General features: G+C 75.2%; 60 protein-coding genes, 2 tRNA genes and 1 pseudogene (2 of these 63 running past the window's edge). 34 read left to right on the plus strand and 29 right to left on the minus strand.

Annotated features, from left to right (window positions below):
* A protein-coding gene (locus FHX36_RS21600) for a DUF305 domain-containing protein (protein WP_110552118.1) crosses the window boundary here: on the plus strand, positions 1-661 show its 3' portion. Its footprint begins 59 nt before the window's first position; 661 of the gene's 720 nt are visible here — the last part of the coding sequence; its start codon lies off the left edge, out of view; its stop codon occupies positions 659-661.
* A 91-nt stretch (positions 662-752) separates the two neighbouring features.
* A tRNA-Arg gene (locus tag FHX36_RS21605) sits at positions 753-824 on the plus strand.
* Between the two features lie 76 nt (positions 825-900).
* Here FHX36_RS21605 and FHX36_RS21610 read toward each other — a convergent pair.
* Genes FHX36_RS21610 through FHX36_RS21620 form a run of 3 tightly spaced genes read right to left on the minus strand, consistent with a single transcriptional unit; the run spans position 901 to position 4,192 of the window.
* Positions 901-2,538 (minus strand): ABC-F family ATP-binding cassette domain-containing protein, encoded by a 1,638-nt coding sequence (locus FHX36_RS21610; protein WP_110552119.1) that lies wholly within the window; start codon positions 2,536-2,538, stop codon positions 901-903.
* Positions 2,539-2,584: 46 nt separating this feature from the next.
* Positions 2,585-3,730 carry an adenylate/guanylate cyclase domain-containing protein gene (locus tag FHX36_RS21615; RefSeq protein WP_110552120.1) on the minus strand — a complete coding sequence of 382 codons (1,146 nt, stop codon included), beginning with the start codon at positions 3,728-3,730 and terminating at the stop codon, positions 2,585-2,587.
* Positions 3,731-3,733: 3 nt separating this feature from the next.
* Positions 3,734-4,192: a universal stress protein gene (locus FHX36_RS21620; RefSeq protein ID WP_110552121.1), complete on the minus strand. Its 459-nt coding sequence runs from the start codon at positions 4,190-4,192 to the stop codon at positions 3,734-3,736.
* Between the two features lie 111 nt (positions 4,193-4,303).
* On the opposite strand from FHX36_RS21620, the gene FHX36_RS21625 reads away from it, so the two are divergent.
* The 9 genes and pseudogenes from FHX36_RS21625 to FHX36_RS24180 all read left to right on the plus strand — a co-directional run.
* Positions 4,304-5,317 carry an ABC transporter ATP-binding protein gene (locus FHX36_RS21625; protein WP_110552122.1) on the plus strand — a complete coding sequence of 338 codons (1,014 nt, stop codon included), beginning with the start codon at positions 4,304-4,306 and terminating at the stop codon, positions 5,315-5,317.
* Positions 5,317-6,084 carry an ABC transporter permease gene (locus tag FHX36_RS21630; protein WP_110552123.1) on the plus strand — a complete coding sequence of 256 codons (768 nt, stop codon included), beginning with the start codon at positions 5,317-5,319 and terminating at the stop codon, positions 6,082-6,084. Before FHX36_RS21625 ends, FHX36_RS21630 begins: the two co-directional genes overlap by 1 nt.
* A 225-nt stretch (positions 6,085-6,309) precedes the next feature.
* The gene (locus tag FHX36_RS21635) at positions 6,310-10,215 is read left to right on the plus strand and encodes a multifunctional oxoglutarate decarboxylase/oxoglutarate dehydrogenase thiamine pyrophosphate-binding subunit/dihydrolipoyllysine-residue succinyltransferase subunit (protein WP_183514357.1); all 3,906 of its coding nucleotides are present in this window, start codon (positions 6,310-6,312) and stop codon (positions 10,213-10,215) included.
* An 11-nt stretch (positions 10,216-10,226) separates the two neighbouring features.
* Positions 10,227-10,412, plus strand: a complete 186-nt coding sequence (locus FHX36_RS21640; protein ID WP_110553268.1) for a DUF6104 family protein — start codon at positions 10,227-10,229, stop codon at positions 10,410-10,412.
* A 49-nt stretch (positions 10,413-10,461) separates the two neighbouring features.
* On the plus strand, positions 10,462-11,166 hold the full coding sequence (locus FHX36_RS21645; protein WP_110553269.1) for a metal-dependent hydrolase: 705 nt from the start codon (positions 10,462-10,464) through the stop codon (positions 11,164-11,166).
* 53 nt (positions 11,167-11,219) lie between these two features.
* Complete coding sequence (locus FHX36_RS24090) at positions 11,220-12,488, plus strand: sensor histidine kinase (RefSeq protein ID WP_146251661.1); 1,269 nt, start codon at positions 11,220-11,222, stop codon at positions 12,486-12,488.
* On the plus strand, positions 12,485-13,174 hold the full coding sequence (locus tag FHX36_RS21655; protein ID WP_110553271.1) for a response regulator: 690 nt from the start codon (positions 12,485-12,487) through the stop codon (positions 13,172-13,174). Before FHX36_RS24090 ends, FHX36_RS21655 begins: the two co-directional genes overlap by 4 nt.
* 62 nt (positions 13,175-13,236) lie before the next feature.
* Positions 13,237-14,076, plus strand: coding sequence for an alpha/beta hydrolase (locus FHX36_RS21660; RefSeq protein ID WP_181428858.1), 840 nt, complete (start codon positions 13,237-13,239; stop codon positions 14,074-14,076).
* Positions 14,077-14,126: 50 nt separating this feature from the next.
* Positions 14,127-14,999: pseudogene (locus FHX36_RS24180) on the plus strand (acyltransferase family protein); the annotation flags it as partial.
* A 96-nt stretch (positions 15,000-15,095) separates the two neighbouring features.
* On the opposite strand, the gene FHX36_RS21670 reads toward FHX36_RS24180, so the two are convergent.
* Both FHX36_RS21670 and FHX36_RS21675 read right to left on the minus strand, forming a co-directional pair.
* Complete coding sequence (locus FHX36_RS21670) at positions 15,096-16,283, minus strand: NAD(P)-dependent malic enzyme (protein ID WP_110554136.1); 1,188 nt, start codon at positions 16,281-16,283, stop codon at positions 15,096-15,098.
* A gap of 64 nt (positions 16,284-16,347) precedes the next feature.
* On the minus strand, positions 16,348-16,710 hold the full coding sequence (locus FHX36_RS21675; RefSeq protein WP_258373042.1) for a S26 family signal peptidase: 363 nt from the start codon (positions 16,708-16,710) through the stop codon (positions 16,348-16,350).
* 50 nt (positions 16,711-16,760) lie between these two features.
* Here FHX36_RS21675 and sodN point away from each other — a divergent pair, with 50 nt between their 5' ends.
* The 6 genes from sodN to FHX36_RS21705 all read left to right on the plus strand — a co-directional run bounded on the left by sodN (position 16,761) and on the right by FHX36_RS21705 (position 21,380).
* Complete coding sequence (gene sodN, locus FHX36_RS21680; protein WP_110554138.1) at positions 16,761-17,165, plus strand: superoxide dismutase, Ni; 405 nt, start codon at positions 16,761-16,763, stop codon at positions 17,163-17,165.
* Positions 17,166-17,319: 154 nt separating this feature from the next.
* Positions 17,320-18,552 carry a SpoIIE family protein phosphatase gene (locus tag FHX36_RS21685; protein WP_183514361.1) on the plus strand — a complete coding sequence of 411 codons (1,233 nt, stop codon included), beginning with the start codon at positions 17,320-17,322 and terminating at the stop codon, positions 18,550-18,552.
* Between the two features lie 56 nt (positions 18,553-18,608).
* The gene (locus FHX36_RS21690) at positions 18,609-19,274 is read left to right on the plus strand and encodes a phosphatidylserine decarboxylase (RefSeq protein ID WP_110553246.1); all 666 of its coding nucleotides are present in this window, start codon (positions 18,609-18,611) and stop codon (positions 19,272-19,274) included.
* Positions 19,275-19,285: 11 nt separating this feature from the next.
* A complete protein-coding gene (gene pssA / locus FHX36_RS21695; RefSeq protein WP_110553245.1) occupies positions 19,286-20,083 on the plus strand; it encodes a CDP-diacylglycerol--serine O-phosphatidyltransferase in 798 nt (265 codons plus the stop codon).
* Between the two features lie 11 nt (positions 20,084-20,094).
* Complete coding sequence (locus FHX36_RS21700; protein WP_258372904.1) at positions 20,095-20,562, plus strand: GNAT family N-acetyltransferase; 468 nt, start codon at positions 20,095-20,097, stop codon at positions 20,560-20,562.
* A gap of 35 nt (positions 20,563-20,597) precedes the next feature.
* Positions 20,598-21,380 (plus strand): HAD-IIA family hydrolase, encoded by a 783-nt coding sequence (locus tag FHX36_RS21705; protein WP_220036019.1) that lies wholly within the window; start codon positions 20,598-20,600, stop codon positions 21,378-21,380.
* A gap of 25 nt (positions 21,381-21,405) precedes the next feature.
* On the opposite strand, the gene FHX36_RS21710 is transcribed toward FHX36_RS21705, so the two are convergent.
* Entirely contained in the window at positions 21,406-21,900 is a 495-nt protein-coding gene (locus tag FHX36_RS21710; RefSeq protein ID WP_258372903.1) for a hypothetical protein, read from the minus strand.
* 57 nt (positions 21,901-21,957) lie between these two features.
* On the opposite strand from FHX36_RS21710, the gene FHX36_RS21715 reads away from it, so the two are divergent.
* Together FHX36_RS21715 and FHX36_RS21720 are read left to right on the plus strand one after the other, a co-directional pair.
* Complete coding sequence (locus tag FHX36_RS21715) at positions 21,958-22,908, plus strand: diacylglycerol/lipid kinase family protein (RefSeq protein WP_110553244.1); 951 nt, start codon at positions 21,958-21,960, stop codon at positions 22,906-22,908.
* Positions 22,909-23,452: 544 nt separating this feature from the next.
* Positions 23,453-23,704: a WhiB family transcriptional regulator gene (locus FHX36_RS21720; protein ID WP_014742526.1), complete on the plus strand. Its 252-nt coding sequence runs from the start codon at positions 23,453-23,455 to the stop codon at positions 23,702-23,704.
* 69 nt (positions 23,705-23,773) lie between these two features.
* On the opposite strand, the gene FHX36_RS21725 is transcribed toward FHX36_RS21720, so the two are convergent.
* Positions 23,774-25,255: a sensor histidine kinase gene (locus tag FHX36_RS21725; protein WP_110553243.1), complete on the minus strand. Its 1,482-nt coding sequence runs from the start codon at positions 25,253-25,255 to the stop codon at positions 23,774-23,776.
* A gap of 92 nt (positions 25,256-25,347) precedes the next feature.
* On the opposite strand from FHX36_RS21725, the gene FHX36_RS21730 reads away from it, so the two are divergent.
* A complete protein-coding gene (locus FHX36_RS21730; RefSeq protein ID WP_220036018.1) occupies positions 25,348-25,842 on the plus strand; it encodes a GNAT family N-acetyltransferase in 495 nt (164 codons plus the stop codon).
* Positions 25,843-25,852: 10 nt separating this feature from the next.
* Here the strand turns inward: FHX36_RS21730 and FHX36_RS21735 are convergent, their stop codons facing one another.
* Together FHX36_RS21735 and FHX36_RS21740 are read right to left on the minus strand one after the other, a co-directional pair.
* The gene (locus FHX36_RS21735) at positions 25,853-26,077 is read right to left on the minus strand and encodes a biotin/lipoyl-binding carrier protein (protein ID WP_110553242.1); all 225 of its coding nucleotides are present in this window, start codon (positions 26,075-26,077) and stop codon (positions 25,853-25,855) included.
* A gap of 101 nt (positions 26,078-26,178) precedes the next feature.
* Positions 26,179-27,231, minus strand: a complete 1,053-nt coding sequence (locus FHX36_RS21740; RefSeq protein WP_183514363.1) for a biotin carboxylase N-terminal domain-containing protein — start codon at positions 27,229-27,231, stop codon at positions 26,179-26,181.
* Between the two features lie 215 nt (positions 27,232-27,446).
* Between FHX36_RS21740 and FHX36_RS24185 the strand changes: the two genes are divergently transcribed.
* The gene (locus tag FHX36_RS24185; protein WP_014742531.1) at positions 27,447-27,521 is read left to right on the plus strand and encodes a 50S ribosomal protein bL37; all 75 of its coding nucleotides are present in this window, start codon (positions 27,447-27,449) and stop codon (positions 27,519-27,521) included.
* Between the two features lie 20 nt (positions 27,522-27,541).
* On the opposite strand, the gene rsrA is transcribed toward FHX36_RS24185, so the two are convergent.
* Positions 27,542-27,898, minus strand: coding sequence for a mycothiol system anti-sigma-R factor (gene rsrA / locus FHX36_RS21745; protein WP_110553419.1), 357 nt, complete (start codon positions 27,896-27,898; stop codon positions 27,542-27,544).
* Positions 27,895-28,590, minus strand: a complete 696-nt coding sequence (locus tag FHX36_RS21750) for a sigma-70 family RNA polymerase sigma factor (RefSeq protein ID WP_110553418.1) — start codon at positions 28,588-28,590, stop codon at positions 27,895-27,897. The genes rsrA and FHX36_RS21750 overlap by 4 nt, the downstream gene beginning before the upstream one ends.
* A 246-nt stretch (positions 28,591-28,836) precedes the next feature.
* Here FHX36_RS21750 and ybaK point away from each other — a divergent pair, with 246 nt between their 5' ends.
* Positions 28,837-29,313: a Cys-tRNA(Pro) deacylase gene (gene ybaK / locus FHX36_RS21755; protein ID WP_110553417.1), complete on the plus strand. Its 477-nt coding sequence runs from the start codon at positions 28,837-28,839 to the stop codon at positions 29,311-29,313.
* Positions 29,314-29,326: 13 nt separating this feature from the next.
* On the opposite strand, the gene FHX36_RS21760 is transcribed toward ybaK, so the two are convergent.
* Entirely contained in the window at positions 29,327-30,838 is a 1,512-nt protein-coding gene (locus tag FHX36_RS21760; RefSeq protein WP_110553416.1) for a fused MFS/spermidine synthase, read from the minus strand.
* 2 nt (positions 30,839-30,840) lie between these two features.
* Positions 30,841-31,587, minus strand: coding sequence for an SOS response-associated peptidase (locus FHX36_RS21765; RefSeq protein WP_110553415.1), 747 nt, complete (start codon positions 31,585-31,587; stop codon positions 30,841-30,843).
* 287 nt (positions 31,588-31,874) lie between these two features.
* Between FHX36_RS21765 and FHX36_RS21770 the strand changes: the two genes are divergently transcribed.
* The 4 genes from FHX36_RS21770 (at position 31,875) to rsgA (ending at position 36,234) form a co-directional block, all read left to right on the plus strand.
* Positions 31,875-33,341, plus strand: a complete 1,467-nt coding sequence (locus FHX36_RS21770; protein ID WP_110553414.1) for an NAD-dependent succinate-semialdehyde dehydrogenase — start codon at positions 31,875-31,877, stop codon at positions 33,339-33,341.
* 135 nt (positions 33,342-33,476) lie between these two features.
* Entirely contained in the window at positions 33,477-33,932 is a 456-nt protein-coding gene (locus FHX36_RS21775) for a YdeI/OmpD-associated family protein (RefSeq protein WP_110553413.1), read from the plus strand.
* Positions 33,929-35,218: a 3-phosphoshikimate 1-carboxyvinyltransferase gene (aroA, locus tag FHX36_RS21780; RefSeq protein WP_183514365.1), complete on the plus strand. Its 1,290-nt coding sequence runs from the start codon at positions 33,929-33,931 to the stop codon at positions 35,216-35,218. Before FHX36_RS21775 ends, aroA begins: the two co-directional genes overlap by 4 nt.
* Positions 35,215-36,234 (plus strand): ribosome small subunit-dependent GTPase A, encoded by a 1,020-nt coding sequence (gene rsgA / locus FHX36_RS21785; RefSeq protein WP_258372838.1) that lies wholly within the window; start codon positions 35,215-35,217, stop codon positions 36,232-36,234. The genes aroA and rsgA overlap by 4 nt, the downstream gene beginning before the upstream one ends.
* Positions 36,235-36,315: 81 nt before the next feature.
* Here the strand turns inward: rsgA and FHX36_RS21790 are convergent, their stop codons facing one another.
* Both FHX36_RS21790 and FHX36_RS21795 read right to left on the minus strand, forming a co-directional pair.
* Positions 36,316-37,059, minus strand: coding sequence for a Type 1 glutamine amidotransferase-like domain-containing protein (locus tag FHX36_RS21790; RefSeq protein WP_110552918.1), 744 nt, complete (start codon positions 37,057-37,059; stop codon positions 36,316-36,318).
* A gap of 16 nt (positions 37,060-37,075) precedes the next feature.
* On the minus strand, positions 37,076-37,612 hold the full coding sequence (locus tag FHX36_RS21795) for a DUF2087 domain-containing protein (RefSeq protein ID WP_110552917.1): 537 nt from the start codon (positions 37,610-37,612) through the stop codon (positions 37,076-37,078).
* A gap of 63 nt (positions 37,613-37,675) precedes the next feature.
* On the opposite strand from FHX36_RS21795, the gene FHX36_RS21800 reads away from it, so the two are divergent.
* Positions 37,676-37,858, plus strand: coding sequence for a DUF2795 domain-containing protein (locus FHX36_RS21800; RefSeq protein ID WP_110552920.1), 183 nt, complete (start codon positions 37,676-37,678; stop codon positions 37,856-37,858).
* A 66-nt stretch (positions 37,859-37,924) separates the two neighbouring features.
* Complete coding sequence (gene hisN, locus FHX36_RS21805; RefSeq protein ID WP_110552916.1) at positions 37,925-38,743, plus strand: histidinol-phosphatase; 819 nt, start codon at positions 37,925-37,927, stop codon at positions 38,741-38,743.
* A gap of 10 nt (positions 38,744-38,753) precedes the next feature.
* On the opposite strand, the gene FHX36_RS21810 is transcribed toward hisN, so the two are convergent.
* The 5 genes from FHX36_RS21810 to FHX36_RS21830 all read right to left on the minus strand — a co-directional run bounded on the left by FHX36_RS21810 (position 38,754) and on the right by FHX36_RS21830 (position 42,695).
* Positions 38,754-38,960, minus strand: a complete 207-nt coding sequence (locus tag FHX36_RS21810) for a hypothetical protein (RefSeq protein WP_110552915.1) — start codon at positions 38,958-38,960, stop codon at positions 38,754-38,756.
* 99 nt (positions 38,961-39,059) lie between these two features.
* Positions 39,060-40,448 (minus strand): FGGY family carbohydrate kinase, encoded by a 1,389-nt coding sequence (locus tag FHX36_RS21815; protein ID WP_110552914.1) that lies wholly within the window; start codon positions 40,446-40,448, stop codon positions 39,060-39,062.
* Positions 40,445-40,927, minus strand: coding sequence for an XdhC family protein (locus tag FHX36_RS21820; protein ID WP_110552913.1), 483 nt, complete (start codon positions 40,925-40,927; stop codon positions 40,445-40,447). The genes FHX36_RS21815 and FHX36_RS21820 overlap by 4 nt, the downstream gene beginning before the upstream one ends.
* Positions 40,924-41,949 carry an aldo/keto reductase gene (locus FHX36_RS21825; RefSeq protein WP_110552912.1) on the minus strand — a complete coding sequence of 342 codons (1,026 nt, stop codon included), beginning with the start codon at positions 41,947-41,949 and terminating at the stop codon, positions 40,924-40,926. Before FHX36_RS21825 ends, FHX36_RS21820 begins: the two co-directional genes overlap by 4 nt.
* Positions 41,950-41,993: 44 nt before the next feature.
* Positions 41,994-42,695: a GAF and ANTAR domain-containing protein gene (locus FHX36_RS21830; protein WP_110552911.1), complete on the minus strand. Its 702-nt coding sequence runs from the start codon at positions 42,693-42,695 to the stop codon at positions 41,994-41,996.
* 169 nt (positions 42,696-42,864) lie between these two features.
* Between FHX36_RS21830 and FHX36_RS21835 the strand changes: the two genes are divergently transcribed.
* The 3 genes from FHX36_RS21835 (at position 42,865) to FHX36_RS21845 (ending at position 46,729) form a co-directional block, all read left to right on the plus strand.
* The gene (locus tag FHX36_RS21835; RefSeq protein ID WP_221204031.1) at positions 42,865-44,088 is read left to right on the plus strand and encodes a GNAT family N-acetyltransferase; all 1,224 of its coding nucleotides are present in this window, start codon (positions 42,865-42,867) and stop codon (positions 44,086-44,088) included.
* Between the two features lie 92 nt (positions 44,089-44,180).
* Complete coding sequence (locus FHX36_RS21840) at positions 44,181-45,578, plus strand: cystathionine beta-synthase (RefSeq protein ID WP_110554003.1); 1,398 nt, start codon at positions 44,181-44,183, stop codon at positions 45,576-45,578.
* Complete coding sequence (locus FHX36_RS21845) at positions 45,575-46,729, plus strand: cystathionine gamma-synthase (protein ID WP_110554004.1); 1,155 nt, start codon at positions 45,575-45,577, stop codon at positions 46,727-46,729. Before FHX36_RS21840 ends, FHX36_RS21845 begins: the two co-directional genes overlap by 4 nt.
* Positions 46,730-46,838: 109 nt before the next feature.
* On the opposite strand, the gene map is transcribed toward FHX36_RS21845, so the two are convergent.
* Entirely contained in the window at positions 46,839-47,609 is a 771-nt protein-coding gene (gene map / locus FHX36_RS21850) for a type I methionyl aminopeptidase (protein WP_110554005.1), read from the minus strand.
* Positions 47,610-47,655: 46 nt separating this feature from the next.
* On the opposite strand from map, the gene FHX36_RS21855 reads away from it, so the two are divergent.
* A complete protein-coding gene (locus FHX36_RS21855) occupies positions 47,656-47,919 on the plus strand; it encodes a helix-turn-helix domain-containing protein (protein ID WP_110554006.1) in 264 nt (87 codons plus the stop codon).
* Positions 47,920-47,941: 22 nt separating this feature from the next.
* The gene (locus FHX36_RS21860; RefSeq protein WP_183514367.1) at positions 47,942-48,802 is read left to right on the plus strand and encodes a glycosyltransferase; all 861 of its coding nucleotides are present in this window, start codon (positions 47,942-47,944) and stop codon (positions 48,800-48,802) included.
* Here the strand turns inward: FHX36_RS21860 and FHX36_RS21865 are convergent.
* The 3 genes from FHX36_RS21865 to FHX36_RS21875 form a co-directional block, all read right to left on the minus strand.
* On the minus strand, positions 48,799-48,981 hold the full coding sequence (locus tag FHX36_RS21865; protein WP_110554054.1) for a ferredoxin: 183 nt from the start codon (positions 48,979-48,981) through the stop codon (positions 48,799-48,801). The two genes, FHX36_RS21860 and FHX36_RS21865, sit on opposite strands and share 4 nt — an antisense overlap.
* Positions 48,978-50,246 (minus strand): cytochrome P450, encoded by a 1,269-nt coding sequence (locus tag FHX36_RS21870; RefSeq protein WP_110554053.1) that lies wholly within the window; start codon positions 50,244-50,246, stop codon positions 48,978-48,980. The genes FHX36_RS21865 and FHX36_RS21870 overlap by 4 nt, the downstream gene beginning before the upstream one ends.
* 88 nt (positions 50,247-50,334) lie before the next feature.
* Positions 50,335-51,219 (minus strand): polysaccharide pyruvyl transferase family protein, encoded by an 885-nt coding sequence (locus FHX36_RS21875; RefSeq protein WP_110554052.1) that lies wholly within the window; start codon positions 51,217-51,219, stop codon positions 50,335-50,337.
* Between the two features lie 78 nt (positions 51,220-51,297).
* Here FHX36_RS21875 and FHX36_RS21880 point away from each other — a divergent pair, with 78 nt between their 5' ends.
* Positions 51,298-51,801 (plus strand): VOC family protein, encoded by a 504-nt coding sequence (locus tag FHX36_RS21880; RefSeq protein WP_110554051.1) that lies wholly within the window; start codon positions 51,298-51,300, stop codon positions 51,799-51,801.
* 13 nt (positions 51,802-51,814) lie between these two features.
* Here the strand turns inward: FHX36_RS21880 and FHX36_RS21885 are convergent, their stop codons facing one another.
* From FHX36_RS21885 to FHX36_RS21905, 5 genes are all read right to left on the minus strand, one after another.
* Positions 51,815-52,102, minus strand: coding sequence for a GNAT family N-acetyltransferase (locus FHX36_RS21885; protein ID WP_110554050.1), 288 nt, complete (start codon positions 52,100-52,102; stop codon positions 51,815-51,817).
* Positions 52,103-52,153: 51 nt separating this feature from the next.
* Positions 52,154-53,329 carry a galactokinase gene (gene galK / locus FHX36_RS21890; RefSeq protein ID WP_221204034.1) on the minus strand — a complete coding sequence of 392 codons (1,176 nt, stop codon included), beginning with the start codon at positions 53,327-53,329 and terminating at the stop codon, positions 52,154-52,156.
* A gap of 79 nt (positions 53,330-53,408) precedes the next feature.
* On the minus strand, positions 53,409-54,506 hold the full coding sequence (gene galT, locus FHX36_RS21895; protein ID WP_258372754.1) for a galactose-1-phosphate uridylyltransferase: 1,098 nt from the start codon (positions 54,504-54,506) through the stop codon (positions 53,409-53,411).
* A gap of 157 nt (positions 54,507-54,663) precedes the next feature.
* A tRNA-Met gene (locus FHX36_RS21900) sits at positions 54,664-54,740 on the minus strand.
* Between the two features lie 49 nt (positions 54,741-54,789).
* Positions 54,790-55,112, minus strand: partial view of an arsinothricin resistance N-acetyltransferase ArsN1 family B gene (locus FHX36_RS21905; protein WP_258372753.1) — the 3' portion only. It continues 220 nt past the right edge of the window; 323 of the gene's 543 nt are visible here — the last part of the coding sequence; the start codon falls outside the window, past its right edge — the gene reads right to left on this strand; its stop codon occupies positions 54,790-54,792.

The raw sequence follows: 55,112 nt of genomic DNA on the forward strand, positions 1-55,112 counted from the left end.
GCGGCCGCGGCGCTGGGTCACCGGCCTGCTGGTCACCGTCATCGCGCTCGGCCTGCTGGCCGCCGGCGGCGGGCTGGCCGTCGCGCTGGGGCTCGGGCGCACCGAGACCCCCGCAGCGGACTCGGTCGACGCGGGCTTCGCCCGGGACATGTCCCGGCATCACCTGCAGGCGGTCGAGATGGCCAACCTCGCGCTGACCCAGAGCTCGGACGACGAGGTGCGCCGGCTCGCCTTCGACATCTCCGCCACCCAGACCAACCAGGTCGGGCGGATGCAGGGCTGGCTGACGCTCTGGGGCCTGCCGCTGACCAGCGGCGAGGTCATGGCCTGGATGGCCGACGACGCGATGGCCGGGCACGACATGTCGCACATGGCCGACGCCCCGGCGGCCGGTGGCGCCGTGATGCCCGGGATGGCCACCGAGGCCGAGCTGACCGACCTGCGGTCGCTGACCGGCACGCCGTTCGACGTGCTGTTCCTGCAGCTGATGATCCGGCACCACCAGGGCGGCCTGGAGATGGCGCAGTACGGCGAGGAGCACGCCGCCGAGGCGGCCGTGCGCGGTCTGGCCGGCGCCATCGTGGCGTCGCAGAGCGCGGAGACCACGTTCATGGAGTCGCTGCTGCAGGCCCGGGGCGGGACCCCGCTGCCGGCACCCTGAGGCCCCCTCCGACGGCCCGGCGTCGGTGCGGTAACGTGCTCTCCCGGCGCCAGGAAGTCCGGCGCCGCGACACGCACCACCGCGATGACGAGCCCCCGTAGCTCAGGGGATAGAGCACTGCCCTCCGGAGGCAGGGGCGCAGGTTCGAATCCTGCCGGGGGCACACCAGCCCAGGCTCACACCGCACACACCGCCCGCCCGGCCCCAGGCCCGGCGGGCGGCGTCGTCCCGGGGGTCGCTCAGCCCTCGCGCACCTGCCCGGCCGCCACCTCGAAGCGCCGCGTGGTGTGCACCGCCTCGAGCATCCGGCGGTCGTGGGTCACCAGCAGCAGGGTGCCCGGGTAGTCGGCCAGCGCCTGCTCCAGCTGCTCGATCGCCGGCAGGTCCAGGTGGTTGGTCGGCTCGTCGAGCACCAGCACGTTCACGCCGCGGGCCTGCAGCAGCGCCAGCGCCGCCCGGGTGCGCTCGCCGGGCGAGAGCGTGCCGGCCGGGCGCAGCACGTGGTCGGCGCGCAACCCGAACTTGGCCAGCAGGGTGCGCACCTCGGCGTCGGGCAGGTCGGGCACCTCGGCGCCGAAGGCAGCGGCCAGCGGCTCGTCGCCGAGGAAGAGCCCGCGCACCTGGTCCACCTCGCCCAGCCGGACACCCGAGCCCAGCGACGCCGAGCCCTCGTCGACCGGCACCCGGCCCAGCAGCGCCGCCAGCAGGGTGCTCTTGCCCGACCCGTTGGCGCCGGTGATCGCCACCCGGTCGCCCCAGTCGACCTGCAGGTCGACCGGGCCGAGGGTGAACGCGCCCCGGCGGACGACCGCGCCGCGCAGCGTCGCCACCACCGCGCCGGCCCGGGGCGCCGCGGCGATCTCCATCCGCAGCTCCCACTCCTTGCGCGGCTCCTCGACGACCTCCAGCCGCTCGATCCGCCGCTCGGTCTGCTTGGCCTTCGCCGCCTGCTTCTCCGACGAGGCCCGGTTGTGCGCCTTGATGTGCTTGTCGCCGTCCTTGGACTTCTTGATCGAGTCCCGGACGCCCTTGGCCATCCAGTTGCGCTGCATCCGGGCGCGGGCCTCCAGGCCGGCCTTGGTGTCGGCGAACTCCTCGAACTCCTCGCGGGCGTGCCGGCGGGCCACCTCCCGCTCGGTCAGGTACGCCTCGTAACCGCCGTCGTGCACCCGGACCAGCTGCTGGGCCAGGTCCAGCTCGACCACCCGGGTGACGGTGCGGGAGAGGAACTCGCGGTCGTGGCTGACCAGCACCACCCCGGTGCGCAGGCCGGCGACGAACCGCTCCAGCTGCTCCAGGCCGGCCAGGTCCAGGTCGTTGGTGGGCTCGTCGAGCAGCAGCACGTCGTACCGGGACAGCAGCAGCGAGGCCAGCCCGACCCGGGCGGCCTGGCCGCCGGAGAGGCCGACGGTCGGTGCGTCCAGCGCCACCCCCGGCGCCACCGCCGCGACGACCTCCTCGGCGCGCTCGGCCAGGTCGGCGCCACCCAGGGCGAGCCAGCGCTCGAGCGCGTCGCCGTAGCGGTCGTCGGCGCCGGGGGCGCCCTCGCTGAGCCGCTCGAGCGCCTCGTCCATCGCCACCTGGGCCGCGGCCACCCCGGTGCGGCGGGCCAGCGCGTCGAGCACCGTCTCGCCCGGACGCCGTTCGGCCTCCTGCGGCAGGTAGCCGACGGTCGCCGACGGCGGGCTGAGCGCGATCTCGCCCGCCTCGGCCGGGAGCACGCCGGCGAGGGTCTGCAGCAGGGTGGACTTGCCGGCGCCGTTCACCCCGACCAGGCCGACGACGTCGCCGGGGGCGACGACCAGGTCGAGGTCGGTGAACAGGACCCGGGCGCCGTGACCGGCGGCCAGACCACGGGCGAGCAGGGTGGCGGACACCCGACCATGGTGCCGACCGCGTCCGCCGCCGGGCGAGCGGGTTCCCTCAGCCGGTGGCCGGGCCGTGGCCGGCGTCCCAGTCGCCCTCGTCCCACTCCTGCTCCTCCCAGTCGTCGGCGAGCACGTCGTCGGCGATCTCGTCGAGCAGCTCCTCGAGGGCCGCGACCCCGGGGACGGCGTCCTCGGCGGTGTCCCGCCGGCGGACCAGCCACGGCTGCAGGTGGTCGTACCCGCGCACCGACACCCGGCGCAGCGGGCGCACCCGGTAGCCCGGCACCCCGCGCAGCCGCCGGGCCAGCTGCTGGTCGACCAGCACCGTCGAGGGCCGGGCCACCGAGGTCAGCCGACTGGCCAGGTTGACCACCGGGGAGTAGACGTCGCCGAGCCGGGTGAGCACCGTGCCGTAGGCGGCGCCGACCCGCAGCGGCGGGCGGTCGGCGGCGCTCCACTCCTCGGGCAGCCGCAGCCCGATCTCCACCGCGTCCACCGGCTCCGGGCAGGTGAACAGCACGCCGTCGCCCACGGTCTTGACCACCCGGCCGCGGTACCGGGCGATGACGTCGGCGGCCAGGCCCTCGAAGTCCTCGACCATCGCGCCCAGCTCCCGGCCGCCCATGCCGCGGGTGCGGGAGGTGTAGCCCACGAGGTCGGCGAACCCGACGGCCAGCTCGCGCCGGTCGACCGCGCCGGGGCCGTCCAGGAACAGCCGGCCGGCGTTGGCCGCCAGGTGCCGCCGCCAGACGTAGTCCTGCAGCTCGCGCATCAGCGGCAGCAGCTGCTCGGCGGAGGCGACGACGGCGGCGGCGGAGCCGGTTCCCGAGCCGTCGTCGTCCGCACCGCCGAGCACCGCGGCCAGCAGGTCGGTCTGCCAGTCGGCGAGCCGGGACAGCGACTGCCCCATCGCCCGGGCGACCGAGGCCTCCTCGCCGGACGCCACGAAGCCGGAGTCGATCAGCGCCGACAGCCGGGACAGCGCGGTGACGTCGGCGTCGGTGAAGGCCGGGTCGTCGTCGGCGACGTCGGCGAACCCGAGCGCCCGCCACAGCCGGCGGGTGCGCTCCGCGGGCACCCCGGCCAGCTCGGCGACCTGCGCCCGGGTGTAGCGGCGGGGCCCGTCGAGCAGCAGCCGCTCGAGGGCCTCGCGGGGGTCGGTGCCGCCCGGGTCGGGGGGCCCGGGCTCGGACGGCGGCAGCGGTCAGCCCGTGGTGTGCACGACGAGCACGTCGCACGCCGAGCGGCGGGTGGCGTCGGCCGGCACCGAGCCCAGCAGCCGGCCCTTGATGCTGGTGAGCCCGCGGTTGCCGACCACCAGCAGGTCGGCGTCCTCCCGGCGGACGACGTCCAGCAGGGCCTCGACCGGCGAGCCGACGACGGCGACGGTGCGCACGGGGCCGGCCCCGGCTGCGGTCGCCCGCTCGCCGGCGACGCGCACCGTCTCCTCGGCCGGTGACGAGCCCACCACCTGGTAGGCCTCCTCCCCCAGCACGTCCTGGGCCCGCTGCAGCTCCCGGTCGTCGGCCTCGGTGGGCAGGTAGGCGCAGGCGATGACCAGCGTGGCGCCGCAGGCGCCGGCGAGGGCACCGGCCCGGGCCACGGCGCGCAGCGAGGACTCCGAGCCGTCGGTACCGACGACCACCGTGCGGTAGGCGCTCACGGGGCCGGAACCTACCGGGGAGTAGCCCCGCACGGTGTGCCGGGGGTCACTGGTCCGGGCGCGCCGACGGCCGAACGTGCTGGCCGCAGAGGGGGTCGGTGCGCTTGGATCATGCCGACGCCGGGCCTGCCGGCGGATGCGAAGGAGGACGAGATCAGCAGCGGCACTCGGTCCGCCCTCGACCCCGTCCGGGTCGACGTCAGCGGCCTCACCAAGACCTTCGGCAGCGTCCGCGCGGTCGACGACCTCAGCTTCACCGTCGAGCCGGGGCAGGTGACCGGGTTCCTCGGTCCCAACGGCGCCGGCAAGACCACGACGCTCCGGATGGCCCTTGGGCTCATCACCCCCGACCGCGGGACGGCGACCTTCAACGGCGCCCCCTACACCTCCCTCCCCGAGCCGACCCGGCGGGTGGGCGCGGTGCTGGAGACCGCGTTCCACCCGGCCCGCAGCGGCCGCAACCACCTGCGCGTCTACTGCCGGACGGCGGGCCTGCCGCTCTCCCGGGCCGACGAGGTGCTCGACCAGGTCGGACTCGGCCCGGCCGGCGCGCGCAAGGCCGGCGGCTACTCCCTGGGCATGCGCCAGCGGCTCGGTCTCGCCACCGCCCTGCTCGGCGACCCGGGCGTGCTGGTGCTCGACGAGCCGGCCAACGGCCTGGACCCCGAGGGCATCCAGTGGCTGCGCGGCTTCCTCCGCCACCTGGCGCACGAGGAGGGCCGCACGGTGCTGGTCTCCAGCCACCTGCTGGCCGAGGTCGAGCAGACCGCCGACCGGGTGGTCATCGTCGGCGCCGGCCGGCTGGTCCGGCAGGGCTCGCTGGACGAGCTCCGCTCGGGCAGCGCCGGCAGCGTGCTGGTGCGCAGCCCGCAGGCGGCCGCGCTGGCCGAGCTGCTGCGCACCCCCACCTCGACCGTCACCGGCACCGACGGGCACGCCGACGGGCTGACCGTCACCGGGCTGCCGGTCGAGGAGGTCGGCCGCCGCGCCTTCGCCGGCGGCATCGAGCTGCACGAGCTGCGGGCGCACACCAGCGGCCTGGAAGAGGTGTACTTCCGGCTCACCGCCGGCCAGGAGCAGTACGCCGCCGGGGCCCCCGGCACGACCGGACGAGGAGCCTCCTGATGGGTGCCGTCATCGGCCGGCTGGTCCGGGCAGAGTGGACCAAGCTGCTGACCACCCGGGTGTGGATCGGCCTGCTGCTGGGGTCCTGCGTGCTCGTCGGCGGGTTCGCGACCCTGTTCACCGCGTTCGCCGGCAACGACGACAGCGGGATCTCCCCCGTCGGCACCGCCGACTACGAGCAGCTGGCGCTGGCCGTCTCGGCCAACGCCACGATCCTGTTCATCGTGCTGGGCATCATCGGCACCACCCAGGAGTACCGGCACCGCACCGCGACGCCGACGTTCCTGGCCAGCCCGCACCGCGGGCGGGTGGTGATCGCCAAGCTGGTGGCCTACGCGCTGGCCGCGATCCCGATGGCGCTGGTCGTCATCGCCGTCGACGTGCTGGTGGTCTCGGTGTACGCCGGGGCCAAGGGCGCGGCCCCCTCGCTCGAGGGCGACAACCTGCGCGTGCTCGGCGGCGCCTGGGCCGCGCTGGTCATCTACACGGTGATCGGTGTCGGGGTGGGCGCGCTGCTGCGCAACCAGGTCGGCGCGATCGTCGGCGTGCTGGTCTACCTGTTCGTCGTCGAGGGGATCATCTCGAGCATCCCGGCGACCCAGGGGGCCTACAAGTGGCTGCCCGGCGGCGCCCTGGAGGCCATGACGGCCACCTTCAACCAGACCGACCTGCTCAGCGCGTGGCAGGGCGGCCTGGTGCTGCTCGGGTACGGGCTGCTGGCCGCCGTGCTGGGCACCGTGCTGGCCGTCCGGCGCGACGTCGTCTGAGGCGCGGCCGGTCGGGGCACCACCCCGACCGGCCCGCCCCCGGCACCCCGCCAGGACGACACGCTGGGCCGGTTCCCGGCCCCGGCGGGCGCTGCGGGGTGAGGTGAGCCGGGACACGTGCGCCACCTCATAGAGCGCCGTGTCGGGCCAGGCGTCCCGGCGTAGAGTCGAGAACCGGTCCAACGACGTCCACCGACGAAGAAGGCACTCGCCAACGTGTCAAGCGTGAGCTCATCCCAGCCCTCCCCCGCCCACACCGCCAACCCGGTGGCGGGCTTCGGCACCAACGAGTGGCTGGTCGAGGAGATGTACCAGCAGTACCTGGCCGATCCACGCAGCGTGGACCAGGCCTGGCACGACTTCTTCGCCGACTACCGCCCGGGCAGCCCGGTCGCCGACGGGCAGGACCGCGACGGCCAGCCCGCCGCGCAGGCCACCCCCGCCGCGGCGACCACCCCCGCGGCGCCGACGCCGACCGTCGTCCCGACCGCCACCTCCTACGCCAGCCCGGCCCCGGACCGCGAGGTCGCCCCGCAGCCGGCCGCCTCGGCTCCCCGCCAGGAGCCGGCGCCCGCCAGCACCCCGGCCCCGGCCAGCGCCCCGGCCCCGGCCAGCACCCCCGCCTCCCGGGCCACCCCCGTCGACGCCCGATCGGAGGGCACCGTGGTCAACCGCGCGGCCGAGCGAGCCTCCCAGCAGGTCCCCGCCGCCCCCGCCAAGCCCGCCGCGCGCCCCGGCGCCGGCCGGCACGCCGCCGGTGAGGACGGCGCCGCCCCGGGCCCCAAGCGCACCCCGCTGCGCGGCGCGGCCGCCAGCGTCGTGAAGAACATGAACGCCTCGCTGACCGTCCCGACGGCCACCAGCGTGCGCGCGGTGCCGGCCAAGCTGCTGGTCGACAACCGCATCGTCATCAACAACCACCTGGCCCGCGCCCGCGGCGGCAAGGTGTCGTTCACGCACCTGATCGGCTACGCGCTGGTCCGCGCGCTCGACGACTTCCCGAACATGAACAGCGCGTTCGCCGAGGTCGAGGGCAAGCCGACGCTGGTCTCCCCCGAGCACGTCAACTTCGGGCTGGCCATCGACCTGCCCAAGCCCGACGGCACCCGCTCGCTGGTCGTCGCCTCGATCAAGTCCGCCGAGGAGATGGACTTCGCCGCCTTCTGGGGCGCCTACGAGGACATCATCCGGCGGGCCCGCGCGGGCAAGCTGACGATGGACGACTTCACCGGCACGACGATCAGCCTCACCAACCCGGGCACCATCGGCACCAACCACTCGGTGCCGCGGTTGACCACCGGCCAGGGCACGATCGTCGGCGTCGGCGCGATGGACTACCCGGCCGAGTTCCAGGGGATGAGCCCCGAGGCGCTCGCCGAGATGGCCGTCTCGAAGATCATCACGCTGACCTCCACGTACGACCACCGGGTCATCCAGGGCGCGGAGTCCGGCGACTTCCTGCGCCGGATGCACCAGCTGCTGCTGGGCGAGGACGGCTTCTACGACGACGTCTTCCGGTCCCTGCGGGTGCCCTACGAGCCGGTCCGCTGGGTGGCCGACAAGCGGGTCAGCCACGAGGGGCAGATCGACAAGGAAGCCCGGGTCATCGAGGTCATCGAGGCCTACCGGCGCAACGGCCACCTGATGGCCGACACCGACCCGCTGGAGTTCAAGGTCCGCACCCACCCCGACCTGGACATCGTCCAGCACGGGCTCACGCTGTGGGACCTGGACCGACCCTTCCCGGTCGGCGGGTTCGCCGGCGAGAAGACGATGCCGCTGCGCGACATCCTCGGCGTGCTGCGCAACTCCTACTGCCGCACCGTCGGCATCGAGTACATGCACATCACCGACCCCGAGGAGCGCGTCTGGCTGCAGCAGCGCATCGAGGTCAAGCACGACCAGCCCTCCCGCGAGCAGCAGAAGCGGGTGCTCGGCCGGCTCAACGCCGCCGAGGCGTTCGAGACCTTCCTGCAGACCAAGTACGTGGGCCAGAAGCGCTTCAGCCTCGAGGGCGGCGAGTCGGTCATCCCGCTGCTGGACGAGGTGCTGCTCGCCTCCACCGAGTACGGCCTGGAGGAGGTCGCGATCGGCATGGCCCACCGCGGCCGGCTGAACGTGCTGGCCAACGTGCTGGGCAAGAGCTACTCGAAGATCTTCGGTGAGTTCGAGGGCAACATCGACCCGGGCACCGTGCAGGGCTCCGGCGACGTGAAGTACCACCTCGGCGCCGAGGGCACCTTCGAGCACGACGGCCGGTCCATCGCCGTCTCGCTGGCCAGCAACCCCAGCCACCTGGAGACGGTCAACCCGGTGCTCGAGGGCATCGTGCGGGCCAAGCAGGACATGATCGACAAGGGCGAGGGCGGGTTCACCGTGCTGCCCGTGCTGCTGCACGGCGACTCGGCCTTCGCCGGCCAGGGCGTCGTCCAGGAGACGCTGAACCTCTCCCAGCTGCGCGGCTACCGCACCGGCGGCACCGTGCACGTGGTCATCAACAACCAGGTCGGGTTCACCACCAGCCCGGCTGCGGCCCGCTCGAGCCTCTACTCGACCGACGTCGCGCGGATGATCGGCGCCCCGGTCTTCCACGTGAACGGCGACGACCCCGAGGCCTGCGTCCGGGTGGCGAAGCTGGCGGTCGACTACCGGCAGGCGTTCAAGAAGGACGTCGTCATCGACCTGGTCTGCTACCGCCGCCGCGGGCACAACGAGGGCGACGACCCGTCGATGACCCAGCCGCTGATGTACGACATCATCGACCGCAAGCGCTCGGTCCGGAAGCTGTACACCGAGGCGCTGGTCGGCCGCGGCGACATCACGCTGGCCGAGGCCGAGGAGGCGCTCAAGGACTACCGCGGGCAGCTGGAGCGGGCCTTCTCCGAGACCCACGACGCCCGCGACTCCTCGACGCCCGAACCGGTCATGGACCCGCGCTCGCCGCAGCAGGCGACGGTCGACACCGCGATCAGCACCGAGGTGCTCAAGACCATCGGAGACGCGCACGTCTCGCTGCCGGTGGACTTCACCGTCCACCCGAAGCTGCAGAAGATGCTCGAGCGCCGGGCGGCGATGACCAGCGAGGGCGGCATCGACTGGTCGATGGGCGAGCTGCTGGCCTTCGGGTCGCTGCTGATGCAGGGCGTCCCGGTGCGGCTGGCCGGCCAGGACTCCCGTCGCGGCACCTTCGTCCAGCGGCACTCGGTGCTCATCGACCGGGAGACCGCCGCGGAGTACACGCCGCTGCAGAACCTGACGCCGGACCAGGCGAAGTTCTTCGTCTACGACTCGCTGCTGTCGGAGTACGCCGCCCTCGGTTTCGAGTACGGCTACTCGGTCGCCAACCCCAAGGCCCTGGTGCTGTGGGAGGCGCAGTTCGGCGACTTCGTCGACGGCGCGCAGATGGTCATCGACGAGTTCATCAGCTCCGGCGAGGCGAAGTGGGGTCAGCGCTCCGGCGTCGTCCTGCTGCTGCCGCACGGCCTCGAGGGCCAGGGGCCGGACCACTCCAGCGGCCGCATCGAGCGCTTCCTGCAGCTGTCCGCCGAGAACAACATGACGGTGGCCAACTGCTCGACCCCGGCGAACTACTTCCACCTGCTGCGCCGCCAGGCGCTGTCGGACGTGCACCGCCCGCTGGTCGTCTTCACGCCCAAGTCGCTGCTGCGCGCCAAGGCCGCGGTCAGCCCGGTCGAGGACTTCACCGAGCAGCGGTTCCGGCCGGTCCTGCCCGACTCGGGTCTGGGCGGCAGGCAGCTGGACGCCGCCGCGGTGCGCCGGGTGCTGCTGTGCAGCGGCAAGATCAGCTACGAGCTGCTCGCGCAGCGGGAGAACACCGGCAACGCCGACACCGCGGTGCTGCGCGTCGAGCAGCTCTACCCGCTGCCGGCCGAGGAGATCGCCGAGGCGCTGGAGCGCTACCCGAACGCCTCGGACGTCGTCTGGGTGCAGGAGGAGCCGGCGAACATGGGCGCCGCCCAGTTCATGGCGGTCAACCTGCCCGAGCACCTGCCCGCCGGCCGCACCTTGCGCCGGGTCTCCCGCAAGGCGTCGGCGAGCCCGGCCGTCGGGTCGGCCAAGGTGCACGAGGTCGAGCAGCGCGAGCTGGTCGCGCGGGCCTTCGCCGACTGACGGAGCCGGGCGTGTACTTCACCGATCGCGGCATCGAGGAGCTGGCCGGCCGGCGGGGCGAGGAAGAGGTCACCCTCGCCTGGCTGGCCGACCAGCTGCAGGCCTTCGTCGACCAGCACCCGGACTTCGAGGTGCCGGTCGAGCGGCTGGCCACCTGGCTGGCCCGCGGGGGCACGGACGACGTCGACGACGAGTAGCGCCGCGCGCCTCCGGGGCTGCTGACCGGCGGACCCGCACCCTGGGGGCGTGCTCGGTCACTCGCATGCCCTCTCCGGTCTGGCCACCGGTGCCGCGACGCTGCCCTGGGCCCCCGTCTCGGGCACGGTCGCGCAGGTCGCCTGGGTCTCCGCGGTCGGCGGCTTCGCGATGCTGCCGGACCTCGACCAGCAGGGCTCGACCATCTCCCGGATGTGGGGGCCGTTCACCGACCTCCCGTCCGGCGCGGTGAACGCGATCGCCCGGGGCCACCGCTGGGGCACCCACGACGCCGTCCTGGGTCCGCTGGTCTTCGGCCTGCTCGCCTACGCCGCGGCCTGGAACCACTGGTCGAGCCTGCTGCTGCTGGCCCTGGCCATCGGGCTGGCGCTGCGGGCGCTGCACGTGGTCATCCCCGGGCGGGCCGAGAACACGATCATCGGCAACCTGGTGCTGTCCTGGGGCGGCGCCTGGCTGCTGCTCGCGCACAGCCCGAGCCCGGCCTGGCTGCCGCTGGCCGTCGTCGTCGGCGTGCTCACCCACATCGCCGGTGACGGGCTGACCAAGGAGGGCGTCCCGGTCCCGGTGTTCTGGCTGCTCCGCCGCAGCCGGATCGCCCCGGTCCACCTGCGCACCGGTGCCTTCGTCGAGCGGGTGGTGCTGGTGCCGCTGTTCGTGCTCGCCACCGTGGTGTTCCTGATGGCCAACACCGGCGCCCGCGAGCTGGTCGACCCCCTGCTGGCCCAGCTCGGGTGAGGTCGGCGCCGGGAAGGGGCTGACCACGGGTGCCGCCGTTCTACGGTGACCCGGTGAGCGACGACCTGGCGGCCGACTGGGCGCGCGCAGCGCGCGGCACCGGGCGGCTGGTCGTCCAGGTGCTGGTGCCCGGCGGGCGGCCCGGCCCGATGCCGTGGCACAGCCGGTCGAGGAGGGCCCGGCGACTGCTCGTCGCGGCGGTCGCTGCCTACGGCCTCGTCGTGGTGATCGCGGCCAGCGGGACCATGAACGACGACGGCCGGGCCAACGGTGGGGTGGCGTTCCTCTGGTGCCTGCCGATGGTGCTGGCCCTGGTGCTCACCCTGCGGCGCCCGCTGGACGGCTGGCGGCTGCTGAGCCTGTGGCTGCTGCTCACCCCCTACGTGCTCCAGGGCCCGGCGTTCGACGTGCCCGTCCTCGAGTTCTGGGAGTGGAGCCTGTGGGCGCCCGTGCTGGTCGCCGTCGGCTGGGCGGTCCCGCGCCGGACGGCGGTCGGCGTCGGGCTGGTGTCCGGGCTGCTGCTGGTGGTCCTGCGGTACGGGACTGCCTGGCCGACGAGCGACGACCTGCAGACGTCGCTGCTCGTGGTGGCTGCGGTGCTGCTGATCGGGATGACCCTGGGTGCCCGCTGGGACGCCCGCCGCGCGCTGGCCGAGGAGCAGCTGCGCACGGAGACGGCGCTGGCGGCCCGCGGGGCGCTGGCCGAGCGGGCCCGGATCGCCCGGGAGATGCACGACGTCGTCGCCCACGAGCTGTCCGCCATCGCCGTCCGGGCCGAGACCGCGCCCTACCGGGTGCCCACGCTCCCGCCCGAGGCCCGCACCGAGCTCGCCGAGATGGCCGCCACCGCCCGGCGTGCGCTCACCGAGCTGCAGCAGCTGCTCGGCGTGCTGCGCGCCGAGGACCAGCAGGCCGACCGGGCGCCGCAGCCGGGCCTCACCCGGATCGCCGACCTGGTCACCGCCGCCCGGGAGGACGGCGTGGAGGTCACGGCCGACCTGGCCGAGCTGGACGTGCCCACCCCGCTCGGGCTCACCGCGTTCCGGATCGTGCAGCAGGCGCTGGCGAACGCCGTCCAGCACGCGCCCGGGGCGCCGGTCGATCTCGCGGTGCGCCAGGAGGGGGACCTGCTGGTCGTGTCGGTCACCAACGGCCCGGGCGCGCGCCCCGGCCGGACGGGCGCCGGCGTCGGCCTGCTGGGGATGCGGGAGCGCGCCGAGCTGCACGGCGGGACGCTCAGCGCCGGACCCACGGCGGACGGCGGTTTCGCGGTGCGGGCGGAGCTGCCGGTGACGGCGGACGTGGCCGGGAGGACGGCGTGATCCGGGTGCTGCTGGTCGACGACCAGGAGATGGTCCGCGAGGGGTTCGCCGCGCTGCTGGCCGCCCAGCCGGACATGGAGGTGGTGGGCACCGCGGGCGACGGCGCCGCGGCGCTGCGCACCCACGCCGAGCTGGTCGCCGCCGGCCGGGCGCCCGACGTCGTGCTGATGGACGTGCGGATGCCGGTGCTCGACGGCCTGTCGGCGACCCGCTCGCTGCTGGCCGCCAGCAGCGGCGCGGGCCCCCGGGTGCTGGTGCTCACCACCTTCGACCTCGACGACCACGTCTACGACGCGCTGCGGGCCGGGGCCAGCGGCTTCCTGCTCAAGCACGCCCCGGCCGCGGACCTGCTGCACGCCGTCCGGGTGGTGGCGGCCGGCGACGCGCTGCTGGCGCCGGCGGTCACCCGGCGGCTGATCGCCGACTTCGTGGCGGCCCGGCCGGCGCCCGCCGCGCGCCCGGAGCGGCTGCAGGTGCTCACCGAGCGGGAGACCGAGGTGCTGGGCCTGGTCGCCCGCGGCCTGTCCAACACCGAGATCGCCGACCACCTGGTGCTCGCCGAGCAGACGGTGAAGACCCACGTCAGCCGGGTGCTCACCAAGCTCGGGCTGCGCGACCGAGCCCAGGCGGTGGTACTGGCGTACGAGACCGGGCTCGCCGTGCCCGGCGCACCGGCACCGGGGTAGCACGCCAGGACGGCTCCGCAGCGTGACGACCCGGGAGTGCGATCTGCCTAGCGTCGGGGGACGTGAAGATCGCATCGTTCCTGCAGGTCAGCGCGGTGTCGGCGGTGCTGGTGGGGCTGCTCGCCCCACCGTCGGGCGCGGCCGTGCCGCCCCCGGTCACCCGGGACCCGGAGTGCGCCGCGGCCCTCGTCGAGCGCCTCGGCGCGGTCGACGTGCTCGGCTGCGACCCCTCCGGGCGGGGCCGGGCGGTCCTGGCCCTGGGCGACCTGGCCACCGCCGGTCACGTGGCCGTGCTGGTGCCCGGCTCGGACATCGACCTCGGCACGCTCGCCGATCCCGACGACCCGCAGCGCCGGCCGTTCGGCTGGGCCCGGTCGCTGGCCGACGCCGGCGGGGCCGACCTGGCCGTCGTCCTCTGGGTCGGCTACGAGACGCCGCGCGGGCTGGGCGTGGACGCCGCGACGGGCCGGCTGGCCCGTGCCGGGGCCGGAGCGCTGACCCGGTTCGTCGACGACCTGCGCGCGGAGCTCTCCCCCGGCACCCGGCTCACCGTCGTCGGGCACAGCTACGGCGCGGTGGTCACCGCGCTGGCCGCCGACGACCTGGCCGCCGACGACCTCGTGCTGCTGGGCTCCCCCGGTGCCCGGGCCGGGACGGTCGCCGAGCTGGGCACCACCGCCCGGGTCTGGGCGGCGCGCACCGACGGCGACTGGACGGCGTGGCTGCCCGCGGTGCGCCTCGGCGACGTCGGCCACGGCACCGACCCGACCAGCCCCGGGTTCGGCGCCCGGCCGCTGCCGACCGGTGGCACCAGCGGGCACGACGGCTACTTCCGGCCGGGGTCGGCGGCGCTCACCGGGCTGGTCGACGTCTGCCTCGACCGGCCGGAGGAGACCCGGTGAGCAGGGAACCGGGGATCGACGCCCTGCGGGTGGTCGCCACCGCCGGCGTGGTGCTGGGCCACTGGCTGGTCACCGCCCCCACCGCGGTGGACGGCGTCGTCCGGCTGGACAGCCCGCTGCGCACCATGCCGGCGCTCGCCCCGGCCAGCTGGCTGTTCCAGACGCTCGGCCTGTTCTTCCTGGTCGCCGGGTTCGGCGCCGCCCGCAGCCAGGCGACCGCGCGGGACGCGGCGCCGCGGTGGTGGTGGCGGCGGGTGCGGGCGCTGGCCGGCCCGGTCGCCGCGCTGGCCGGCGGGGTGGCGGCGGTGGCCGTGGCGCTGTCGCTGCACGGGGCCGCGCAGAGCCTGGTGCGGGCGGTCGTCGTCCTGTCGCTGAGCCCGCTGTGGTTCCTCGGCGTGCACCTCGCCCTGCTGGCCGCCACCCCGCTCCTGCTGCGGCTGGACGACCGGCTGGGCACCTGGGCCGCCGCCGTCCCGGCCGTGCTGGCCGTCGCGGCCCCGCTCGGGAGCGGCGCGCTGGCGTCCACCGCGGTGCTCACCGGCTGGTGGGTGCCCTGGCAGCTCGGCATCGCGCTCGCCCGGCGCCCGCTGCCCCGGCCGGCGGCCGCCGCGCTGCTCGTCGGCGGTGCGCTCGGCGTCCTGCTGCTGGTGCGGCTGGGCGGCTTCCCGGCGACCGCGGTCGGCGTCCGCGGGGCGGCCGGGTCGAACCTCGACCCGCCGTCGGCGGCCACGGTCAGCCTGGCGCTGGCCCAGGCCGGGCTGGCGGCGCTGCTGCTGCCCCGGCTGGCCCGGCTCGGCCGGTGGCGGGTGGTCGGCCTGGCCGACCGCGCCGCCCTGCCGGTGTTCCTGCTGCACCTGCCGCTGCTGACCGCGCTGTGGCTGGTGACCGCCCCGGCCGGTCCGCTCCCGGGTCTGCACGACGTCCCGGCCGGCGGCGACTGGCTGCTGGCCCGCGTCGGCTGGCTGCTCGGGACCGCCGGGCTGCTGGCCGTGCTGGCCGCAGCCCGGGGGTCCCGGGCATCAGGAGCGGCAGACGCCTTCCCCCCGGGCGCAGGCGGCGACCGCCTCGGCGACGGCGGTGGCCACCCGGCGGTCCAGCGGGCTGGGCACGATGTGCCCGGGGCTCAGCTCGTCGCCCACCACGTCGGCGATGGCGGCCGCGGCGGCCAGCTTCATCCCCTCGGTGATGGTGTGCGCCCCGGCGTCGATCGCGCCGCGGAACACCCCGGGGAAGGCCAGCACGTTGTTGATCTGGTTGGGCAGGTCGCTGCGGCCGGTGGCGACGACGGCGGCGTACCGCGCGGCCATCGCCGGGTCGACCTCGGGCGTCGGGTTGGCCAGCGAGAAGACGATCGCCTCCTCGGCCATGCTGGCGATCGCGGCCTCCGGCACCGTCCCGCCGCTCAGCCCGATGTAGACGTCGGCGCCGGCGAGCGCGTCGACCATCGTCCCGGCCAGGCCGGCGGTGTTGGTGCTCTCCGCGGCCCACTGCTTGACGTCGGTCAGGCCCTCGCGGCCGGTGTGCAGCACCCCGCGGGAGTCGGCGACCGCGATGTCGCCCACCCCCGCCCCGAGCAGGATCTTGGTGCAGGCGATGCCGGCCGCACCGGCCCCGGCGACGACCACCCGCAGGTCGGCCAGCGTCCGGCCGGTGACCGTGGCGGCGTTGCGCAGCGCGGCGAGGACGACGATCGCCGTCCCGTGCTGGTCGTCGTGCATGACCGGGATGTCCAGCCGCTCCCGCAGCCGGGCCTCGATGTCGAAGCAGCGCGGGGCGCTGATGTCCTCGAGGTTGATGCCGCCGAAGGAGGGCGCGAGCGCCGCGACGACGTCGACGATCCGGTCGGCGTCGGTGGTGTCCAGCACGATCGGGACGGCGTCCAGCCCGGCGAACTCGCTGAACAGGCAGGCCTTGCCCTCCATCACCGGCAGCGCGGCGGCCGGACCGATGTCGCCGAGGCCGAGCACCGCCGTCCCGTCGGAGACCACCGCCACCACCCGGGGTGCCCAGGTGAACCGGCGGGCGAGCTCGGGCTCGGCGGCGATCGCGCTGGACACCCGGGCGACGCCGGGGGTGTAGGTCAGCGCCAGGTCGGCGATCGAGTCGATCGAGCGGGTGGGGCGCACCGAGAGCTTGCCGCCCTCGTGCACGGCGAAGGCGGGGTCGTCGGCGAACCGGTCAGGAGTGCCACGCTGCACTGAGGTCATGGCCCGGGGAGGGTAGAGCAGCCTCCGGGGCCGGTACCGGCCCGCAGGGTCGCAGTACCGCAGGTCAGGGCGCGGCCGGCAGCCGGCCCGGCCGCGGCCAGAGCCGGCCGACCACCCGGCCCACGACGACGGCCGGGCCGAACGCCCGGCTGTCGTCGGCGACGACCGGGTTGTCGCCCTGCACCCAGTGCCCCCCGGGCACGGAGCGCACCACGCGCTTGACGACCAGCAGCTCCGGCCGGCTCGGGAACCGGGCCAGCACGACGTCGCCCGGTCGCACGCCGTCACCACCGGCGACCCGGCGGACGAGGAGCCGGTCGCCGTGCCGCACGGTCGGCGACATCGACGGCCCGGTGACCCGCGCCAGCACCCAGCGGGTCGCCGAGGAGCCGGGGTCGCCGCCGCTGGACGTGTTCTCGCTGATCACCGCGAGTAGGGTCGCAGACGAACGATCCCCACTGACCCGGAGGCACATCCATGCGTCTGTTCCGCATGCTCTCCGCCGTGGAGGCCACCGCGCACTGCGACCTCCCCTGCGGCGTCTACGACCCCGCCCAGGCACGCATCGAGGCCGAGTCGGTCAAGGCCATCCAGGAGAAGTACCAGGGCAACGAGGACCCGGTCTTCCGCACCCGCGCCATCCTGATCAAGGAGGCCCGCGCCGACCTGGTCAAGCACCACCTGTGGGTGCTGTGGACCGACTACTTCAAGCCCCCGCACTTCGAGAAGTACCCGCAGCTGCACGAGCTGTTCAACAAGGCCACCAAGCAGGCCGGCGCTGCCGGCGGCAAGGGCAGCATGGACCCCGCCGAGGGCCAGAAGCTGCTCGACTACATCGCCGAGATCGACAAGATCTTCTGGGAGACCAAGGCCGCAGCCTGACGTACGGCCCCGCCCTCCGCGGCGGGGCCCCACCACTGCCGGGTCGCCCTCCAGGGCGGCCCGGCAGTGTCGTGCCTGTCCCCCGGTCGCCAGGTGGCAGCGCGTGCCCGGCTCGAGCACCGCCCCGGCCCCGACCCCAGGAGACCCGCACCCCGTGAGCCCCCGCTTCGACCTGCGCTCCCTGCTCGAGCGCGTGGAGGCCGCCCCGCCGATCGACGCCGTCGCCGCGGTCGCCGACCAGCTCGCCGTCCTCACCGGCGCCAGCGAGGTCTCCTTCCTGATCGCCGACTTCAGCGGCCACGCGCTGGTCCGGCTCGGCCGGGCCACCCACGCCCCCGACGGCACCCGGACCGTCGGCCCCGAGGCCGCCGAGACCCTGCCGCTGGAGGGCACCGCCTTCGCCCAGGTGCTGCGCACCCAGGTCGCCGACGTCTCGGTCACCGAGCGCGGCGTCTGCATGATCGTCCCGGTCACCGACCGCGGGGACGCCATCGGCGTGCTGGAGCTGGTGCTGCCCGAGATGCCGGACGAGCAGGTCCAGGCCGACATCCGGGCCGCCGGCCACGCGCTGGCCTACGTCATCATCGCCAACCGCCGGCACACCGACCTGTTCGAGTGGGGCCAGCGGACGACGCCGTTCTCGCTCGCCGCGGAGATCCAGCGCCGGCTGCTGCCGAGCGCCTTCACCTGCGAAGCCGGCCAGTTCACCCTCGCCGGCTGGCTGGAGCCGGCCGCGACCGTCGGCGGCGACACCTTCGACTACGCGCTGGACCGCGACTCGCTGCAGGTCTCCATCTCCGACGCCGTCGGGCACGAGGTGGGTGCGGCGCTGCTGGCCACGCTGCTGGTCGGCAGCCTGCGCAACGAGCGCCGCCGCGGGCTGCCGCTGGCCGAGCAGCTGCACAACGCCGACGCCGCCCTCGCCGCGCACGCCGCACCCGGGCAGTTCGTCACCGGCCAGGTGATGCGGGTCGACCTGCGCACCGGACGGGCCCAGATCGTCAACGCCGGGCACCCCCTGCCGCTGCGGCTGCGCGCGGGCCGGGTGGAGGAGGTCGACCTGCACATCGACCTGCCGTTCGGCGTGGAGCCGGAGCGGCCGTTCCGGCTGCAGGAGTTCCCCCTCCGGCCCGGCGACCGGGTGGTGTTCGTCACCGACGGCATGCAGGAGCGCAACGCCGCCGAGCTCGACGTCGCCGCGGCGCTGGCCGACAGCGCGGCGCTGCACCCCCGCGAGGTCGTGCACGCGCTGGGCACCGCGGTCATGCGCGCCACCGGCGGGCAGCTGCGCGACGACGCCACCGTGGTCTGCCTGGACTGGTACGGCGGCCCGCCGCGGCCGCGGGCGAGCGACAGCGGAGCCGGCCGCGGGCTGGCCTCCCGCTGACCGCCGCCCGGCTCCACCAGGGCACTCCGGGCGCGCCCCGGTAACCTCGGTCTGCGATGCGCATCGACCGGGCCGGCTGGCCCTTCCTCGCCGTTCCGCTCGGCCCCGCGGCTGCCCTCACGGCCCTCGGCCGGGTGACCGGCCGCCGCTGGGCGCGCCTGGCGGCGTGGCCGTTCCTGGCGCTGTCCGCCTACATGGCGCTGTTCTTCCGCGACCCCGAGCGGCGGTGCGACGTCGTCCCGCCGGCCTCGGACGAGGTGCTCTCCCCCGCCGACGGCGTGGTGATGGTGGCCGGGGAACCGCAGCCCGGCGTGGCGCCCGAGGGCGACTGGCAGCAGGTGAGCGTGTTCCTGTCGGTGGTCGACGTGCACGTCAACCGCGCCCCCTACCGCGGGCGGATCAGCGAGTACAGCTACCAGCCGGGCAGCTTCCTGGCCGCCTACCGCAAGGAGAGCGCGCACCGGAACGAGCGCAGCGAGCTGTGGGTGCGCGACGGCGACCGGACCGTGGTGTTCCGGCAGATCGTCGGCGTGCTGGCCCGGCGGATCGTCACCCGGGTCGGGGTGGGCGCCCAGGTGGCCACCGGGGAGCGGATCGGGCTGATGAAGTTCGGCTCCCGGATGGACGTCTTCGTGCCCCGCGAGTGCACCGTCACCGTCGCGCAGGGCCAGCGGGTGCGGGGCGGCGAGACCGTCATCGCCCGCTGGTCCGCGCCGCGCTGAGGGGTCGGCCGATGCCGGGCAGGCGCACGACCACCGTGGAGTTCGTCCGGGGCTCGGTCCGCGGCGGACGGCGGCGGGCACGCTCGTGGCTGCCCAGCCTCTTCACCCTGGCCAACATGATGTGCGGGTTCGGCGCGGTGCTGGTCGCCTTCCGCGGCGAGTACCGGCTGGCCTGCCTGCTCATCGCGCTGTCCGTCGTCTTCGACATCGCCGACGGCGCGGTCGCCCGGCTGGTGGGTGCGGTCTCCCCGTTCGGCCTGCAGTTCGACTCGCTCGCCGACCTGGTCTCCTTCGGCCTGGCGCCGTCCCTGCTGGTCTTCGCGCTGTTCTCCGACGGCCGCGACGAGCTCGACGCGCTGGGCTGGATCGCCTGCTTCCTGTGGGTGGCGTGCGCCGCGATCCGGCTGGCCCGGTTCAACACCACCATCGACCCGACGGCGGACAAGCGGTACTTCACCGGCCTGCCCAGCCCGGGGGCCGCCGGGGTGGTGCTGGCCAGCGTCTTCGCCTTCGCCGACCAGATGCAGGGCCGCGACCGGCTGTGGATGCTGCTGGTCGTCGTCGTCCCCGGCCTGCTGATGGTCAGCAACGTCCGCTACCGCTCGTTCCGCTCGCTGGTCAGCCCCAAGAGCGGGAAGCCCTATGGTCTGGTCGGCACGGTGCTGCTGGTCGTCGTCGGCCTGGTCGTCGTGCCGACGGTGACCTGCCTGGTGGTGGCCTACAGCTACCTGGTGTCACCGCTGGTCCTGCCGGTGCTCACGCCGCTGGGCCGCCTGGTCCCGGCGCGGGTGAAGGAGGTGCTGTCCTGACGGTGCGACGGGTGCGCCCGGACGACGTCCCGACCGTGCTGCGGCTGGTGCGCGAGCTGGCCGCCTACGAGGAGGCCGAGCACGAGGCGCTGATGACCGACGAGCAGCTGCGCACCGCGCTGTTCGGCGAGACCCCGGCGCTCTTCGGCCACGTCGCGGAGGACGCCGACGGCGAGGTCGCCGGCTTCGCGCTGTGGTTCCTCACCTTCTCCACGTGGCGCGGCACGCACGGCATCCACCTGGAGGACCTCTACGTCTCCCCCGGCCACCGCGGCACCGGGCTGGGGCGCGAGCTGCTGCGCACGCTGGCCCAGGAGTGCACCGACCGGGGCTTCGCCCGGCTGGAGTGGTCGGTGCTGGACTGGAACACCCCGTCGATCGACTTCTACAGAGCCGCCGGCGCCGTGCCGATGGACGGGTGGACGGTGTTCCGGCTGACCGACGACGCGCTCACCCGCTTCGCCGCCGCCCGGCGCTGACCACCACCACCCCCCGACCCGAGGAGACCGACGGCGTGACCACCGAGCGCGGCGAGTCCCAGTGCTGGCTGACCGACATGGACGGCGTGCTGGTGCACGAGGGCCACGCCCTGCCCGGGGCGGCCGACTTCCTGGCCCGGCTGGTGGAGCGCGACCGCCGCTTCCTGGTGCTGACCAACAACTCGATCTTCACCCCGCGCGACCTCGCCGCCCGGCTGTCCCGCAGCGGCCTGGAGGTGCCCGAGCAGGCGATCTGGACCTCGGCGCTGGCGACGGCGGACTTCCTCTCCTCGCAGCTGCCCGGCGGCTCGGCCTACGTCATCGGTGAGGCCGGGCTGACCACGGCGCTCTACGAGGCGGGCTACACGCTGACCGACACCGACCCGGACTACGTCGTCCTGGGCGAGACCCGCACCTACTCCTTCGAGGCGATCACCCGGGCGATCCGGCTGGTCGGCGCGGGTGCGCGGTTCATCGCCACCAACCCCGACGTCACCGGCCCCTCGCCGGAGGGCCCGCTGCCGGCCACCGGCTCGGTAGCCGCGATGATCACCAAGGCCACCGGCGCCGAGCCCTACTTCGTCGGCAAGCCCAACCCGATGATGTTCCGCAGCGCGATGAACCGGATCGAGGCGCACTCGGAGTCGACCACGATGATCGGCGACCGGATGGACACCGACGTCGTCGCCGGCATCGAGGCGGGGCTGCAGACGATCCTGGTGCTCACCGGCTCGACCCGCGCCGAGGACGTCAGCCGCTTCCCGTTCCGGCCCAGCCGGGTGCTGCCCTCGATCGCCGAGGTCATCGACCTCATCTAGGAGGACCCCCTCCAGGCTGCCGCGCTCAGCGCTCGAAGAACGCCAGCCGGGCCTCGGGGGTGGCCAGCAGGTAGAGCTCGAGCGCGACCGCCGCGAGCAGCGGCACCCCCAGCAGCGGCAGGTCGGCCTGGAAGGCCACCGAGTAGCCGACCACGCCGAGCAGCACCTGCAGCACGATCACCGGCCCGCGCACCCAGCCCGACACCCGCCACAGCCCCACGGCCGCCGCCGTCAGCAGCGCGGCGGCCAGGCCGACGTAGACCACCTCGGCGAGCGCCCGCCCCACGCTGTCCGGCGACCCGGTGAGGGTCAGGAACAGCAGCACCAGCGCGAGCCCGGCGAGCGCGGCCGCCTCCAGCGCGACCACCAGGGCGGCCCGCCGGACGGCGACCGGGGCCGCCTCCCGGGAGCGCTGCGGGCGCGGTGCCGCGGGCTGCGCCGCGCCGCCCAGCAGCCCCTCGGCACGCGGACGGCGGGGTGCGGGGACGTCGTCGCGGTTGCTCGGGACCTGGCCTGCCACGGCGCCGAATCTACGCCGGGGGCCGACGCCGGACCGGCGCTCGATATGTTGGGAGCCATGCGTGCGCTGCTGGTGGCGAACCCGGCGGCGACCACGACCACCCGGAAGGTCCGCGACGTCCTCGTCCGGGCGCTGTCGAGCGAGCTGAAGGTCGAGGTCGCCGAGACCACCCACCGCGGCCACGCCCGCGAGCTCGCCGCCGGCGCGACCGACGACGGGGTCGACGTCGTGGTGACCCTCGGTGGTGACGGCACGGTCAACGAGGCCGCCAACGGGCTGCTGGCCCACGGACCGGGCGCGCACGTGCCCACCCTGGCCGTCGTGCCGGGCGGGTCGACCAACGTCTTCTCGCGCGCGCTGGGCCACTCGCGCGACCCGGTGGAGGCGACCGGGGAGATCCTCGACTCGATCCGGGCCGGCCGCACCCGGCTGGTGCCGCTGGGCACCGCCTCGGCGCAGACCGGCGACGACTGGACACCGCCCCGCTGGTTCGTCTTCGCCGCCGGCATGGGCTTCGACGCCGACGTCATCTCCCGGGTCGAGGCGCAGCGGGCGCGCGGCCGGCGGTCGACCGGCGGGCTCTACGTGCGGGCCGGCGTCAACGCCTTCGTGCTCGGCCGCGACCGGCGCCGCCCGCCGCTGACCCTCGAGCTGCCCGGCGAGCCGCCGGTCGACGGGCTCTTCCTGGCCCTGGTGTCCAACGTGAGCCCGTGGACCTACCTGGGCGCGCGGCCGATCCAGCCCAGCCCGGAGGCTTCGCTGGACACCGGGCTGGACGTCTTCGCGATGGGGCGGGTCGGGGTGGTGCGGATGCTGCACCACGTGCGGCAGACGATGGCCGCGCGCCCGGACGCCCGGGGCCGTGGCGTGCACCGCTGGCACGACCTGGCCGAGTTCACGCTGACCTCGACCCGACCGCAGGGGTGGCAGCTCGACGGTGACCACCTGGGCAGCGCGACCGGCCTGCGGGTGCGGTCGGTGCCCGACGCCCTGCGCGTCGTCGTCTGACGCGGTCGGGAGCATCGCAGCGAGCGCCAGCGAGCGAGGAGCGGACCGACGGCGGAAGACGACCGGTGTGGTCGTCGTCTGACGCGGTCGGGAGCATCGCAGCGAGCGCCAGCGAGCGAGGAGCGGACCGACGGCGGAAGACGACCGGCGTGGTCATCGTCTGACGCGGTCGGGAGCATCGCAGCGAGCGAGGAGCGGACCGACGGCATAAGGCGACCGGTGTGGTCGTCGTCTGAGGGAGGACCCTCTCGGCGGACCACGCTCGAGGGGCCCTGGTCGGACGAGGAACGAGGACGTCCGCCTGGACGAGTGGCGAGGGTCCCACCGTCATGGTGAGCTTGCTCTCACGTGGCACGGCGATCGCGCAGACCGCCTTGACACCCCCGGCCTTCGTGAAAGCATCACAAGCAAGCAACCTGCCGGTAACAAGGCGGGCGATCGCCGGTACACGTGCTGTTCACCAGCACGTCGACCTGCGGGGGCGGTCCACGGACCGGCGATCACAGCCGACCGCATCACAGACGAGAACGAGGAGTACACCGCCATGGACTGGCGCCACCGCGCGCTCTGCCGGGACGAAGACCCGGAGCTCTTCTTCCCGATCGGGACGACGGGCCCGGCGGTCGTCCAGATCGAGCAGGCCAAGGCTGTGTGCCGTCGCTGCCCGGTCATGCAGTCCTGCCTGGAGTGGGCACTCAGCTCCGGCCAGGACTCTGGCGTCTGGGGTGGCCTGTCCGAGGACGAGCGTCGGGCGCTCAAGCGCCGCACCGCCCGTACCCGGGTCCGCACCGCCTGATCGAGGACCCCGCAGCAGCGGGGGCCGTACAGCGAGAGCCGTTCCCTACGGGAACGGCTCTCGCTGCGTTCAGCGGCGGGGACGACCGGCGCCGGGGAGGAGGAGCACCGCCTCGGTGCCCGGCCCGCCGTTCGCCGGCCGGCCCATGTCCAGGCCGCCGTGCAGCTCGCTGGTCACCAGCGTGCGCACGATCTGCAGCCCCAGCCCGGTGCTCGCCGCCGGGTCGAAGTCGACCGGCAGGCCCTGGCCGTCGTCGCGCACCCGCACCACCAGGTCGTCGCCGTCCCGCTCGGCGCCCAGCACGATCGTCCCCGGCTCGCTGTCCGGGAAGGCGTGCATGGCGGCGTTCTGCAGCAGCTCGGTCACCGCCATCACCAGCGGGGTCGCCACCGCTGCGGGCAGCTCGCCGAAGGCGCCGCTGCGGGTGAACCGGGCCGGGCGGCCGACCGCGGTGACGTCACCGAGCATCGGCAGCACCTGGTCCAGGACGTCGTCCACGTCGACGACGTCCTCCCGGCTGCCGGCCAGCGTCTCGTGCACGACGGCGATCGACGCCACCCGGCGCACCGACTCCTCCAGCGCCGCCCGGGCCGCGGGCTCGGTCATCCGGCGGGCCTGCAGCCGCAGCAGCGCCGCGACGGTCTGCAGGTTGTTCTTCACCCGGTGGTGGATCTCCCGGATGGTGGCGTCCTTGGTCATCAGCGCGCGGTCCCGGCGGCGGACGTCGGTGACGTCGCGGACCAGCACCAGCGCGCCCTCCTCGCCGCCGGGGGCCTGCAGCGGCAGCGCGCGCACCAGCATCGTGGCGGCGTCGTTCTCCACGTCCATCGGCTCGGGGAACCGGCCGGCCACCGCGGCGTTGATGCTCGCCGCGACCGCCTCGCCCGGGACCAGGTCGGCGGAGACGCTGCGGGTGACCTCGGCCAGGTCGGAGCCGACCACGTCGCCGATCACGCCCATCCGGCGGTAGGCCGACAGCGCGTTGGGGCTGGCGTAGACGGCCCGCCCGGCGGCGTCCAGCCGTACCAGCCCGTCGCCGACCCGCGGGCTCATCTCGGCGTCCTCGAGCATCCGCGGCGGGAACGTGCCGGCGGCGACCATCAGCGACAGGTCGGCGGCGATGTCGAGGTAGGTCAGCTCCAGGGTCGACGGCGACCGGGTCGCCGCCAGGTTGGTGTCCTTGGCGAGGACCGCGACCACCACGCCGTCGTGCCGCACCGGGATCACCTCCCGGCGACGGGGGAACGCCCCGGACCAGTCCGGCTCCCCCTCGGTGATCGGCCGCTCCTCCTGGTGGGCCCGCACCAACGGCTCGGCGGCGACGCCGGTCGCCTCGGTGCCGATCAGGTCGTCGGGCTGGCTGGTGGGGGCGGTGAGCGGGCGCACCTGGGCCACGCACCACCAGGCACCGCTCTGCAGCGGCACCCACAGCGTGAGGTCGGCGAAGGAGAGATCCGCCAGCAGCTGCCAGTCGGCCACCAGGCGCCGCGCGTGGTCGACCTGGGACGGGCTGGCCGAGCCGCGGGTGAGACGTTCGGACAGGCTGCTCATGGTGACCGCGAGCCTAGTCAACGGACCTCGCCGCCCCCCGACCCTCGCGAGCTCGGGCCGGCCCCTGCGGCGAGGCCGACTAACCTGCCGACGTGCTGCACGCCGTCACGATCGACCGCGCGACCCCGGCGGACTTCGACCGGATCGCCGAGCTGACCGTCGGCGTCTACACCGACGAGGACCTCGTCTCCCCCGGCTACGTGCCCCAGCTGGCCGACGTGGCCGGCCGCGCGGACCGCGCCGAGCTGCTGGTCGCCCGGGACACCACCGGCCGGGTGGTGGGCAGCGTCGCCCTGGTGCTCGCCGGCGACTTCGGCGAGGTGACCCGCTCGGCGGACGAGGCCGCGTTCCGGATGCTCGCGGTCGACGGCGCGGCCCGCGGGCAGGGCGTCGGCGAGGCGCTGGTGCGCGAGTGCCTGGCCCGGGCGCGCGCCGCCGGCAAGCGGTGGATGGTGCTCTCCACCGGCACGCGGATGACCGCGGCGCACCGGCTCTACGAGCGGCTGGGCTTCACCCGGCTGCCGGAGCGGGACTGGACACCGGTGCCCGGCATCGACCTGCGGGTCTACGCCCTGGAGCTGGCCTGACGGTCGGGTGTCAGGCGGGGACGACGGTGGCGATGAGGTCGCCCTCCTGGAGCACCTCGCCCTCCACCACGTGCAGCTCGCCCACGGTGCCGGCGCGCTCGGTGAGCACCGGGATCTCCATCTTCATCGACTCGAGGATCACCAGCGTGTCACCGGCGGCCACCTCGGTGCCGGGGGTCACCAGGACCTTCCACACGCTGGAGACCATCTCGGCGTGGATCTCCTCGACCGCCACCGGCGCCTCCTGTCTTCCCGACCGACCCGCCGGGACCCGGCGGTCTGCTCATCCAAGCACGCGGACGCCGCCGCTCCGCAGCGCCGCGGGCGGCCGTGGTGTCACGAGCAGTCGGGGACCAGCGACCCGGCGATCCGGTGCAGCACGCTGCAGACCGCGCTGCCGTCGTGCGGCACGCCGGTCTCCGGCAGCCCGGTGAGCACGTCGGTGGCGGCGCTGGCCGCCCGGGCCGTGCTCGGGGCACCGGCGCTGACCGTGGCCAGCAGCGCGTCGTACCAGCCGTCCAGCCGGTCGCCGGGGTCGTAGCCGCTCACCGCGACCACCTCGGCGCCGAGCAGCGGCCGGCGACCGCTGCGGGCCGGCACGTCCGGCAGCCGCCCGGTCACCCGGCCCGCGGTGCCCGGCGGCAGCGTGGAGCGCAGCTGCACCGCGACGGCCGCGCGCGGGGTGCCCGGGGTCGCCGGCGGCTCCACCGGCTGCCCGGCGGCGCTGCGCAGGGTGAGCTCGACGGCGTCCACGCTGTGCGCGCGCTCCAGCACCGCCATGTCCAGCGAGAAGCCGGCCGAGACCTCGGCCAGCTCGCCGTCGGGGTCGATGCCCACGGTGACCAGCCCGCGCCAGCCCAGCTCGGGCAGCCGGCGGGCGGCGGCGGGCAGCGGGCCCAGGCCGGCCGGCGGCGTCCAGGACACCCGCGGGGTGCCGCCGGCGCGGTCGCGGATCACCGGCGTCACGTGGTGCAGGCCCTCGGCGGTCACCCAGGCCAGGAAGCCGCGCTCGCTGGCCGGCTCGACGCCGTCACCACCGAGGCGCTCCAGCACCTCCGCGTCCGGCCCCACCCACAGCAGCCCGGCCTCGGTCACCTCGGCCGCCAGCCGGGCGTTGCCGGCCAGCGCCGGCGGCACGGGCAGCACCGCGCTGACCCGGGTGCGGCGCGCGGCCTCCACGATCCGCCGGACGTCGAGGTAGGACTCGGTGGCCGCCGCGGGGCCGAGCAGCACCGACTCGTCGGCCATCCGGACGTGCCGGGCGTCCTGCTCGGTCTCCGAGCACACCGCCACCGACTTGACCCCGAGCCGGGCGCACGCCCGGATCACCGCACAGGCCATCGGCCCACGTCCGGCCACCAGCACGCTCTCCACGGCCGCCTGGACCACGTCGTCCCCCCGTTCCGACTCACGCCGGTGTCGTGCCCCGCCACCCCGGACCGGTGCGTGTGGGCGTCCTGCACCACCGCACGTACCCGCTCCGGCCCGTGAGACGCTTGCGGGGTCAGCTTGGCCGGTCCGCGGGTGCTCCGCATCCTCCGCCGGTCCCCATCAGCAGCCGTGCCCGCAGGGCCCGGCACCCCGAGCACGAGAGGAGGGCAGCGATGTCCAAGCGTGGACGCAAGCGGCGCGCCCGCAAGAAGAGCGGCGCCAACCACGGCAAGCGCCCCAACGCGTGAGCCAGGGCCCCGCCGCCGCCTCAGGAGGCGGCGGGGCGCTCCACCGGGCTCTCGGTGGTGACGGTCTCGACGGTGGTCCGCTCCACCCACACCTGCGTGCCGTCCTCCTCGAACGAGACGCTGGTCAGCTGGACCTTGATCCGCTCGCGCAGGCCGACCGGCGTGGGGTCACCGCCGCAGCGGCGCCGCACCAGGGCCTTGAACTCCTGCTCGATCCCGAACTGCCGCAGGCACGGCGAGCAGTCCTCGAGGTGCTCGGCGATGACCGCCCGCCGGGCGTCGTCGGTCTCGTGGTCGAGGAACTCGAACACGTGCGAGAGGACGTCGTCGCACGAGGTGATCTCGTCGTCGTGCAGCTCGTGAGCCTCGTTGCTCATGAGTGCGCCTCCTCGGGGGCCCCGGCACGGACGAAGCCGCGCTCGCGGGCGTAGTCGGCCAGCAGCTTCTGCAGACCGCGGCGACCGCGGTGCAGGCGGGACATCACCGTGCCGATGGGCGTGCCCATGATCTCGGCGATCTCCTTGTAGGCGAACCCCTCCACGTCGGCGAGGTACACCGCGAGCCGGAAGTCCTCCGGCAGCTGCTGGAGGGCCTCCTTGATGTCGGAGTCCGGCAGGTGGTCCAGCGCCTCGATCTCCGCCGAGCGCAGCCCGCTGGAGGTGTGCTCCTCCGCGGCGTAGAGCTGCCAGTCCTGCACCTGCTCGGTGGGGTACTGCTGCGGCTGCCGCTGCTTCTTGCGGTAGCTGTTGATGTAGGTGTTCGTCAGGATCCGGTACAGCCAGGCCTTGAGGTTCGTGCCCTCGGCGAACTGGTGGAACGCGGAGTAGGCCTTGACGAAGGTCTCCTGGACGAGGTCCTCGGCGTCGGCGGGGTTGCGGGTCATCCGCAGCGCCGCCGGGTACAGCTGGTCCAGGTAGGGCAGGGCGTCCCGCTCGAACCGGGCGTCGCGCTGGGCGCGGCTCTCGGCCTCGGCGGCGCGGCTGCCGTCGGCGCGCGCCTCCGGGGTCTCCTCGACCACCGGCGCGGCGATCGCCTCGGCGGGGGTGTCGATCGTGGGCTCCTCGGGCACCGACCGTCCTCTCTGCGGCGCCCGGGAACGGGCCACCACGTCGGTCGATCCTAGCCGGGTGCGGTCAGGTCGGCCGGGGGGACGGCGGGAGGGCGCGGAGCCGCGCGCGCTGCGCGCCGGGGCGCTCGGGACTGTGCTGCTCACGTACCGCTCAACCGCACCCCCCGGGGTCCTGTTCCCCCGATCGGGGAAGCGGTGCGGGAACCCGTTCGGCGGCCGGCGGGACCTCTCCTAGGCTGCTGCGCCGTGGCGGCGACCCCTGCGGTGCGGACCCTGGACCAGGCGCGGGCGACCTACGCCCTGCACGAGTACGACCCGGCCGACGGCGGGGACGGGCACGGGTACGGCGAGGTCGCCGTCGCCGCGCTCGGGGCCGACCCGGCGCAGGTGTTCAAGACGCTGGTCACCCGGGTCGACGGGGCGCTCACCGTCGCCGTCGTCCCGGTGAGCGGTCAGCTGGACCTCAAGGCGCTGGCGGCCGCGGCGGGCGGGCGCAAGGCGGCGATGGCCGACCCGGCCGACGCGGAGCGCAGCAGCGGTTACGTGCGGGGCGGCATCAGCCCGCTCGGCCAGCGCAAGGTGCTGCCGACCGTGGTCGACGAGAGCGCGCTGGGCTTCGCGACGGTGATGGTCAGCGCCGGGCGGCGCGGCCTGCAGGTCGAGCTGGCACCGGCGGACCTGGTGCGGCTCACCCGGGCCCGGACAGCGCCGATCGCCCGCTGAGGGGTGACCGGCCTCAGCCGTAGGGGGTGAGCAGCTGGTCGACCGGGGCGAAGTCGTCGGTGAGGACGGCGGCGTCCCCGACGAAGGCGTCCAGCTCCGCGCCGCCGGCCACCTGCCAGGCCAGCCCCTGGTCGACCAGCGCCGCCTCGAGCTCGGCCACCGGCAGCGCCCGGTGCGAGGCGACGGCGACGACGTTCCCGCCGTCCTCCCCCGCCAGCACCGGCGCGCGGGCCAGCAGCAGCACCTCCGGGAACACCTCGCGGAGGGTGGCCAGCTCGGCGCGGACGAAGTCCAGCGGCGGGTGGTCGATCAGGTTCACCGCGTAGACGCCGTCGTCGGTGAGCGCGTCGTCGACCAGGCGCAGCGCCTCGACGGTGGTGAGCTGCCAGGGCACCGACAGCCCGCCGAAGGCATCACCGACGACGAGGTCGCGGCGGCCGGCCGGCTCGTCCTGCAGCCCGACCCGGGCGTCACCGACCCGCACCTCCAGCTCCGCGGAGGTCTCCAGGCCCAGCTCGTCGGTGTCCAGCTCGACCACGCCCGGGTCGACCTCGAGCACCCGGCTGACCGTGCCCGGCCGCACCTCGGCCAGGTAGCGCGGCAGCGTGAGCCCACCGCCGCCCAGGTGCAGGGCCGACAGCGGCTCCCCGGCGGGGGCGAGCACGTCGGTGACCGAGGCGACCGCCCGGACGTACTCGAACTCCAGCCGGGTGGGGTCGGCCAGGTCGACGTAGGAGTGCCGCAGCGTGTCGAGCACCAGGACCCGGCCGGAGGCGCCGTCGGCCTCGACCCGGGCGCAGTGGTAGGCGGTCTCCCGCTCGCACGGCGTGGGAGCGACCGCGGCGAGCACCGGGGTGGCCAGGGCGAGCACGAGCAGGCCCACCGGCAGCCGGCCGGCCACACCCGGGGCCCGGCGACGCAGCAGGACGCCCAGCACCAGGCCGGCCAGCACCACCACCAGGCCGGTGCCGACCAGGATCACGCTGCCCGGCAGCACCGCGACCAGCACGAAGCCGGTGGCGAAGGTGGCGACGATGCCGCCGAGCGTGCCGATGCCGGACAGCCGGCCGACCACCGACCCGGTCTCGGCCAGGCTGCCCAGCTGGAGCGCGACGACCATCGGCGGCACCGCCGACAGCAGCGCCGCGGGCACGATGACCGCGACCGCGGCGAGCAGCAGCACGTTGCCCGCGGCGGCGCCGGTGAGCAGCGACCCGGCGAAGCGGACCAGCGGCAGCACGGCCACCACGAGGGCACCGCCGGCGACCAGGAGCGGGGCGATCAGCTTGCGGGGGTCGGTGCGGTCGGCCGCCGCTCCCCCGGCCCACGCGCCGATGGCGATCGCGGCCAGCGCGAAGCCGATGACGGCCGTGCTGGTCTGCAGGGTGATCCCGACGTAGGGGGCGATCAGCCGCAGCCCGACCACCTCGAGCACCAGCACCGAGCCGGAGGCCAGGAAGGTGACGCCGGCCGCGACCCAGTCCGGCAGCGCGCGGGAACGGGGGGCCGGGGACGCGTCGGTCACGCTCAGAACAGCGCCGGCTGGTCGGCCGGGGCGCTGACGGACTCCTGGCGGGCGGTGAGCTGCGGACCGTTGTTGGCCACGTTGCCCACGGCGGCGCCGACCGGCCGGATCTCCAGCCGCTCGACGACCTCCGGCGGGGTGGCCAGGGCGAGCTCGGCGACGTCCTCGCGGGCGGGGTCGAGCCAGTCGGCCCAGCGGTCTCGCGGCAGCACCAGCGGCATCCGGGGGTGCACCTCGGTGAGCGCGCCGACGGCGGGGGCGGTGACCACGGTGCAGGTGTAGAGCCGGTCCTCGCCGCGTCCCCACACCTCCCAGAGACCGGCGAAGGCCAGCACCGAGCCGTCCTCCGGCGTCACGAAGTACGGCTGCTTGCCCGGGGCGTCGTGCTTGGGCGCCCACTCGTACCAGCCGTCGGCGGGGACGAGGCAGCGGCGGGTGGCGGCGGCGGTGCGGAAGGCCGGCTTCTCGGTCAGCGACTCGACCCGGGCGTTGAGCATCCGGTTGCCCACCGAGACGTCCTTGGCCCAGGAGGGCACCAGGCCCCAGCGCACGGCCCGCAGCTCACGGTGCCCGCCGCCGGTCAGCGCCCCCTCGGCGTCCCGCTCCTTCTTGTGCCGGACCACGTAGACGTCCTTGGTCGGGGCGACGTTGTAGTCCGCCGGCAGCGGGGCCTGCCCCTCGGCAGCGACCGCCTCGAACTCGAGCACCAGGTCCTCCGGACGGCGGCTGGCGGCATAGCGACCACACACGGCGATCTCCTCCCCTGCGGACGACGCCGCCGAGCCTAGGTGGGTCCACCGACGGACGTCGTCCGGCCGGACTGGTGACCCCGACGGCGGTCCGCATCCTCGCCCCCCGTGCCGCGCCGGCCGCCGTTGTGCGCTGATCGCTGCCTCAGCGCTCGGGAGGCAGCAGTTCGCGCACGACGGCGGTGCACCGTCAGCTCAGCAGCCGGGCACGGCCCGGGCTGCGGACCGGGTGTGGACGGGGGTATGACGGGGAGGACCGACACACGAGCGACGGAGGGCACGACGACGTGACGACCACCCAGGCTCCCTCATCCGAGCACCCCAAGACCGCCGGTGACACCGGCGCCCGCCGGTACGCGACGGTCAACCCGTACACCGGGCAGACCGAGCAGGAGTTCCCCTTCCTGGAGACCGCGGAGATCGACGGCGTCGTCGAGCAGGCGCACGCCGCGTTCCTCGACTGGCGGCGGCGCACCACCGAGGAGCGCGCGGCGGTGGTGAAGCGGGCGGCCGAGCTGATGCGCGAGCGGCAGGACGACTTCGCCGCGCTCATCACCAAGGAGATGGGCAAGCGGATCCAGGAGGCCGCCGGCGAGGTGCAGCTGGCCGCGGCGATCCTCGACTACTACGCCGACAACGGCCCGCGCTTCCTCGAGCCCAAGCCGATCGACGTGATGGCCGGCGAGGCGGTCGTGGTCAACGAGCCGACCGGCGTCATCCTGGCCATCGAGCCGTGGAACTACCCGCTCTACCAGGTCGTGCGGGTGGCCGGGCCGAACCTGACGCTGGGCAACACGATCCTGCTCAAGCACGCGGAGAACAACCCGCAGTGCGCGCTGGCGCTGGAGCAGCTGTTCCGCGACGCCGGCGCCCCCGAGGGCGTCTACACCAACGTCTTCCTGCGCATCGCCGACGTCGAGCAGGTCATCGCCCACCGGGCCGTGCAGGGGGTGACCCTGACCGGCAGCGAGCGGGCCGGCAGCAGCGTCGCCCAGGTCGCCGGCAAGCACCTGAAGAAGTCGGTGCTCGAGCTCGGCGGCAGCGACCCGTTCATCGTGCTCGACGCCCCCGACGTGGGCCGCACCGTCAAGGCAGCGACCATGGCCCGGATGGCCAACACCGGCCAGGCGTGCATCGCGGCCAAGCGGATCATCGTGCTGGACGACGTCTACGACGACGTCGTCGGCGGCCTGCAGCAGGCGTTCTCCTCCTTCACCCCGGGCGACCCGGCCGACCCGTCGACGACGCTCGGCCCGCTGTCCACCGAGCGGGCCGCCCAGGACCTGGCCGCGCAGATCCAGGACGCCGTCGACAAGGGCGCCACGGTGCTGGCCGGTGGCGGCCGCCCCGAGCACGACGGCGCCTTCGTCGAGGCGACGCTGCTCGCCGACGTGACCCCGGAGATGCGGGCGTACCACGAGGAGCTGTTCGGCCCGGCCGCCGTCGTCTACCGGGTCAAGGACGAGGACGAGGCGGTCGCGCTGGCCAACGACAGCGACTTCGGCCTGTCCGCGGCCGTCTACAGCGGCGACACCGAGCGGGCCCGCGCGGTCGCCGACCGGCTCGAGTCGGGGATGGTCTGGATCAACCAGCCCTCCGGCTCCTCCCCCGAGCTGCCCTTCGGCGGGGTGAAGCGGTCCGGCTACGGGCGCGAGCTCTCGGAGCTGGGCATGTTCGAGTTCGCCAACCGCCGGCTGGTGCGCACGATGCCGGCGAAGAAGCAGGCCTCCCCGGCCCAGCACACCGGAGGCTGACGCCGCGGCGAGCATCGCCGGGAGCGCCAGCGACCGAGGAGCGGGACCGGGGCGGGAGCCGACCCGCGGGCGGGCGGGTGAGCCCGGCTCCGGGCGCTGTCGCGGCGGCGCCCGGAGCTGCCATCCTCTCCGGTCATGAGGTTCTCCACGACCGTCGACCTGCACGGCAAGACCGCCACCGGGATGGTCGTGCCGCCTGAGGTCCTGGAGGCCCTCGGCGGCGGGAGGAAGCCGGCGGTGACGGTCACCGTCGGCGGGCACACCTACCGGACGAGCATCGGGAGCATGGGCGGGCAGTCGCTCATCCCGGTCAGCGCGGAGAACCGCGCGGCCGCCGGGGTGGCCGCCGGCGACGCGGTCGAGGTGGACGTCGAGCTGGACGACGCCCCGCGGGTGGTCGAGGTGCCCGCCGACCTCGCCGCCGCGCTGGACGCCCACCCCGCCGCCCGGGCCCGCTTCGACGCGCTCTCCTACAGCGCGCAGCGGCGGCACGTGCTCGCGGTCGAGGGCGCCAAGGCAGAGGCCACCCGGCAGCGGCGGGTCGCGGCCGCCGTCGCGGCGCTGGCCGAGGAGGCCGGCAGGGCAGGATGAGCGACATGGTCGAGGTCTGGCAGGCGCCGTCCACCCGCACGCCGGTGGACGCCGTCGTGGCCCTGCCCGGGTCCAAGTCCCTGACCGCCCGCGCCCTGGTGCTCGCCGCGGTCGCCGACGGGCCGAGCCGGCTGGTGCGCCCGCTGCGCGCCCGGGACACCGACCTGATGGCCGCCGGGCTGCGCGCGCTCGGCGTGCGCATCGACGAGGACGGCGACGACCGGCTGGTCACCCCCGGCGAGCTGCGCGGGCCGGCCGATGTCGACGCCGGCCTGGCCGGGACGGTGCTGCGCTTCCTGCCCCCGGTCGCCGCGCTCGCCACCGGCCCGGTGCGGCTGGACGGCGACCCGCGGCTGCGCGACCGGCCGAACGCCGGGCTGATCGCCGGGCTGCGCGCCGCCGGGGTGGAGGTCGACGACGCCGGCCGCGGCCGCGCGCCGTTCACCGTGCACGGCACCGGGTCGGTGCGCGGCGGGTCGGTCACCGTCGACGCCAGCGAGTCCAGCCAGGTGGTCTCCGGGCTGCTGCTGGCCGCCGCCCGCTTCGACGAGGGGCTGGACCTCGCACTCACCGGCGGCGTCCCGTCCATGCCGCACGTGGAGATGACCCTGCGCACGCTGGCCGAGCACGGCGTCACCGTCACCCCCACCGACCGCGGCTGGCGGGTGGCCCCGGGGCCGATCGCCGCCCGTGACCGGGTCATCGAGCCGGACCTGTCCAACGCCGCTCCCTTCCTCGCCGCGGCGCTGGTCACCGGCGGACGGGTCACCGTCCGCGACTGGCCGGCCGACACCACCCAGCCCGGCGCCCAGCTGGACCGGTTGCTCACCGCGATGGGCGCCGACGTGGTGCGCACCGACGAGGGGCTGCAGGTGACCGGCGGGGGCCGGATCGCGCCGCTGGAGGCCGACCTCGGCGACGTCGGCGAGCTCACCCCGGTGCTCGCCGCGCTGTGCGCGCTGGCCGACGGCCCGTCCCGGCTGACCGGGATCGGCCACCTGCGCGGCCACGAGACCGACCGCCTGCAGGCGCTGGACGAGGTGCTCACCGCCGTCGGGGCGCACGTGCAGCAGCTGCCCGACGGGCTGGTCATCACCCCGGGCCCGCGCCGCCCGGCCCGGCTGGACTCCTACGCCGACCACCGGATGGTGCACGCCGCGGCGCTGTTGGCGCTGGCGGTCGAGGGCGTCGAGGTCAGCGACCCGGGTGCGGTGGCCAAGACGCTGCCGGACTTCCGGGAGCGCTGGGCGGGCCTGCTGGGCGAGCCGGCCGGGGTGGCGTCGTGAGCGGCCGGCGGATGGACAGCCGGTCGGACGAGGACGACGTCCGGGTCCGCGCGTCCCGGCACGGCTCACGACCGCGCACGCGCACCCGGCCCAAGCACGACGAGGCCGTGCCCGGGCTGGTGATCGCCGTGGACCGCGGCCGGATGACGGTGCGGGTGGACGGCCCGGAGGGTGCGCCCGTCGAGGTGACCGCGATGCGCGCCCGCGAGCTCGGCAAGCACGGCGTGGTCGTCGGCGACCGGGTGCGGGTCGTCGGTGACACCTCCGGCCGGACCGACAGCCTGGCGCGGATCGTCAGCATCGCCGACCGGGTCACCTCGCTGCGGCGCACCGCCGACGACACCGACCCGACCGAGCGGATCGTGGTCGCCAACGCCGACCAGCTCGTCGTCGTCACCTCGATCGCCGACCCCGAGCCCGCGCTCGGCTTCCTGGACCGCTGCCTGGTCGCGGCCTACGCCGGTGGGCTCTCGCCGCTGCTGGTGCTGACCAAGTCCGACCTGGCCAGCCCGCAGCCGCTGCTGGACCGGTACGCCGGCCTGGAGGTCGACGCGGTGCCGATGTCCCGCGAGGCGCCGCTCGAAGAGCTGGTGGACCGGCTGCGCGACCAGATGAGCGTGCTGGTCGGGCAGTCCGGCGTGGGCAAGTCGACGCTGTTCAACCGGCTCATCCCGGGCGCCTTCCGGGCCACCGGTGACGTCAGCAAGATCGGCAAGGGCCGGCACACGTCGTCCTCGGCAGTGCTGCTGGACCTGCCCGGCGGCGGGACGCTGATCGACACCCCCGGCATCCGCTCCTTCGGTCTGGCGCACGTGACCCCGCAGGACGTGCTGGCCGCCTTCGACGACCTGGCCGAGGCCGCCGTGGACTGCCCGCCCGGCTGCGGGCACGGCGCCGAGGACCCGGGGTGCGCGCTGGACCGCTGGGCCGCCGAGGGCCCTCCGGTGCGCCTGGAACGGCTGGGCAGCTTCCGCCGGCTCATCGCCGCCGTCGGCCAGCTGACGCCGGGGCATTGAGGAGAGACCCCTCGCCCCCCGGCCCCCTCGCAGGGTCCCGCCTCGAGCGGAGCGAGAGGTGGGGGGCGAGGGGGTCCTTCCTCAGACCTGGCGGGGGGTGATCGCGCGTTCGACGACGCCGCCCGCCCCGTCGGGGTCGACCCGCCACGCCCTGGCCCCCGGCCGCACGGTGACCGCCTCGGCGAGCTCGGTGCCCAGGTAGTGCAGGCCCACGCCGTCCTCGGTGGCGTACCCGGGGGGCAGCTCCCCGGCGCCGACCATCCGGCGGTAGACGGCCCGCCGCGGCTGGCCGGCCATGTCGTCGTGCACGCCGAAGCTGTGCGGCAGCAGCCCCAGCCCCTCGGTGAACGGCGCCAGCCGGCCCGACTGCTCGTCGGACCACGCGTCGGTGGCGCCGCCCACGTGCCAGCACATGCCGCCCGCGCTCGGGCCGGCCAGCACGACGCCGGCCTCCCAGCACTCGCGCAGCACGGCGGGCAGGCCGTGCGCCCGCCAGACCGCCACCAGGTTGACCACGCTGCCGCCCTCGACCAGCACGACGTCCTGGGTCAGCAGGTGGGTGCGCAGGTCGGGGGTGCTCGGCTGCGGGAACAGCCGCAGCACGCTGAGGACGACGTCGTCCCGGCCGCCGAAGACCCGCTGGTAGGCCGAGACCGCGGCCGGGTCGTCGCCCACCGCCGTCGGCACGTAGCAGAGCCGCACCGGGCCACCGGTCACCCGCCGGGCCGCGCCGATCGCCAGCACGTGCTCCAGCAGCGGCCGGTTCCCGCGCTCCCCCGGCTGCGGCTGCAGCACGCCGGAGAAGGCGAACACCTGACGACGCACGAGAACCGACCCTCCCTCAGACGTCGACGTAGCCGCCGGACCGCCAGTAGACCCCCGCGTACCGGGTCAGCAGCCCCTCGTCGACCAGGTACCGGCGCAGCGCGGCGACGTCGGGGTGCCACGCCGCCAGCAGTGCGTTCACCTCCCGCTCCGGGTAGCGCACCCCGGGCTCGAAGACGTGCACGAGGTGCTCCAGCACCACCCGCCGCTTGCCGTGCTGCGCCGGGATGGAGACCAGCCTGCCGTCGCGCAGGAAGGTCCGCAGCACGGCGTCCTCGGCCGGGTCGTCCGACATCCGCTCGGGCGGGGGCGCCACCGCGGCCGCCGAGCGCGCTGCCTCCCCGAACCGCTCGGCGTGCAGCGCCAGGGCGTGCCCGTCGCGGTGCACCAGGCCGGCGCGGGCCAGCCGGCGCGCGGCCAGCGCGACGTCCTTGAGCGACAGCCCGGTCGCGTCGGCGACCTCCTCGATGGTCCGGGCGTCCAGCGCCAGCGCGGCGACGACCTTGAGCCGCGCCGGGTCGGCGAGCAGCCCGACGATCGTCCCCGCCTCCATGCTCCGACGGTATCTGCGGCGCCCGGTGCGTCGACGCAGCCCCCTCGGGGTAGGCCGGTGGGCATGGTGAGCCCGATCGACATCCAGAAGGCCCTCGGCGGCATCGACTACCCGGCGACGAAGGAGGACATCGTCAAGCACGCCCAGGACAACGGTGGCTCGGACGACGTGGTGCAGGCCCTGCAGGGCATCGAGGACCGCGAGTACGAGGGCCCCAGCGGGGTGAGCGAGTCCGTCTTCAAGTGACCGGGGGCCCCACCGGCTCCCGTCGCAGCGCGGGGGCCAGGGGTTCCCTCCACTAGGTTCCGTGCCATGACGTCGGGGCAGCGGGGCTACAACGAGGACATGCGCCTGGCGCACGTGCTGGCCGACCAGGCCGACGCGATCAGCCTGGACCGGTTCCGGGCCCAGGACCTGCAGGTCGACACCAAGCCCGACCTCACCCCCGTGACCGACGCCGACCGGGCGGTGGAGGAGCAGCTGCGCAGCACGCTGGCGCGCGCCCGCACCCGGGACGCCGTCATCGGCGAGGAGTTCGGCAGCACCGGCCGCGGCGACCGGCGGTGGGTGGTCGACCCGATCGACGGCACGAAGAACTTCGTCCGCGGGGTGCCCGTGTGGGCCACGCTCATCGCCCTGCTCGACGGCGACCTGCCCGTCGTGGGCCTGGTGTCCGCGCCGGCGCTCAACCGCCGCTGGTGGGCGGCCGCCGGCACCGGCGCGTGGACCGGCCGGCGGCTGGAGAACGCCACCCGCTGCACGGTCTCGAAGGTCGCCAGCCTGGCCGACGCGAGCCTGTCCTACTCCAGCCTGTCCGGCTGGGAGGAGCGGGACCGGCTCGACGGGTTCCTCGACCTGACCCGCGCGGTCTGGCGGACCCGGGCCTACGGCGACTTCTGGAGCTACATGATGGTGGCCGAGGGCTCGGTCGACGTCGCCTGCGAGCCCGAGGTCTCGCTGTGGGACCTCGCCGCGCTCGACGTGGTCGTCCGGGAGGCCGGCGGCACGTTCACCGACCTGGACGGCACCCCCGGCCCGGCCGGCGGCAGCGCCGTGGCCACCAACGGCGTGCTGCACCCGGACGTGCTGACGGCGCTCGCCCCGGGTGCGGGTCGAGCGCCGTCAGCCTGAGCTCAGCGGGTCAGTGCAGCCCGCCGGCACCCCCGGTGCCGGTACCGGTGCCGTTGCCGCCGCGGCCGCCCTGCACCCGGCGGCGCACGTCGTCGATCTTCGCCCGGGTCTTCGGGTCCTTGGCCAGCTGCTGGGCCTTGTCCGTCGCCTGACGGATGGCCTGCTTGCCCTTCGGGCTGTTCGCGAACTGCACGACCTTGTTGAACAGCGACGCCATGACGCGCCCACCCCCTCACGTGTTGCGGGAGCCCGTGGCGGGCTCCGCTCGTCTGGTCAACGGTGACACCCGCCGGTCCGTTCCGCGCGGTGAGCCGGCTCAGCCGACGGCGGCCGCCCAGCGCTCCCGGACGCCGGCGGCCGAGCCCGGACGGCGGGGCTCCACGACCGGGTCGGCGGCGCGCTCGGGGGTGACCGCCAGGCCGACGCCGCGGGCGGCCAGCACCGCGGCACCGGCGGCCGACGCGCTGCGCACCTGCACGTGCTGCACCGGCCGGTCGAGCACGTCGGCGAGCAGCTGCTGCACCCCCGGCTCCCGCGCCCCTCCCCCGGTGAGCACCACGAGCTCCCCCTCCTCCGGGCCGAGCAGGTCCAGCGCCGCCGCCACGGCGCAGGCCACGCCCTCCAGCGCCGCCCGGGCGAGGTCGGCGCGGGTGGTGTCGGCGGTCAGCCCGGTCCAGCCACCGCGGGTGTCCGGGCCGGCCACCCCGCCCCGCTCGCCGGTGAGGAACGGGGCGAACACCACCCCGCCGGCGCCGGGCGGCGACCCCGCGAGGCTGCCGGCGAACGCCGCCCAGTCCAGCCCGAGGACGCCGCACACCCACGACCAGGCAGTGCCGGCGTTCTGCAGCGCGGCCATCGCGTACCAGCCGCGCTCGGCGTCGGCGTAGCAGTGGACGACGGGGTCGGCGACCGGGGCGGGCCGCACGCCGGGCCGCAGCAGCTGCGCCCCGGACCCCAGGTTGACCTGCACACCGGTGCGGGTGCCGGCGGCCAGCAGGGCGAGCGGGGTGTCCGCCCCGCCCACGACGACGGGCACCGGCCGGCCGAGCAGCTCCGCGGTGCCGACGACGGCGTCCCCGGGACGCACCACCGGCAGCAGTCCCGGGTCGATGCCGGCCGCCGCGGTGGCCGCGGGCGACCAGTCGTCGGCGGGCACGTCCCACAGCAGGGTGGCGGAGGCGTCGCTGCGGTCGGTGACCGCCGGGTCGGCGCCGGGCACCAGGGTGGCCCGGACGGCGTCCTTGGGCAGCAGCACCGTGGCCGCCCGGGCCAGCACCTCCGACTGGTGCGCCCCCAGCCAGGCCACCAGCGGCCCGGTCATCCCCGCGGCCAGCGGGTTGGCGAGGGCGGCGCGGTCGGGCGCGGGCAGCTGCCGCCACCGGTCCAGCTCGGCCGTCGCCCGCCGGTCGGGCCACAGCAGGGCCGGAGCCAGCGCCTCCCCGGCGGCGTCGACCAGCACCGCCCCGTGCATCTGCCCGGAGAGGCCGAGCGCGGCCACCGGCCGGTCGCCGAGCCGCCCGGCCAGCGCGGCGAGGGCGTCGTCCAGCGCGCGGCGCCAGACCGCGACGTCGGTCTGCGCCCACCCCGGGCGCGGCCGGTCGACCGGGTAGCCGGCCTCGGCCTCGGCGACCACCGACCCGTCGAGGTCGAGGGCGACCACCTTGCAGCCGCTGGTGCCCAGGTCGGCACCCAGCACGACGGTCACCGGTCGAGGAAGCCGCCGGGCCGGCCGTTGCGGTCGGCGAGCAGCCCGGCGAGCGTGGAGACGGCGATCTCGGCCGGGCTGCGCGAGCCGATGTCCAGCCCGATCGGGCGGTGCACCCGGGCGACGTCCGCCGGCGCCACACCCAGTGCGGCCAGCGCGGCCACGTGCGGACCCTCGTGCCGGGGGTTGCCGACGACGCCGACCCAGCGCACCGGCCGGGCCAGCGCGTCCCGCAGGTGCACGCCCAGGTCGTCGCGGTGGTGGTCGGTGACGACGACGTCCGCGGCCGCGAGCTCCGGGTCGCCGTCCAGGGCGGCCAGCTCCGCGACGGCCGGTCCGGCCCAGGTCGCCGCCGCGCGGAGCTCCGCGTCCGGCTCGACGAGCAGGGTGCGGAAGCCGAGCTGGGCACCGATCCCGGTCAGCGCCGCCGCGACCGGGGAGGCGTACACGGCGACCAGCACCCGCGGGTCGGTGGTCACGCCGGGGCCGGGCTGTCGCCGTAGGCGTAGGAGGCGTCGGCGTAGCGGCCACCGGCCGCCACCCCCGGCGGCGCGATCTCGGCCAGCCGGGCCAGGTCGTCGGCCGTCAGCCGGACCGCCGCGGCACCGACGTTCTCGTCCAGGTAGCTGCGCCGCTTGGTGCCCGGGATCGGGACGACGTCCTCGCCCTGGGCGAGCACCCAGGCCAGCGCGAGCTGCCCGGCGGTCACGCCCTTCTCCTCGGCCATCGCCCGCACCGCCTCGACCAGCCGCAGGTTCACGGTGAACGCCTCGCCGGTGAACCGCGGGTGGGTGCGCCGCCAGTCGTCCTCGGCGAAGTCGGCCGGGCTGGTGATCGCGCCGGTGAGGAAGCCCCGGCCCAGCGGGCTGAACGGCACGATGCCGATGCCGTGCTCGCGGGCGACGGCGAGCACGCTGTCGCCGCCGCCGGAGCCCTCGAGGTCGCGGGTCCACAGCGACCACTCGCTCTGCAGCGCGGCGATCGGGTGCACCGCCACCGCCCGGCGGATCGACGCGGCGCTGGCCTCCGACAGCCCCAGGAACCGGACCTTGCCCTGCTGCACCAGCTCGGCCATCGCGCCGACGGTGTCCTCGATCGGCACCGTCGGGTCGACCCGGTGCTGGTAGTACAGGTCGATCACGTCGACGCGCAAGCGGCGCAGGCTGGCCTCGACCCGGGCGCGCACGTTCTCCGGCCGGCCGTCGATGGCCATCCCGCCGCGGTCGTCGTGGCTGAGCGAGAACTTGGTGGCCAGCTGCACCTCGTCGCGGCGCCCGGCGATGGCCTCGCCGACCAGCTCCTCGTTGTGCCCGTCGCCGTAGACGTCGGAGGTGTCCAGGAACGTGACGCCGAGGTCGAGCGCCCGGTGCACGGTGGCGATCGACTCCGCCCGGTCGGCGGTGCCGTACATCTGGCTCATGCCCATGCAGCCCAGGCCCAGGGCGGAGACCTCCAGCCCGCCGAGGGTGCGCCGGGGTACGGGAGGGGGCGTCGTCGTCATGCCCCTGATCCTGTCCCCGGACGTGATCAGCCCGCCAGCCCGGGTCAGCTGCCGCGCAGCACCCCGGTGTCGGTGAGCTCCTCGGCGACGTCGCGCAGCTTGACGTTGCTGCGCTGCGAGGCGTGGGTGAGCAGGGTGAACGCCTGCTCGGAGGTGACCTTGAACCGCTCCATCAGGATGCCCTTGGCCTGCTCGATCACCGCCCGCGAGTCCATCGCCCGGCGCATGTTCATCACGTCGTCGGTGGCCCGGGCAGCGGCCTCGGCGTTGCCGACGGCGATCGCCACGAACGCCGCCACCTCCTCGCCGAGCCGGACGTCGACGTCACCGAAGGCACCGGGCTCGGTGGAGTAGTTGTTCAGCGCGCCGATGGTCGCGCCCTGGAAGGGAAGCGGCACCGACAGCGAGCTGCCCACCCCGAGCCGGGCGGCGTGCAGGGCGTAGTCGGGCCACCGGTCCTCGGCGCTCATGTCGCGGACCACGAACACCTCCCCGGACCGCCCGGCGTCCAGGCAGGGGCCGTAGCCCCGCTGGTACTGCAGTTCGTCGGCGTCCATCGCGATCTGCCCGGCGAAGGCGGCCGTGAAGGCGCGCTCGTCGCGGATCAGCGTGATCGAGGTGGCGTCGGCCCCCGGGATCGCGCGGCGGGAGATCTGGACGATCTCGGTCAGCACGTCAGGCAGCTCCCGACCCACGAGGACGACACCGGCCAGCTCCGCGTGCAGCGAGCTCAGGCTCTCGGTCATCGACTCGCGGTCCCTCTCCAGTCCGGCGGTCCGGCCGTTGGTTCGACGCCCGCCTCACCGGGTGCGTACCCGGCCCGCAGAGCGTATACGGCGTAAAACGCGACGCGGGGACGACGCAGCCGACCGGAAACCAGTTGCCCCCGCGGGCCCGGGCGACCACCGTGCCAGCGTGGTCACCGACGGTGCTGAGGAACGGGTGCTGCCCGGTGGGCTGGTGCTGCGCACCTGCCGCCCCGCCGACCTCGAGCAGGTCGGCGCGCTGCTGGCCGCCCGGGGCGACCCGCCGGACGCCGAGGACCAGCGGCTGGTCGTCGAGGACCCGGACACCGGCTTCGACGCCACCGCGGTGGTGGTCGACGGCGACCGGGTCGTCTCCACCGCCACGCTGCTGCCGGAGACCGTGCGGGTCGCGGACGTCGTCGTCCCCGCCGGGCAGGTCGAGCTGGTGGCCACCGACCCCGGCCACGAGGGCCGCGGCCTGGTGCGCGCCCTGATGGGGTGGGCGCACGAGCGGTCCCGGGCCCGCGGCGACCTGCTCCAGGTGATGATCGGGATCCCGTACTTCTACCGGCTGTTCGGCTACGAGTACGCCGTCGACATCCCGCCGGCCCGGCCGGTGCGCGACCTCCCGCTCCCGGTGCCCGGGCTCCGCCGCGCCACCCCGGCGGACCTGCCGGCGCTCGCCCGGCTGCAGGACGCGGCGCAGGCCGGGGCCGACGTCGCGATGCCGCACCCCGCCGCGCGGCTGCGCTGGCTGGTGGCCCACGAGGCGACGACCACCTGGGTGCTGGAGCGCGACGGTGCCGTCGCCGGCTCGGTGCGGGTGCCCGAGCCGGACGACGACCTCCTGGCCGCCGAGCCCACCGCGGTCGACGCCGCGGCGGCCGAGGCGCTGCTGGCCGGGGTCGCCGCGCTCGCCGGGGGACGGCCGGTGCGGGTGACCGACCGGCCGGCGAGCCTGCCCGGCGCCGGCTGGGCCGACCGGCTGGGCGCCGGCAGCGAGCAGGCCGAGCAGTACTACGTGCGGGTGCCCGACGTCGGCGCCCTGCTCGAGGCGCTGCGCCCGGTGCTGTCCCGCCGGTTCACCGCGTCGGGGGTGCAGCGCGCCGGGCGGGACGTCGTCGTCTCCACCTACGGCGCGAGCTGGCGGCTGCCGGTCACCGACGACGGGCTGGGGCCGGTGCGCGCCGGTGGTCGCGAGCAGGCGCCGGGCGCCGTCGGCGGCGCGGGCGTCGCGCCGGACCAGCTGGGCGCGCTGCTGCTCGGGCCGCACGGGATGCACGGCCTGACCCGGCGCCGCCCGGACGTGTACCCCGGCCGCGACCCGGAGCTGTACGAGGCGCTGTTCCCGCCGATGACCGCGGACCTGCTCACCTACTACCTGCCGTACTGACCCGGGGGCGCGGCGGTGCGCACGTCTGATGGGATGGCGGCACCACCGGCGCACGCGACCCGTCGCCGGCCCCGTCGTCCGCAGGAGACCCCGTGCAGTACGCCGAGTCCGTCGTCGAGCTCATCGGCAACACCCCGCTGGTCCGCCTGAACTCCGTCACCGCCCACCTCGGGCCCGACGCGCCGCTGGTGCTGGCCAAGGTCGAGTACGTCAACCCGGGCGGCTCGGTGAAGGACCGGATCGCGCTGCGGATGGTCGAGGCCGCCGAGGCGGCGGGGCTGCTGCAGCCCGGCGGCACGATCATCGAGCCGACCAGCGGCAACACCGGGATCGGCCTGGCGATCGTGGCCCAGACCCGCGGCTACAAGTGCATCTTCGTCTGCCCCGACAAGGTGGGGAGCGAGAAGATCAACGTGCTCAAGGCCTACGGCGCCGAGGTGCACGTCTGCCCCACCGCCGTCGACCCGGCCGACCCGCGCTCGTACTACTCGGTGTCCGACCGGCTGGCCCGGGAGACCGTCGGCGGCTGGAAGGCCGACCAGTACTCCAACCCGAACAACCCGCGCTCGCACTACGAGACCACCGGCCCGGAGATCTGGTCGCAGACCGACGGGCGGATCACCCACTTCGTCACCGGTGCGGGCACCGGCGGCACGATCTCCGGCGTCGGCCGCTACCTCAAGGAGGCCAGCGAGGGACGGGTGCAGGTCATCGGCGCGGACCCGGAGGGCTCGGTCTACTCCGGCGGCACCGGCCGGCCGTACCTGGTCGAGGGCGTCGGCGAGGACTTCTGGCCCGACGCCTACGACCGCACGGTGGCCGACGAGATCGTCGCGGTCTCCGACGGCGACTCCTTCGCGATGACCCGCCGGCTCGCCCGCGAGGAGGGCCTGCTGGTCGGCGGCTCGTGCGGGATGGCCGTCGTCGCCGCGCTGCGGGTCGCCGAGCGGCTGACCAAGGACGACGTCCTGGTGGTGCTGCTCCCCGACGGCGGGCGCGGCTACCTGAACAAGATCTTCAACGACGAGTGGATGGCCGACTACGGGTTCCTGGACGCCGGTGGCGGCGAGACCGTCGGCGAGCTGCTGGACACCAAGACCGGCTCGACCCCCACGCTGGTGCACACCCACCCCAACGAGACCGTCCGCGACGCGATCGACATCCTCCGCGAGTACGGCGTCAGCCAGCTCCCGGTGGTCCGCGCCGAGCCGCCGGTGACCGCCGGTGAGGTCGTCGGCTCGGTCGCCGAGAAGACGCTGCTGGACGCGCTGTTCGCCGGCCGGGCGACGCTGGCCGACCCGGTCGAGCGGCACATGTCCCCGCCGCTGCCGATCATCGGGTCGGGCGAGCCGGTGTCCGCCGCGGTGAGCGCGCTGGGCGACGCCGACGCGCTCCTGGTGCACGTCGACGGCAAGCCCGCCGGCGTCGTCACCCGGCAGGACGTGCTCGGCCACCTCGTCGGGCTGCCCGGCTCTACGGTGCAGGCATGACCGGCTTCAACACACGGGCGATCCACGCCGGGCAGGAGCCCGACCCGGCGACCGGGGCGGTGATCCCGCCGCTGCACCTGACCACCACGTACAAGCAGGACGGCGTCGGCGGGCTGCGCGGGGGCTACGAGTACAGCCGCAGCGCGAACCCGACCCGGGACACCCTGCAGACGGCGCTGGCCTCCCTCGAGCAGGGCACCCGCGCGATGACCTTCGCCTCGGGCCTGGCCGCCGAGGACACCCTGCTGCGCACCGTCTGCCGGCCCGGCGACTCCGTGGTGCTCGGCGGCGACGCCTACGGCGGCACCTACCGGCTGATCTCGCGGGTCATGGCCCCCTGGGGCGTCGGCCACCAGCCGGTCGACCTCAACGACCTGGACGCCGTCCGCGCCGCCGTCGCCCCGGAGACGACCCGGGTGGTCTGGTGCGAGACGCCGAGCAACCCGCTGCTCAACGTCGCCGACATCGCCGCGCTGGCGGAGATCGCGCACGCCGCGGGCACCCTGCTGGTCGTCGACAACACCTTCGCCTCGCCCTACCTGCAGCAGCCGCTGACCCTGGGCGCGGACGTGGTCGTCCACTCCACGACGAAGTACCTGGGCGGGCACTCCGACGTCGTCGGCGGCGCGCTGGTGGTCGCCGACGACGAGCTCGGTGAGCAGCTGGCGTTCCTGCAGAACGCCGCGGGCGCGGTCAACGGCCCGTTCGACGCCTGGCTGGTGCTGCGCAGCCTGAAGACCCTCGGCGTCCGGATGGAGCGGCACAGCGCCAACGGCGCCCGGATCGCCGAGTGGCTGCTGGAGCACCCCGCGGTCGGCGACGTGCTGTACCCGGGCCTGCCCCAGCACCGGAACCACGAGGTCGCCGCGTCGCAGATGTCCGGCTTCGGCGGGATGGTCTCGTTCCGGCTGCGTGGGACGGACAGGGCGTCGGCAGAGGAGGCGGCGCTGCGGGTCTGCGAGCGCACCGAGCTGTTCACCCTCGCCGAGTCGCTGGGCGGGGTGGAGTCGCTGGTCGAGCACCCGCACCGGATGACCCACGCCAGCGCCGCCGGCTCCCCGCTCGAGGTGCCGGCCGACCTGGTCCGCCTCTCCGTCGGCATCGAGGACGTCGACGACCTCATCGCCGACCTCGACCAGGCTCTGACCTGAGCGGGTGCACGACCGCGAGCGGACGCGTGACCCTCACCGTTGTGCACTGATCGTCGCCATCGGGTCGCTGTTCCGACGATCAGTGCACAACGGCCGCGTGTGAAGCCCGCTACCTCTGCGCCGTGAGGATGCGCGGGCCGTCGTCGGTGACCGCGACCGTGTGCTCGACGTGCGCGGCCCGGCTGCCGTCGGCGCTGCGCAGCGTCCAGCCGTCGGCGTCGACCCGGTAGTCGTCGCTGCCGCCGGCGAGGAACCACGGCTCGATCGCGATGACCAGCCCGGCCCGCAGCTTGACCCCGCGACCGGCCCGGCCCTCGTTGGGCACGTGCGGGTCGGCGTGCATGGTGCGGCCGACCCCGTGACCGCCCTGGTCGGTGTTGATGCCGCAGCCACCGGCCCGGCCGACGGCGCTGATCGCGGCGGAGATGTCGCCGACCCGGCCGCCCGGCACCGCGGCGGCGATCCCGGCGTCCAGCGCCCGCTGCGCGGTGTCGACCAGCTGCAGGTCCGCCGGCCGCGGGGTGCCGACCGGGAAGGTGATCGCCGAGTCGCCGACCCAGCCGTCGAGCGTCGCGCCGGCGTCGACGCTGAGCAGGTCGCCGTCCTCCAACGGCTGCATGGTGGGGATGCCGTGCAGCGCGACGTCGTTGACCGACAGGCAGACGACGCCGGGGAACGGCGGGGTGGTGCTGAGTGGCGCGTAGCCGAGGAAGGGCGAGGTGGCGCCGGCCGCGGCCAGCACGTCGCGGGCGACCTCGTCGAGCTCGGTGAGCCGGACGCCGGGGGCAGCGGCCGCCCGGACCGCGGCGAGCATGTCGGCCACCACGGCGCCGGCGGCCCGCATGGCGTCGATCTCGCCGGGGGTGCGCAGTTCGATCACGTGTCCGTCCTTCCGGTATGACAATCCCGGTATTAGTATCACGGTCATGGTGCGACCGCCGCTGACCCCCGCCGAGCGCGACCGTGGCCGGCGGCTGGGGTCGCTGCTGCGCGCGGCCCGCGGGAGCCGGTCCCCCGCCGAGGTCGCCGCCGCCTCCGGGGTGAGCCTGGAGGCGCTGCGCAAGATCGAGTCCGGCCGGGTGCCCACCCCGGCGTTCTTCACCGTCACCGCCCTGGCCCGCGCGCTCGACCTGCCGCTCGACGAGCTGGCCCGCACCCTCGACGACACGAGCACCGCGCTCTCCGCCTGAGCCCGGAGCGACCCACCCAGCCGTGAGCACCGAACCGCGCGTCACCGTCGTCATCGCCACCCGGGACCGGCGGGGGTCGCTGCTGCGCTCGCTGGCGCACCTGGACGGCGGCGCACCGGTGGTCGTGGTCGACAACGCCTCCGCCGACGGCACCGCCGACGCCGTCCGCGCCGCGCACCCCGCCGTCGAGGTGGTCGAGCTGCCCGCCAACACCGGGGCGGTGGCCCGCACCGACGGCGTCCACCGGGCCCGCACCCGCTACGTCGCCTTCGCCGACGACGACTCGTGGTGGGAACCCGGTGCGCTGGGGCGCGCAGCCGACCTGCTCGACGCCCACCCGGACGTCGCGGTCGTGGTCGGCCGGGTCCGGATGGCCGCCGACGGCAGCGAGGACGCCGTCACCCGCAAGCACCGCGCCGAGGTGCTGGGCCGCTCCCCCGCCGGGCCCGACGTGCTCAGCTTCCCGGCCTTCGCGGCCGTGGTCCGCCGCGACGCCCACCTCGCCGTCGGCGGCTTCTCCCCGCTGCTCTTCTTCGGCGGCGAGGAGCACCTGCTCGCCCTCGACCTGGCCGCCGCCGGCTGGCAGCTGGTCTTCGCCGAGGACGTCGTCGCCTGGCACTCCCCCGCCGGCCCAGACCGCCCGACGCCCGCCCGGTGGGCGCTGCAGACCCGCAACGACGTGCTCGTCGACTGGCTCCGCCGGCCGCTGCCGGTGGCGCTCGCGGCGACCGCCCGGCTGGCCCGGCGGGCTGCGACCGACGCCGCCGCCCGGCGGGCGCTGGCAGGGCTGCTGCGCCGGCTCCCGGCCGCGCTGCGCGGCCGACGGCCGGTGCCGGCCGAGGTCGAGCGCCGGTTCGCCCTGGCCCAGCGGCCGCTGGGCTAGTCGACCAGCTGCAGCGCCCCGGTCGGGCAGGACCGGACGGCGGTCTCCACGGCGTCGGCGTCGGTGACCTCGCCGACCTGCAGCACGCCGTCGGCGTCGAGCTCGAACACCCCCGGCGCCTCCATCTCGCAGACCCCGGCGCTCATGCAGACCTCCCGGTCCACCACCACCCGGGTCACCGGGCATCCGCCAGCCGGGCCGGCAGCCGCTTGAGACCGTTGACGAACGAGGACTGCAGCCGGGCCGGCGGTCCGATCACCTCCAGGTCGGGCAGCGCGTCGGCGAAGGCCCGGAAGGCCACGCCGATCTCCCGCCGGGCCAGGTGCGCACCCAGGCAGAAGTGCGGCCCGCGCGAGCCGAAGCCGACGTGGGGGTTGGGGTCGCGGGACAGGTCGAACCGGTGCGGGTCGGCGAAGACGTCGGGGTCGCGGTTGGCGGCGGCGTAGAAGAGCAGGAACTTCGAGCCGGCCGGGAACGAGCGGCCGGAGAGCTCGACGTCCCGGGTCGCCGTCCGGCGCATCCAGGTGATCGGGCTGGTCCAGCGCACCACCTCCTCCACCGCGGTGCGGGTCAGCCCGGGGTCGGCGGCCCAGCGGTCGCGCTCGGCCGGGTGCTCGGACAGCGCCAGCACGCCCTGGGAGATGGCGTTGCGGGTGGTCTCGTTGCCGGCGACCAGCAGCAGGATGAAGAAGGAGGCGATCTCCTGGTTGGTCAGCCGCTCGCCGTCGACCTCGGTGGTGACCAGCGCGGTGGTCAGGTCGTCGGCCGGGTGCGCGTGCCGCTCGGCGGCCAACCGGGCCATCAGCCCGGCCAGCAGCTCGCCGGCCTTGAGGAACGCGGTGACCATGTACTCCTCGTCCTCGACGAGCTCCGGGTCACCGCCGGACAGGATGACGTTGGACTGCTGCAGCACCATCGCCCGGTCGTCCTCGGGGATGCCCATCATGTCGCAGATGACCCGCAGCGGGATCGGCGCGGCGAGGTCGGCGACCACGTCGATCGTGCCGTCGCCGTCCTCGGCGGTGCGCCGGGCGCGGGCCACCACGTCGTCGGCGACCGCCTGCACGTTGCCCACCAGCTTCTCCAGCACCCGCGGGGTGAAGGCCTTGGCCACGATCCGCCGGATCTTGCCGTGCCGGGGGTCGTCCATGCTGATCAGCGAGCCGTAGAACTCGTTGAGGTCGGGCGGCATGTCGGCGATGGAGACCGCCCCGGAACCGGAGGCGAACAGCGCCGGCTGGCAGCTGATCGCCTCGACGTCGGCGTACCGGGTGACGGCGTGGTACCCGGGGCCGACCGGGATGTAGGGCACCACCGGCTCGGCGAAGAAGGCGAACGGGCTCTCCCGGCGCAGCACGTCGAAGACCGCGTGCCGCTGCTCCGGCGGCGCGCCCCAGAACTGCCGGTCGGAGAGGTCGATGGCGTCCAGCGTCGGCGTTGGCACGGGGGCCTCCAGGAGCTGACGGACGGTGTCGGCGGGCTCACGCTAGCCGAGTCGGAACCGCCGTCACAGCCCCCGCCGGGCCGGCCGGTCAGCGCTCCGGACGGGCGTCCCCGAGCTGCTCGACGAACCACTCGCGCGCCCGGGCGTTGCCCTCGGCACCGCGGCGGCGGGCCTCGGCCAGCTCCCCGGTCAGCGTGCCCGACAGGGCGTGCTCGAGCGCCGCGTCCAGCGTGGTCGGGTCGATCTCGCCGGCCCGCAGCACCACCGGCCAGCCCAGCGCCGCGGCCTGCGCGCTGACCTTCGCTCCCCCGGCGATGGCGTCGCAGGCGATGACCGGCACGTCGTGCGCCAGCCCGAGCACGAGCGCGTGCAGCCGCATGCTCACCACCACGTCCGCCCGCCGGATGAGCGCCTCGACCTGCGAGGGGAAGCGCTCGTAGGGCTTGTCGAACAGGTCCATGTCCAGCTCGAACCACGGCATCCCGCGGGTCTTGAGCCAGCCCTCGATGGTGGCCCGCACCTGGTCGGCCTGACTGCGCGGGCCGTACTCCTCCTGCGCCGGGGCGAACGCGACGGCCACCACCGGGACGTCGGGCGTCGTCGTGCCGATGGCCAGGTCGGGCCGGGACAGCCCCGGGGCGTCGCGCTCCCAGACCTGGTGGAACAGCGGGCGGGCGTCGTCCGGGACGATCGAGACGTTCACCGCCCAGCGCTGCGCGTGCGCGAACGCCGCGGTCAGCTCGCGCAGCAGCGGCATGTCCATCAGCGGGCCGCTGACGAACACCAGGTGGGTGTACCCGCTCGCGTCCACGTCCCGCCAGTGCGGCCCGCGGCCCAGGTAGGGCGCCCAGGCGACGTCGTGGTCGATGCCGAGCTCGGTGAGCCAGCCGACGACGACGTCGGCCCCCAGCTCGTCGCCGACGGTGGCGATCACCTCGTCGAAGCTGAACCAACCGGTGACCAGGACGCGCATGAGCCCAGCTTCCCAGGCGGGAACGCCGGGGCTCGCCGAGGGGTTGTCGAGGCGACCGCAGGAACCCAGGAGGACGACGTGAGCACCACCGCACCCGACCCCACCGAGCTGGCCGCCGAGCGGGCCCGGCTCCGCGAGCGGCACCTCTGCCCGGCCGGGGAGCGCCCCGCCTCGACCGCCCGCGGGCTGCACCACACCGCGCTGGTCAGCAGCGACGTCGAGACCACGATCCGCTTCTACCAGGACGTGCTGGGCTTCCCGCTCACCGAGCTGATCGAGAACCGCGACTACCCTGGGTCCTCGCACTTCTTCTTCGACATCGGCAACGGCAACCTGCTGGCGTTCTTCGACTTCCCCGGCCTGGACGTCGGCCCCTACGCCGAGGTGCTCGGCGGGCTGCACCACGTGGCGATCAGCGTCGAGCCGCAACGCTGGGACGCCCTGGTCGAGAAGCTGACCGCGGCCGGCATCGAGCACGTGGTGCACAGCGGCGTCTCGGTCTACTTCCGCGACCCCGACGGCGCCCGGATCGAGCTCATCGCCGACCCGCTGGGCGAGATGTACGGCGAGCACGTCCTGTAGGACGCGCCGCCGCTCAGCGCTCGGTCTGCACCAGGTCCTGGTACTCGGGGTGCCGCTCGATCCAGCCGCGGACGAACGAGCACATCGGGACGACGGTGCCGCCGTGGGCCCGGACGTCGTCCAGGGCGCCGCGCACCAGCGTGCTGCCGAGCCCCGAGTGCTCCTCCGAGCTGTCGACCTCGGTGTGGGTGAACACCACCTGGTCGCCGCGGCGCTGGTAGGCGGCCAGCCCGAGCCGGCGGTCGCCGTCGCGGATCTCGTAGCGGCTGTCCTCGGGCACGTCGATGACGGTCGGCTCCATGCCGGTGCAGAACGGCGGTCGCGGCGGAGCTGTTCCCCCCGCCGCGGCCGCTCAGGGCAGCCGGCGGGCCGCAGGGCCCGAGGTGACGGTGAGGATGCCCGGCTCCGTGAGCCCGCGCTCGTGGCAGGCGGCCACCACGGCCTTGCCGACGGCCGCGGCGTCGGTGGACCGGATGAGCGCGATGGCCGACCCGCCGAACCCGCCGCCGACCATCCGGGCACCCAGCGCACCGGCCTCGCGGGCCGCCTCGACCACGACGTCCAGCTCGACCGCGGACACCTCGAAGTCGTCGCGCAGCGAGGCGTGCGAGCCGTCCAGCAGCGGCCCGATCTCGGCCACCCGGCCGGCCCGGACCAGCTCGACGACGGCGTCCACCCGCTGGTTCTCGGTGACCACGTGCCGGGCCCGGGCCCGCAGCCGCGGGTCGGTCAGCCGCTCGACGTCGGCGGGCGTGGCGTCGCTGAGCCACTCCAGCCCCAGCTCGCGCGCGGCGGCGTCGCAGTCGGCCCGGCGCTTGGCGTACTGCCCGTCGGCCAGGGTGTGCTTCACCCGGGTGTCGATGACCATCAGCTCCAGGCCGGCCTCGGCCAGCCCGAGCTGCACCGGCTCGGTGCGGAAGTCGCGGGTGTGGATGAGCAGGGCCGAGCCCTCCTCCGCCAGCAGCGCGACCGTCTGGTCCATCCCGCCGGTGCCGGCGCCCACGACCTCGTTCTCCGCCCGGATCGCGGCCTGGATGAGCAGGTGCCGCAGCTCCGGGTCGTCGGCCCTGCCGGCGAGCTCGGCGGCGGCCAGCGCCACCGCCGCCTCCAGCGAGGCCGAGCTGGAGAGCCCGGCGCCCAGCGGCACGTCGCTGCTGACGGCCAGGTCCAGGCCGGGCACCTCGATGCCGGCCTGCTGCAGCGACCAGAGGGTGCCGGCGGCGTAGGCGGCCCAGCCGTTGACCTGGCCGGGGCCGAGGTCGGCGAGGGTGCCCTCGAACGGCTCGGCCTCCGGGTCGGTGCTGCTGAGCCGGACGCGGTCGTCGTCGCGCCGGCGCACGGCCGCCGCGGTCACCCGGGTCAGCGCCATCGGCAGGCAGCGGCCGCCGTTGTAGTCGACGTGCTCGCCGATCAGGTTGACCCGGCCGGGGGCGGTCCAGACGCCGTCCGGCTCGGCGCCCCAGGCGTCGCGCAGCTCGGTGACCGCGAGGTCGGCCTGGGTGCGTGCCCCGGTGTCCTGTCCGCTCACGACATCCCCCGTTCGCTCCCGCGGAACGCTCCGCTCCTCGCTCGCTGGCGCTCGCTGCGATGCTCACGCCCCTGTCCGCTCACGAGGCCACCTCCCGCAGCCGGTCGGCGATCCGCTCCGGCGTCGTGTCGTTGATCCAGGCGCCCATGCCCGACTCCGAGCCGGCCAGGTACTTCAGCTTGCCCGGCGCCCGCAGCAGCGAGAACAGCTGCAGGTGCAGCCGGCCCAGCTCGCGGTCCTCGCCGGTCGGCGCCTGGTGCCAGCCGGAGATGTAGGGGACCCGGTCGACGCCGGGGTGGAACCGGTTCACCCGGCGCAGCAGCTCCTGGTAGACCGTCGCCAGCTCGGCCCGCTCGGCGTCGTCCAGCGCGGCCAGGTCGGGCACGTCCCGGTGCGGGGCGAGGTGCACCTCGACCGGCCAGCGCGCGGCCCGGGGCACGTAGGCGGTGAAGTGCTCGCCCTGCAGCACCACCCGGGTGCCCTCGGCCCGCTCGGCGGCGAGCACGTCGGCGAGCAGGTTGCCGCCGGTCACCGCGCGGTGCCGGCGGGCCTGCTCGACCAGCTGCTGGGAGCGCGGCGGCACGACCGGGTAGGCGTACACCTGCCCGTGCGGGTGGCTCAGCGTCACCCCGATCTCCTGGCCGCTGTTCTCGAAGACGAAGACCTCCGCGATCCGGGGGTCGGCCGAGTGCGCCGCGGTGCGGTGCGCCCACGCCTCGACGATGGTGCGCATCCGGGCGGCCGGCAGGTCGGCGACGGCGGCGTCGTGGTCGCTGGAGAACACGACGACGTCGCAGTGCCCGTACGCCGGCAGGTCGGCCGGGCCGAAGGGCGGCGGGGTCGCGTCCGCCGCGGGGCCGACGGTCAGCGGGGCGAAGCTCGGGAACCGGTTGGCGAAGGCCACGACGTCGTAGCCGCTGTCCGGCACCTCGGTCGGCCGCGCCGGGTCGGTCGTCGGGTCCAGCGGGCAGTCGGCCGCGCTGGGCAGGAAGGTGCGGTTCATCCGGTGCCCGGCGATGGTCACCCACTCACCGGTGAGGACGTCGAAGCGCTGCTCGCCGGCGTGCGGCGGCTCGGGCAGCGGCCGGGTGTCCGGCGCCTGGTGCACCGGGCCGTCGGTGGCGACGTCGTCGAAGTAGAACATCGGCCGGCCGTCGGCCATGGTCTGCTCGGTCACCTGCCCCGGCCACCGCTGGGCCTCTCCCGCCGCCCTGGCTACCGCGTCCATGCCCGTCGTCCTCCACGTTCGGTCCGGGTCGTCCGGTCTGCCGACAGAGTCTGCACACACGGACGGAGGGCCCGGTCACCGTGGTGCGGTGACCGGGCCCTCCGGTTGGTAGCGGGGACAGGATTTGAACCTGTGACCTCTGGGTTATGAGCCCAGCGAGCTACCGAGCTGCTCCACCCCGCGTCGCAGGGAGAACGTTACCCCAGGCGCGGGGGCGGGTGCGCACGGGCCCCTACCGGGGCGACCAGGCCCGCGGCTCGGCCGGCTCCGCCGGGAGCTCCTGCAGCGGGAGCTGCCACCAGCCCACGTCGTGCCACCGGCCGGCCTTGAACCCCACCGAGCGGTAGACGCCGACCGGGGTGAAGCCCAGCGCGGTGTGCAGCCCGGCGCTGGCCGGGTTGGGCAGCGCGATCCCGGCGAAGGCGGTGACGTAGCCGAGGTCCCGCAGCACGGGCAGCAGGCGCCCGTACAGCGCCCGGCCGGTGCCCGCGCCCCGCTCCGCGGCGGACAGGTAGACCGAGCAGTCGACCGACCACCGGTAGGCCGCCCGGCTGC

The organism is Modestobacter versicolor, assembly GCF_014195485.1.
Lineage (GTDB): Bacteria > Actinomycetota > Actinomycetes > Mycobacteriales > Geodermatophilaceae > Modestobacter > Modestobacter versicolor.

Coding starts and splice junctions, on each gene's coding strand:
- FHX36_RS21715 (WP_110553244.1), top strand. CDS start 21,958: ATGCGTGCGCTGCTGGTGGCGAACCCGGCGGCGACCACGACCACCCGG.
- pssA (WP_110553245.1), top strand. CDS start 19,286: ATGCCGGGCAGGCGCACGACCACCGTGGAGTTCGTCCGGGGCTCGGTC.
- aroA (WP_183514365.1), top strand. CDS start 33,929: ATGAGCGACATGGTCGAGGTCTGGCAGGCGCCGTCCACCCGCACGCCG.
- FHX36_RS21625 (WP_110552122.1), top strand. CDS start 4,304: ATGCCGACGCCGGGCCTGCCGGCGGATGCGAAGGAGGACGAGATCAGC.
- FHX36_RS21775 (WP_110553413.1), top strand. CDS start 33,477: ATGAGGTTCTCCACGACCGTCGACCTGCACGGCAAGACCGCCACCGGG.
- FHX36_RS21830 (WP_110552911.1), bottom strand. CDS start 42,695: ATGACCGAGAGCCTGAGCTCGCTGCACGCGGAGCTGGCCGGTGTCGTC.
- FHX36_RS21630 (WP_110552123.1), top strand. CDS start 5,317: ATGGGTGCCGTCATCGGCCGGCTGGTCCGGGCAGAGTGGACCAAGCTG.
- FHX36_RS21855 (WP_110554006.1), top strand. CDS start 47,656: ATGGTGCGACCGCCGCTGACCCCCGCCGAGCGCGACCGTGGCCGGCGG.
- FHX36_RS21720 (WP_014742526.1), top strand. CDS start 23,453: ATGGACTGGCGCCACCGCGCGCTCTGCCGGGACGAAGACCCGGAGCTC.
- FHX36_RS21725 (WP_110553243.1), bottom strand. CDS start 25,255: ATGAGCAGCCTGTCCGAACGTCTCACCCGCGGCTCGGCCAGCCCGTCC.
- hisN (WP_110552916.1), top strand. CDS start 37,925: ATGACGTCGGGGCAGCGGGGCTACAACGAGGACATGCGCCTGGCGCAC.
- FHX36_RS21845 (WP_110554004.1), top strand. CDS start 45,575: ATGACCGGCTTCAACACACGGGCGATCCACGCCGGGCAGGAGCCCGAC.
- FHX36_RS21885 (WP_110554050.1), bottom strand. CDS start 52,102: ATGGAGCCGACCGTCATCGACGTGCCCGAGGACAGCCGCTACGAGATC.
- FHX36_RS21690 (WP_110553246.1), top strand. CDS start 18,609: ATGCGCATCGACCGGGCCGGCTGGCCCTTCCTCGCCGTTCCGCTCGGC.
- sodN (WP_110554138.1), top strand. CDS start 16,761: ATGCGTCTGTTCCGCATGCTCTCCGCCGTGGAGGCCACCGCGCACTGC.
- FHX36_RS21800 (WP_110552920.1), top strand. CDS start 37,676: ATGGTGAGCCCGATCGACATCCAGAAGGCCCTCGGCGGCATCGACTAC.
- FHX36_RS21825 (WP_110552912.1), bottom strand. CDS start 41,949: ATGACGACGACGCCCCCTCCCGTACCCCGGCGCACCCTCGGCGGGCTG.
- FHX36_RS21670 (WP_110554136.1), bottom strand. CDS start 16,283: ATGACCTCAGTGCAGCGTGGCACTCCTGACCGGTTCGCCGACGACCCC.
- FHX36_RS21810 (WP_110552915.1), bottom strand. CDS start 38,960: ATGGCGTCGCTGTTCAACAAGGTCGTGCAGTTCGCGAACAGCCCGAAG.
- FHX36_RS21795 (WP_110552917.1), bottom strand. CDS start 37,612: ATGGAGGCGGGGACGATCGTCGGGCTGCTCGCCGACCCGGCGCGGCTC.
- FHX36_RS21875 (WP_110554052.1), bottom strand. CDS start 51,219: ATGCGCGTCCTGGTCACCGGTTGGTTCAGCTTCGACGAGGTGATCGCC.
- rsrA (WP_110553419.1), bottom strand. CDS start 27,898: ATGAGCAACGAGGCTCACGAGCTGCACGACGACGAGATCACCTCGTGC.